We start from the raw sequence: 56296 nt of genomic DNA, 5'->3' as shown, positions 1-56296 counted from the left end.
GGCAGGTCCAGGCCGAGGAAGCGGTGCCCGGCCAGCGTCAGCACATCGCGCTTGACCACCAGGTAGCCGGCGAAGAAGACGACCAGACAGACTTTCGCGAACTCACCCGGCTGGAAGGACATACCGGCCAGGTGGATCCAGATGCGGGCGCCGTTCAGGTCGACGCCGAGCCCCGGAACCAGCGGCAGGACGAGCAGCACCAGACCGGCAAGACCCGCGGTGTACGTCAGTGCCTGCAGGCGGCGGTGGTCCCGGATCACCAGGATGACGACCAGGAAGAGGACCACCCCGACAGCTGTCCAGGTGATCTGCTGCGGCGCCGCCGGGGACTTCGGAGTACGGCCGTTGGCGACCGCCGCCGCGGCCAGGCCGAGGTCGACCCGGTGGATCATCGCCACGCCCAGGCCGTTGAGGAGCACGGCGCAGGGCAGCAGCACCGGATCGGCGTACGGGGCGCGGTAGCGCAGGGCCATGTGGGCGATCAGCGCGAGCAGGCCGATGCCGGCCGCGTAGTACCCGGTGCTGGCCGGCACCTTGTCCTGCACGGTGATGCCGATGTTGACGTAGGCCCCGACCGAGACACCGATCGCCACGATCAGCAGCATCAACTCCACCCCGCGCCGGCTGCGCGGGATGATCTGGATGACGGAGGTCGACGGGCTGCTCATCGGACCCCGTCGCAGTCGTCGGGGTTCACGGCGCCGTTGCTGGGGGTGCCGGTCGGCGTGGTCGCGGGCGTCGTCGTCACCGGCGGTTTCGGCGGGGTCGAGACCGGCGGCTTGACCGTCGCGGGCGGAGTACTCGGCTTCGGGGTCGGCTTGGCCGCGCACTCGTCCGCGGCGCGCTGAAGCTCGGTCACGATCTGCCGGGCCGCGGCCAGGTCGTCCGCCTGGATGGTGCCCTCCACCTGCTCGCGGCTGTACGTCGGCAGCTTGTCCACCTCGAGCGTCTGCTTCTCGTACATGCTCGACAGGTCGACGCCGGGGAACTGCTGGTCGACACCCTTGAAGATCGCCACGTAGTCGCCGTCGGTGCCCACGTAGTACTGCTTCTGGGTCCAGCTGTAGGCGAACCAGCCGCCACCGAGGACAAGAGCAAGAAGGACAGCCAGTACTGCGAGTCGCCGCAGCCACAGGAACCGCTTGGGTGGCCTGGGCGCGTACCGGAGCTCCTCGGGGTCGAGGCCGACCGTGCCGCCCCCACCGCCGCTGCCCGTGCCGCCATGACCCTGTGCTGCCAGTGACGAAGTGGCCGGGCCGGTGCTGCCTTGGGCGAGCTCGGCCGCGGCTCCGACCAGTTGCGGCCGGGTCCCACTCGCCGGATCGGTCTCGACCACATCGGCCACGATGCAGGTGACGTTGTCGTTCGACCCGGCCTCGAGGGCGTGGGTGATCAGGTCGACCACGACGGAGTCCGGCGTACCGTCCGCCATCGAGGTGGCGATCACCTGATCGCTCACGTAGTCCGGCAGGCCGTCGCTGCACAGCAGCAGGCGATCACCGGCCCGGACGTCGAGCATCTCCAGGTCCGGATCGGAGTCCGGCCGGCCGTCGAGCACTCGGAGGATCAGGTTCCGGTGCGGGTGAGTGAAGGCCTCTTCCTTGGAGATGCGGCCCTCGTCCACCAGCGACTGGACGAACGTGTGGTCGTGGCTCAGCTGGTAGAGCTGCCCGTCGCGCATCCGGTAGGCGCGCGAGTCGCCCAGGTGCGCGAGGCCGAGCTCCTCGCCGTCGAACAGCAGCGCGGTGACGGTGGAGCCCATACCCTCGCGCTCGGGGTCCTCCTCGACCAGCTCGGAGAGCCGCTCGTTCGCGCGGTGCACGGCGCCGGCCAGCGCCTCCATCATGTCGGGGCCGGCGATGCCCGGCTTGTCCAGCCGGCGAATCACCTGGACGGCCGCGGCACTGGCCACCTCGCCCGCGGCGGCACCACCCATGCCGTCGGCGAGCAGCAGCAGGTGCGGACCGGCGTACGCGGAGTCCTCGTTGTTACGGCGGACCCGTCCGACGTCGGACAGTGCGGCGTAGTCGAGCGACAGAGTCATGGCCGGCGCCCTACTTCGCGATGTTCAGCGTCGTACGACCGATCCGGATGGAACCGCCGATCTCGGCCGGGACCGCGCGAGTCACCCGCTGGCCGTCCAGGTACGTGCCGTTGGTCGAGCCCAGATCCTCGACCCACCACTCGCCCTCGGACTGGAACACCCGAGCGTGCCGGGTGGAGGAGTAGTCGTCGTCGAGCCGGATCTGGCAGTCCGAGCCACGGCCGATCACCACCGGCTCCGAGACCAGCGTCGCGCCCACCCCGGCCTGGGGGCCGTCGGCGATCGTCACCGAACCCGGCAGACCCTTGCGCTTCTTGCTGGGCTTGGCCGGCTTCGGGGTCCGTCCGTTCGGCTGCGGCGACGAGGCTGGGGCGATGGTGCGGGCGTCGACCTTGGCGCCGAACAGGTCGGACCGGATCACGGACAGGACCGCCAGCACGAACATCCACAACAGGGCCAGGAACCCCAGTTTGATCAGGGTCAGCGTCAGTTCCGACATGGAAGCTCAATCACCACCCGCTGCTCGGCGGCTGGGCGATCGGCTCGTCCGCAAGACGCAGCGTCATAGTGGTGTTCCCGATCCTCACGGTCGATCCGTCAGTCAGTTCGGCCTCCGCCGCCCGGCGCCCGTTCACCAGCGTTCCGTTGGTGGAGCCCAGGTCGACCAGCACCACCTTGACACCCCCGGGGCCCTCGGGCATCAACCGGATCTCCGCATGCCGCCTGGACACGCCGGGATCGTTGATCTGGATGTCGGCGTCCGTCCCCCGGCCGAGCACGACGCCCGGCGGGTTGATCGGCCGGCGCCGCCCGTTCACCTCGAGCATCACCTGCGGGTGGCCCCGGCGCACCGGCGGGGGGCCGGGTGGTGGCGGCACAGGCGCGCTCTGCAGCACGGTGGCACCGCCGTCGTCGGGAGGCATCGGGGCCGGCTGCCGCGGTTGTGGCCGCTGGTTGCCGACGGTGGCGCTGACGACGCGGAACTTCCCGGTCGGCAGGTCGTCTTGCTGGGTCAACTCGATCTCGATCGGTCCGGAGAAGGTGTAGCGCTGGATGTCGGCGTGATCACGCAACTCGTTGGCCAGTTCGTGGTTCAGCGTCCGGCCGTAGGCGTTCAGCCGCTCGAAGTCGCCCGGGCCGAGTTCGACGGTGAAGTGGTTCGGGACCAGCCGCCGGTCCCGGGACAGGATCCGCGCGGTGTTGTCGATCTCCCGCTTGAGGGCCGCGGCCAGTTCGATCGGTTCCACGTCTCCCTTGAACGCGCGCGCGAAGACACCGCTGACGATGCCCTCCAGGCGTCGCTCGAAGCGCTGCAGCGGTCGCACGCGTCCTCCTTCCACGGTCGGTCGTCGGGTGGACCCAACGATCGTGCTTGCCGTACGGAGCCTTCAAGAGGCTCGCCGTACACCGCGCCCACCGGTGCGCGGTGGACACACTGGTACGACGATCGATCGTATCGGCAGGTTCGACCGAACCCGCAATGTCAGAGTCTGCCGTAGGCCGTGCTAATGTTTCCCCTCGGTTGGAGATGGCAGGTTCTCCTGGCTCACCAACCAGCGCGCGGGTGGCGGAATAGGCAGACGCGCACGGTTCAGGTCCGTGTGCCCGAAAGGGCGTGGGGGTTCAACTCCCCCCTCGCGCACAGCGTCTCGAACTCCCGATCGGTCTCCGATCGGGAGTTTCTCTTTTCCCCAATGAGGCATGCGTCACGCTGCCCCCGAAATCACCGATTCCACTGGTCGTGGGTTTGGCGCGCGCGTTCGAGATCGTCGGCGTCAGGAGCCTGGCGCGGCCCGTTGCGACCTAGGTCTCGACCGCCGAGGATGACCAGCATGTCCACCGCCGATCAAGCCGAGACCACCACCAGATGGCTCCGGCGCTGCTGCCGATGACGACCTACCGCCGACGCGGCCACTGGCGTCGCGGTCGCGACGGCACTGAGCACTGGGTGTCCGCCCACACCGTCAGTCGCTCAGGAACCCCCAGCTTTTACGGGCGGCCCAGCCGCCCGACGCCGACGCGACCCCGCACCTTCGTCGTGGGCGCCTATTCACACCGCTGGTCTCGCCCCAACGCGCAGTGTCCGGTCTGCCGCGCCCCCGTCTACTTCTATTCCAACGAGTACGGCAGCCGAGTCTATTTCGATGAGCTTGGCCCACCCTGGCCTAAACACCCCTGCACCGATATCCCCGGACCAGGACCACGCGAGTGGTCGACCCGGAACCAGCCAACGCCGTACCGATTTGCCGACGGACGGGCGATCCGGAGGATGGCTTCGTCCCGGACATCAGCGCAGATCAAGGACTACCGGAGCAAGTACGGCGACTCGCCGGCGCAGGCTTGGATCGTGCTGGGGCAGTCGTCGACCGGACAGGGCACGGTGCTCCATCTCCATCGCCTGTACGAGCACAGCGGGCCGATCGCCTGGATCACGCCGGCTCGTCTCACGGTGCCCGTCGGCGACTTGGTGTTCATCCACCACGGAGTGATGTCCTTCTTCGACCCGCGGCGATTCGAGGTGGGCGTGGTGTCGGTGACCTTCCTGCGAAAGCTGCCTCGGAAGCCGTTCTTCAAGCTGCTGCGAGCCTGGCTGCTAGGTGAGCCGCCGGTCTAGCTGTACTTGCCCCCCGGCGTCGCCGATCACCGATTCCAGAGGCCGTGGGTTCTCAGGAGAGTGACTACTTGGGTTTCCAAGTAGAGGGCGTCGCCGCGGTCTGGGGTTACTGACCAGCTGACCTCTAGACCGAGGCGGAGTACGGCGTCGCGGGCCCAGTCTTTGGTTCGCTTGGGGCCGTTGTGGCGGAGGTCTTGTAGTTGTTGTTCTAGCCAGTCGGGGTCGGCTAGGGCTCGGTCGAGGGCGGCTTCGCCGAAGCCGCTGACGGCGCCCTTGCCGGTTCGGTAGACCGTTAGTCGGCCCAACAGGCCTTGTGGACGGCCGCTGCCGGCGCGTTCGCCGGCCATGCCGACGTAGCGGATGATGCCGGTGAGTGGTTCGCGCATCAGGTAGACGCCGGGCTCGCGAGGCGCTGCTCTGATGGCGGTCTCGAACGGGATCCAGGGGGACCACTCCGCCAGGTCGTCCACCTCGGCGTAGGTCTCGCGGAGGGTGTAGTCGTGGGTGCCGTCCAGCCAGCTCATGGGGGCATCCTGCAACCTGGGACCGACAATCCGGCGCCGGCAACAGGTCGGTGGTTGCTCGCCGCGTCGGGGTGAGTTCTGTCGGTTCGGGGTGGGACCGTGGGGCGATGACGGGGATTCGTATTGCTGTTGCTCAACCCACCATCACCAAGGACGCGAAGGAGAACGGCGCCACGGTTCGGAAGCTGATGCGGGAGGCGGCGACCGGGAAGGCGCGGCTGATCCAGTTTCCGGAGGGGCAGTTGTCGGGCTATCCGAAGGAGCAGCTCCAGGACTGGTCCGAGGTGGACTGGCCGGTGGTGCGGGACGAGTTGGAGAAGATCAAGAAGCTCGCCGCCCGGCTCCGGCTCTGGGTGGTGCTCGGCTCGGCGCATCCGCTGACCCCGCCGAACCGCCCGCACAACAGCCTGTACGTGATCTCCGACGCCGGCGAGATCGTCGACCGCTACGACAAGCGGTTCTGCTCGAACACCGAGATCACCCAGTTCTTCAGCCCCGGCTTCGAGCCGATCGTGTTCGACGTCGACGGCTACCGGTTCGGCTGCGTGCTCTGCGTCGAGGTCAGCTTCCCGCACCTGTTCGCGGAGTACGAACGCCTGGGCGTCGAGTGCCTCCTGCTCTCCGCCTACCCGGTCGACTCGACTCTCGAGCTGAAGGCCCGCGCCCACGCCGCGATCAACTGCTACTGGATCTCGCTGTCACTCCCTGCCCAGACCACCCACCTGATGGCCTCGGGTGTCATCGCCCCCGACGGCACCTACGCCGCCACCGTCGCCCCGTCTGCCCACCTCACCCTCACCACCATCGACCGCGACACCCCGACGTACGACATACCTCTCAACAAGGCTCGCCCCTGGCGCAGTACAGCCCTCAAACAAACTATCTACACCACCCGCCGAGTAGCCGACCCACGCAGTACCAACCGCACCTGCAGCTAGTACTGCGGGTCGGAGGTGCGGCCGAGGTAGGTGACTACGTCTACGTCGGGTACGGGGATGTGGTGGAAGCCGAGGCGGTTGTAGAAGGTGCGGGCGGGGGTGTTGCTGGTGAGCATGCTGAGGTGGACGGCGGGGACGCCGGCGGTGGATAGAGCGGTGAGGAAGCGGGTCATCAGGGCGCGGCCGTGGCCGGCGCGTTGGTAGGCCGGGAGTAGGTCGATGTGGAGGTGGGCGGGGTAGCCGGCGACCTCGGGGATGGCCATGCGTTCCGGGGTGTGGAGGAGGGCGACCATGTGGTCAGTGGGGGTCTCGGGCGTGCGGGTAGGGGCCGGGTAGCGCTGCTCGACCCTGGGGAGCCACTCGGTGCGGAAGCGCTTGACGAAGGTGGGGGTGTCGGCGCAGCCGAGGATGTAGCCGACGGCGCGGTCCTGGTCTGCGAGGACGAAGGCGAACTCGGGTTCGAGGTCGACGTACGGCCAGGCGAAGATCGTCGGCATCAGCTCCAGGTCCGGGTAGAGCGACCTGGAGTCGCCGCCGTTGTCGGCGGTGCGGACGCAGATGTCGGCGACGGCGTCCCGGTCGGTCGGGCGGTACGGCCGGATCTCGGGCATTGGACCTCTCCAACAGGTGTGGAAACGCTCCCAGTAGGCTAGCGGTTGTGAGTGGTCAGACGCGGACTCAGGCGACGGCGTACGCGGCTTGATCTTCAGGCCATCAAGGAACTGCTCGGCGGGAGCTATGTCGCGTTCGCCGACAAGGCGCGGGCGGAGGAACTGGCGGGCAGCGTGAGTGGAACCGTGTTGCCGGTGAGCTATCACGAGCAGCTCGAGCTGATCGTCGATGCGAGGCTGCTGGAGGTGCCGGAGCTGTACTTCAACGCGGCGCGGCTGGATCGGTCGCTCGCGCTGGCGACCGAGGACTATGTACGCCTGGCCCAGCCGAGGATCGAGTCGATCACCAGCTGAACCAGGCAAAGCTGAACCAGGCAGAGCCGAACCAGGCTCAGCGCGCGCGCAGGCGTCCGGGCAGTGGGCTCGGAGCCCGATGGCGAGCGGGGCGTGAGGGGATTGGCGCGGCATGGCGGCGCTGGCCGCGGTGCGGGGAGATGGTGCCGGCGCCCAGGAGCATCCAGGCGGCGACGGCCGCGGCGGCGAGCAGGCCGATGAGGCCGGCGTAGTCGGTCCAGTTCATGGTGTTCTCTCTCGAAGGCGGCTCGGGCGGAGTCCCGCGGATTGCGTCTGCACTGGTAGTGACGGCGTTCACCGGATTTCGTGATGGCACTCCGGTGCCACAAGTGCCGGCAGCGGTGAATGGCCCAGCTGTGCCGAATGGAACGTCAAAATGCTCGCCGCTGCGCCGGATCGGCTGCTTAGGTGGAGCTTCGAGCACGAAAGGTTGGGCGCGATGCAGGACAGATCGTTGCTGGATGCCGAGGAGGAGCAGGCCTACCGGCTGCTGGTCGGGTTGTCCGTGGCGAGGACGGCCGAGTTGGCCGAGGTCGCCCGGCTGACGCAGGAAGAGGCCGCCGAGGTGCTGCAGCGACTCCAGGCGAAGGGCCTGGTCGCGGTGCAACCGGGCGACGACCCGATGTTCCGCCCGCTGCCACCCGACGTAGCCCTCGGTACTACGTTGCTCCGCGCGCAGGAGTCCCTCGAGTCGGCGCGGCAGACGGTGGCGTCGCTGAGCGAGGAGTTCCGGGCCAGCGCGAGCCGCCGGGACGCGCACCACCTGGTCGAGGTGATCGTCGGCGCTGCCGCGCTCCGCGACCGGCTGCGCGATCTGCAGCAGGCCGCCCGCGAGGAGATCCTCTGGTTCTGCCGGGCCAACCCCCTCGCGATGCAGGGAGCCGAGAACACAGAAGAGTACGGCGCACTCAGCCGCGGCGTCCGGTACCGCGCCATCTACGAGCGGGCCTTGCTGGAGACACCCGGGGAGCTCGACTCCATCGCCGAGGGGGTCAGTTGGGGTGAAGAGGCCCGGACCCTCCCGACGCTCCCAGTGCGGCTGGCAATCGTCGACCGGGCTACTGCGGTCTGTCCTCTGGTCCGGGACAACGAGTGGGGAATCGGTGAACCCACAGCCGCGGTGATCGGTCGCGGGCAGCTTCTGGACGCCTTGCTCGCTTTGTTCGAGAGTCACTGGGAGGCGGCGACGCCCGTGAAGCTCCAGGGTGACGGGCAGGACCCGGGCGGGCTCGACGACAACGAGAGGTTCCTGCTGTCGCTGGTGGTCGCCGGAGTACCGGACAAGTCCATCGCATCCCAGCTGGGCATCAGCCGGCGGACGGTACAGCGCCGCCTTGACCGGATGATGTCCCTGGCCGGCGTGGACACTCGGACCGGCCTCGCCTTCCAAGCAGCCCGCCGGAAATGGCTGTAGCCGGCCCGAAGGCCGGCTACAGCTCTAACTGACTACTTAAGCCCGTAGGCCTTGATCATCGTCTGGCTGACCTTGTTCCCGAGGCCATCACCGGCGACTACCCGCAAGGACACAGAGCCGTTACCGGCAGGCACTACTGCCACATAGCGGCCGCGAGCACCGACAGCGACGATCTGGCGCCAGCTCTTGCCCTCGTCGAAGGACACCTCAGCCTGCAGCGAGGTTGAGCGAGCCGCGGGAGCACCAGCCTGCTGCTGGACCGTGAACCCGACCAGGTGCGGCTTGGGAGCCACCCGCCCGTACAGATCGACCGGTACGTCGTAGCCCACCTGCAGCAGCGGCAGCGCCGCAGCCTTGTCGGCAGACGCCGTGTTGGAGCGGAAGTCCCAGACCGTGCGAGTGCTGGTTCCCCAGTTCCACTCGCCTTCCGTGTCCTTGCGCTCCGTCGACAGCTCCAGCTTGTACGCCGCGTCGCCGCCGCTGGTGGTCACGTCCTGCCACGCGTTCGGCAGCTCAGCCACCACAGCACCGTTCCGCGAAAGTACTGCGGACGCAGACGTGGTCTCCTGGACCGTGAAGTGCCCGGCGTCGTCCACGAAGGCCGGGATCCGCAGCGAAAGCCGGTCGCCGGTCCTGGTGGAGGCCACCCCTGGTGCGGCCGCCGGTCGCACGACCGGTCCGAACCAGGTCTCGTTGGACGTACCAGCCTGGTAGCTCCGCGGCAGGGAGGTCAGTCCGCCCAGCAGCGGGCCCATCTCGTTCCACGTGTAGAGGTGGTGCACCCGGTGCTGCCAAAGCGAGTCGCCGGCCGTCACCCACTCCTCCCGGACCTTGGGAGTCTGGACGACCCGCTGAGCGTCGTTCCAGGCGTAGTCCTGCCACGGACGCCAGCCGAACCGCTGCTCCTTGGCCCAGTTGAAGCCGCCGTTGTCCGAGTACGACGAGTTCACCCGCGCGCTGTTCGCCGTAGTCACCTTGTAGTCGATCTGCGCCGGGATAGACCCGGCCGACACCTGCTGTACGTCGTACAGGTACGGGCTGGAGGTGGTCAGGGTCAGGTCGATCGTCGCGCGACCGAGCCGCGCACGGTCGACCAGCTTCTGGCCGACCTTGGCCGTGGTGACCATGGCCGGGATCGGCTCACGCTCGCCGATCGGAGTCCAGACGGTCCACGCCGACCAGTCCGCCGGCCGCACCAGGATGACTCCGGCGGCACCGGCCTTGGCGGCAGCGGCGATCTGGTCCTGCTCACTGCCGTTGCCCCAGCCGTCCTCGCTGGAGTGAATGACAGCGACGGCACCCTTGACGCCCTGCAGGTCCGGACCGGCCGCGACCAGCGGGAAGCGCTTCTTGCCCTCGAACGACGGCGACCGGTGCAGGATGTTGATGTCCAACGGACCGGTCACACCCTGGACGGAGGCCTGCACCAGCGGCGCGGCCAGTTGCCAGCGGGACGAGAACTCGAAGCTGCCCTCGGCGACCGGCTTGGTCGGCGTCACCAGCACCTGCTGGACCGTGCTGAAGTGCATCACGCCGTGGCTGATCTTGCGGCCGTTGCCGTACTCGCGGTGCACGTAGTAGCTCAGCACCGCCTGCTGCTCCGACGGCTTGGGCGTGGTGATCTTGATCGGGACCGCCTTGCGGGCGTCGATCACGATCTCGATGTCCTTGGTGACGAGGATGTTCGGGTCGGTGTAGAGGCTGACCTTCTCGTCCTGCGGGTTGCTGTTCTCCACCAGCGAGTGCAGCAGGTAGGTGCCCTCCTCGACCTCGGCGGTGAAACCTTCGCCGTCCGGGATCCAGGCGAGCAGGTCCGAGCGCGAGTTGTCGCCGAACAGGCTGATCACCGGTACTCCGGTCGGCCGGCCGTCGAGGCCCACCGCCCGCAGCTTGACCGAGTGCTTCGGCCCGGCCTTCAGTGTGCCGACCGCGGTGTGGGTCACCACGCCGTTCGGGCCGGTGGCAACGATCCAGCCGCTGTGCAGACCGCGGTCGAGCTTGGCCGGGTCCAGCGTGACCGGTACGTCGACGCTGCCGCCGGCGGGCACGGTGACACTGCTCGGCAGGCTCAACGCGTCGGTCTCGGGCTTGTGCGCGTCCAGGTTGTCCACGTCGACCGACAACGCCAGGGTCACCGGCGCGGTCGTGTCGTTCTTGTAGGTGACCGTCTTGGTGACGCCGGCGGTGACGAAGCCGAAGTCGGCGACAGCGCTCGCGTAGACCTTCTGCGCGACGGCGCGAGCGACGTCGACCCGGCCCGAACCCTGCGCGTAGACCGACACGTCCGGGGCGGTCTTGGCCGTGCTGACCAGGGCGTTCTTCAGCCGGTCGGCCTTCCAGTCCGGGTGAGCCTGGGCCAGCAGCGCCGCGGCGCCGGCCACGTGCGGCGTGGCCATCGAAGTACCGGAGGCGGAGGTGTAGAGGTCGTTCAGCGGCTCGCCCATCGCCGTACCGGTGGCGCGGGCGGCGACGATGCCGACGCCGGGGGCGGAGATCTCGGGCTTGAGGCCGGAGTCGCCGACGCGGGGTCCACGGCTGGAGAAGTCGGCGAGGACGTCGTTGCGGTCAACGGCTCCGACGGTCAGTGCCGCCGCGGCCGCGCCGGGCGTACCGACCGACTCGTCCTGGCCGTCGTTGCCGGCGGCCACGACGAAGAGCGTGCCGGAAGCTGCGGTGATCTGGTCCACTGCCTGGCTGAGCGGGTCCGTGCCGTCGGTGGGCCCACCACCCAGGCTCATGTTGACGACCTTCGCGCCCTCGGCGGCGGCCCACTCCATCCCGGCGATGATCCAGGACTCGAAGCCCATGCCGTCGTCGCCGAGCACCTTGCCGACCAGCAGGTCGGCCTTGGGGGCGACGCCCTTGTGGGTTCCGTTCGAACCGGCGCCAGTGCCCGCGATGGTCGCGGCGACGTGGGTGCCGTGGCCGAAATGGTCGGCCGAGCCCGTCTCGCTGCCGGAGAAGTCCAGCGCCTGCTGCACCTTGCCCTTGAGGTCCGGGTGCTCGGCGTCGACCCCGGTGTCCAGTACCGCGACCTCGACGCCGGCGCCTTCGTACCCGGCCTGCCAGGCGGCGGGTGCGCCGATCTGCGGCACGCTCCGGTCGAGCACCGGGCGGACCTTGCCGTCGAGCCAGATCTTGGCGATCCCCCGGCTCAGCGCGCGGGCGTTCGGGTTCGGCTCCAGCGACTTCCACAGCGCGGGGAGTTCGTTCTTGGCCGCGCTGATCGCCGCGCCGCCGATCGAGTCGAGCGCGCGGCTGGACGTGGTACCGGCGAGCGACTGGGTGCGCGCGGCGGACGGATCGGAGTACCGGACGATCAGCGGCAGGGTGGGTGCGGCGGCGTCGCCGAAGCCGTCGGCGATCAGTTCGTCGACGTCGAACAGGTCCGCGTCGAGTACGCCGGTCGAGATGTAGGGCACGGCGTCGCTCGGCAGGACGCGCAGGCCGCCGTCGACCTCGAGTGTGTGGAAGGAGACTCCCTCCCGCCCGGCCGCGGGCTGCACGCTCGCCGCCTTCTTGCCGTTGCCGGCGTCGGAGATTTCCACCACGTCACCGGTGATGAGGGTGACCTTGGCGGACTTGGCCGGTACGGCGGACCGCGCGGTACCGGGTGGGGGTTCGGCTGCGTCGGCGGGGATCACCGCGGCGGCGCTCAGGGCGAGGACGGCCGCAAGGGTGGCGGCCGCCTTCACCGGTCGGATGGGCACTGGAGAGGACATGGGCAGATCTCCTTTTGAGAGGGGGGAGGCACCTCTACCGAAGGAGTCTGCAACCGTTCGTCTCCCGTTAGCCCTGTCCACAACTGCCGTCCCTGTGACATGGCGCAACCACGCCAAACCGCCGACCTCCGGTGGTCCGGCCACTGGTGGGTGCAGGATTCTCGGCATGGCGGCTCAGCAGGTTGTGCGTAGGTGGGCTTGGATCGGCACGTTCGTGGTCGGGGCCGCGCTGTATCTCCTGGTGCTCGGTGTTCTCACCGACACGGGCAACCCGAATCTCTTCCCGACGATGATCCTGCTCGGCGCCCTGGTGGTGCCGCTGACCTTCGTCACCTTCGCGGCGGGGCGCTCGGGGCGCTGGCTGATCGACGGGCCGACGCTGGGTGGGTCGCTGCTGTTCGGAGGCGTCGTCGGTGTGGTGGTGGCCGGCCTGCTCGAGTACGACGCGATGCGCGAGCTCGGGGCGCTCCCCATGCTCGGTGTCGGCCTGATCGAGGAAGCCGCGAAGCTGGTTGTGCCCGCCGTACTGGTGCTGCTGTTCGGGCATCGCTACCGGCACTCGATCGGCGGCGGGATCATCATCGGGGTCGCGGTCGGGACGGGATTCGCCGTGCTCGAGACGATGGGCTACGCCTTCGTCGCGCTGCTGCAGTCGGGTGGCAACGTCGGGGCCGCCGAGCAGACACTGTTCATCCGCGGCCTCCTCTCCCCGGCCGGCCACGCGGCCTGGACCGGGCTCACCTGCTGGGGTCTCTGGCAGTTCGTGGTCGCCCCGAGTGGCAAGCGATTCCTCGGCTTTCTCGGCATGTACGCCCTGGCCGTCGCGCTCCACACCGCCTGGGACGGGGTCGGCGGGCGGGTCACCTACGCGGTCGTCGGCGTGATCAGCGTCGGCTTGCTGCTGATCGGTCTCCGCCTCGCTCAACGGGCAGACAAGAGAGTCTCCACCTGAGACGCAGCGTGGACAGATTGTCCACGCTGGATGTAACGTCCAGGGCATGAATCACCCGCTCGCACCGGTCTGTGAGGCGGTGGCGTTGTTGTTGTCGCCGCACGCCGAGGTGGTGCTGCACGATCCCGAGACCGACGAGATCCTCGGGATCTGGAACGCGTTCTCGGAGCGGTCCGTCGGTAATCCCTCGCTGCTGGGTGAGCTCGAGGAGTTGACCGAGACCGGGCCGGACGTCTACGGCCCCTACCCGAAGTCGTTGCCGGACGGGCGGCGGTTGTCGAGCGTCAGCGCGGTGGTTCGGGACGCGGACGGCAAACCGGACGTCGTCTTGTGCGTCAACGTGGACCGGACCGCCTTCGAGCAGGCCAGCCGGATCCTCGCCGCGTTCGCCGCTCCGGTGACCGGGCAGCCGCGGGCGTTGTTCGAGCACGACTGGTCCGAGACCCTGAACGACCTGGTCGGGGGCTTCGTGCGCGAGCGCGGTGTCGCCGTCGAGCGGCTGACGAAGCAGGACCGGCTTGAGTTGCTCGGCCGGCTGGACGCGGCGGGCGTACTCAGCCAGCGGCGATCCGTACCGGCGGTCGCGCGGGCCCTGCGGATCTCCCGGTCGGCCCTCTACCAACTGCTCGCGCAGGCACGCAAGGAGTCGAACTATGCCGACCCTTCCTGACTTCAAGCTGGAGACCTACTTCTCGCGCTGGGAGTTCAGCGCGCGGTACCACCTGACCGCCTCCGACGCCCAGACGACCGCGGTGTCCGAACTCCTTGACCTGGCCGACGATGACGGCCGCCGCAGGTGGGAGACGCTGGCCCTCGGCTACACGGAAACGCGCGGACTGCCCGCGCTGCGGGAGGAGATCGCCCGCACGTACGACGGCGTCGTACCGGAGGACGTGCTCTGCTTCGCGGGAGCCGAGGAGGCGATCTACCTCGCCATGCACGTGCTGCTGGATCCCGGTGACCACGCGGTCGTGCTGACGCCGAACTACCAGGCCGCCGAGACGATCCCGCTGTCCATCTGCGAGGTCACGGGCGTCGCGCTCCAGGAGGACAACGGCTGGGCGCTCGACGTGGACGCGGTCGAGCGCGCGCTGAGACCCAACACCCGGCTGGTCTCGGTGAACTTCCCGAACAACCCGACGGGCGCAGTACCGGATCTCGCAGCGTGGCAGCGGTTGGTGCGGTTGTGCGACGACCGCGGGATCACGTTGTTCAGCGACGAGGTCTACCGCGGCCTCGAGTTCGACCGGCCGTCGTTGCCGCAGGCAGCGGATCTGTCGGACCGCGCGTTGTCGCTGAACGTGATGTCGAAGGCGTACGGCCTGCCTGGCTTGAGGATCGGCTGGATCGCCTGCCGCGATCACGACCTGCTGGACCGGTTGGAGCGGGCCAAGCACTACACCTCGATCTGCAACTCCGCGCCCAGCGAGATCCTCGCGCTGATCGCTCTCCGGGCCCGGGATCGCCTGCTGGCAAGGAATCGGGAGATCATCGCGACCAACCTGCCACTCTTCCAGAACTTCTTCGACCGGCACGCCGACCTGTTCGAGTTCACCGCGCCGCAAGGTGGCTGTGTGGCCTACCCGCGCTACCTCGGCGCCGAGGGGGTCGAGGCGATGTGCACGGAGTTGGTCGAGCAGGCCGGAGTACTGCTGTTGCCGTCGAGCATCTACCGCTCGGAGCTGACCGAGACGCCGACCGATCGATTCCGTGTCGGCGTCGGCCGGTCCGAACCCGAAGAAGCCTTGCAGCACTGGGATAATTGGTTGGAGAAGCGCGCATGACGTTGCCGGTCGTCGGCCTGGCCGAGATCACCCGAGCCGCCACGCCCGAGGTGATCCTCCGAGCGGTCGAGGAAGCGCTGGTCGCGCACGCGGAGGACCGGACCTCGGTGCCGCATCCGATGGTGCTGGAATTCCCGGACCACCAGGGCGACTGCCACGTGAAGGCGGGTCATGTCGCCGGCTCACCGCATTTCGCGGTGAAGGTCGCCAGCACCTTTGCCTCGGTCAACAACGGGCTGATGCTCGTCGTCGACGCGACCACCGGCGTACCGGCGGGAGTACTGGCCGACGAAGGCATGCTGACCGCCTGGCGTACCGCGGCCGCGGGCGCGCTGATCACCCACGCGATGACCCCGACCGGTATCGACGAGGTCGCCGTGCTCGGCACCGGCGAGCAGGCCCGTCTGCAGATCGAGTGGCTGCGAATGCTCCGCCCGCTCACCCGGGCGCGGGTGTGGGGACGACGCCCCGAGGCGGCCGAGAAGCTCTGTCAGGCCTTCGTGGACAGCGGGATCGACGCACGGCCGGATGCTCTCGAAGGCGCGCCGTGCGTCATCACGACCACCGCCGCCAGGTCCCCGCTGCCGGCGAAGGCCTTCCAGCACGCCGTGCACGTGACCGGGATCGGCACGGACATGCCGGGCAAGCACGAACTGCCGAACGACTTGTTCGTGGGGGCGCTCGTCGCCACCGACGACCACGGCCAATGTCTCGACCACGGCGACTTTGGCAACGCGGTACGGGCGGGGATGATCGCGGCAGACACGGATCTCGCCGTCGGCAGCGTTCTGAGGGACGGCCGGCCCGAGCACTCCGGCCGGACGATCGCCGACCTCACCGGCATCGGCGCGGCCGACGCGGCGGTGGCCTCGGCGGTGCTGCGCGCGGTGCTCGCGAACTAGACCAGTCGAGGCCAGGAAGCGCTTACCTGTAGCCACTACTGGTCCGGTAAAAAACTTACCATCCCCCAAACTGGTCTATTGCGCATAGCGCAACGCACAGTGCGAAGGATGCCATAGGAACCGGGGTTTCGGGCTGACTTCCGGTGGAGCGCGCTCTCACGACTTAATAACGGACACTCCTGAACTATTGACTGGTCAGCAGAGGGTAGGCAATTCTCTTCGCCACTGAACGACAGGTTCATACCAGTCAGCCGGAGGCCGATCCGGCTACTTCGCCCGAGGTGATCCGATGAAGTTCCGCCCCCTTGCCGTCGCCGCAGTCGCGGCCCTCTCACTCACCGCACTCGCCGCCTGTGGCTCCTCCGACGACACGTCGGACACCGCGGCCGACGCCGGCCCGAAGACCATCGACGTCTGGCTGATGAAGGGCAGCGTCTCCGACGACTTCCTGAAGCGGTTCGAGGCGGACTTCGCCGCGAAGCACCCGGACGTGAAGGCGAACGTCCAGATCCAGGAGTGGAACGGGATCGGCCCGAAGATCATCGGCGCGCTGGCCAGCAAGGACGCCCCCGACGTGATCGAGGTCGGCAACACCCAGGTCGCGCAGTACTCCGCCTCCGGTGGCGTCAAGGACCTGACCGACAAGAAGGCCGACCTCAAGGGCGACGACTGGATCGAGGGCCTGGCCGGCCCGGGCCTGTACGAGGGCAAGCAGTACGGCATCCCGTACTACGCCGCGAACCGCGTCGTCGTCTACCGCAAGGACCTGTTCCAGGCGGCCGGGGTTACGCCGCCGAAGACCCGGGACGAGTGGATCGCCACGACCACCAAGCTGAACACCGGCGGCAACCAGGGCATCTACCTGCCCGGCCAGAACTTCTACGTGCTGTCCGGCTTCATCTGGGACGAGGGCGGCGACCTCGCGGTCAAGGAGGGCGACTCCTGGAAGGGAGGTCTGTCCACCCCCGAAGCGCAGAAGGGGATGGAGTTCTACAAGCAGATCCAGGCGCTCGGCAAGGGCCCGAAGGACTCCGACGAGGCGAAGCCGACCCAGACCGACGTGTTCGCGCAGGGCAAGGTCGCGCAGATGATCGCGGTCCCGGGCGCGGCCGAACTGATCGCTCAGGCGAATCCGGCGCTGAAGGACAAGCTGGGCTTCTTCCCGATCCCGGGCAAGACCGCCGACAAGCCGGGTGCCGTCTTCACCGGTGGCTCCGACCTGATCATCCCGGAGGCCTCGGACGCGCAGGACGCGGCGTACACCTTCATCAAGGAACTGGCCGGCGAGCAGTGGCAGACCGACCTGGCCAAGACGATGAAGTACGTGCCGAACCGGACCAGCCTGGCCGCGTCGGTCGGTTCGGACGAGGGCACCGCGGCGATGGCGGCCGGTGCGGCCAACGGCAAGGCGACGCCGAACTCGCCGAACTGGGCCGCGGTCGAGGCGAAGAACCCGATCAAGGAGTACCAGACCAAGGTGCTGACCGGCGGTGACCCGGCCGCGGCGGCCAAGGCGGCCGACGAGATCATCACCCAGGCCCTGAACGCCAAGTAACCATGGCCTTGGCTGAAGCTGAGACCACGACGGTCGCCCCCGCCCCCGAGACCGGTACGCCGGCCCCGGGCCGGCGGGGGCGACCCCTGTGGGTCCGCGTCCTGCCCTATCTGCTGGTCGCGCCGACCGTTCTCGGTACGGCGTACCTGCTCGCCTATCCGCTGGTCCGCAACCTGCTGATCTCGTTCCAGAAGTTCGGCATCGCCCAGTTGATCCGCGGCGGTGCCGAGTTCGTCGGTCTGGACAACTACCGGCGGATCCTGACCGACGACATGTTCTGGGGCGTGGTCCGGCGGACCTTCGTGTTCACCGCGATCAACGTCGGCCTGATCATGGTGCTGGCGACCGCGGTGGCGCTGCTGCTCGGTGCCCTGGGCAAGTGGATGCGGTTCGCCGTGATGGGTGGCCTGGTGGTCGCCTGGGCGATCCCGGTGATCGCCGCGACCACGGTGTTCCAGTGGCTCTTCCAGTCCCAGCTGGGAGTGGTGAACTGGGTGCTCGTCGCGCTCGGCTTCGAGCAGTACGACGGCAAGGCGTGGTTCGCCGACGGCAACTCCACCTTCGCGATCATCGTGCTGCTGATCGTCTGGCAGTCGGTGCCGTTCGCGGCGCTGACGCTCTACGCGGCGATGACGACGGTGCCGAAGGAACTGCACGAGTCGGCCCAGATCGACGGCGCCGGCTCGGTCAAGACCTTCGCGCTGATCACCTTCCCGATCCTGCGGCCGATGTTCGGCCTGATCCTGTGCCTGGAGGTGATCTGGGTGTTCAAGTGCTTCGTCCAGATTTGGGCGATCAGCCAGGGCGGCCCGGGCAACGCGACGCTGACGCTGCCGGTGTACGCCTACCAGATCGCCCAGTCGCTGAACCGCTACGACCTGGGCGCGGCGATCTCGATGGTCACGGTGCTGATCCTGACCGTGGTGCTGCTGGCGTACTTCCGGCAGATGTTCAAGGAAGAGGGTCGGCTGTGAGGACCCGGATCAGTCGCAAGATCACCCTGAACGTGCTGGCTCTGGGCGTGTTCGCGTTCTCGGTCTTCCCCGTCTACTGGATGGTGCTGACCGCGTTCAAGCCGACCAAAGACATCCAGGCCGAGACGCCTTCGTTCTTCCCGACTCACGTCACCTTCACGCACTTCAGTACGGCCGTGAACGCGGACGGGTTCTGGTTGTTCTGGCGCAACAGCGCGTTCGTCGCCGTGACCGCGGTGCTGGCCTCGCTGGTGATCGCGTGCCTGGCCGCCTTCGCGGTCGGGCGGATGCGCTGGAAGGGCCGGCAGGCGTTCATCCTGATGGTGTTCGTCGCGCAGATGACGCCGTGGGAGGCGCTGCTGATCCCGATGTACGTGATCGCCCGCGACACGGACATGCTGGACAAGTTGCCGATGCTGACGCTGATCTACTTCATGATGACGCTGCCGTTCACCATCGTGACGTTGCGCGGCTTCCTGAACGCGATCCCGGTCGAGCTCGAGGAGGCGGCCCAGGTCGACGGCTGCAACCAGTTCCAGGCGTTCCGGCGGATCGTCTTCCCGCTGCTCGCGCCCGGGCTGCTGTCCACCTCGCTGTTCGGTTTCATCACCGCGTGGAACGAGTTCGCCTTCGCCAACCTGCTGATCATCAAGAACCAGGACCAGCGCACGCTGCCGGTCTGGCTCTCGTCGTTCAGCAACACCTTCGGCACGGACTGGGGCGCCACGATGGCCGCGGCGACCCTGTTCATGCTGCCTGTGCTGCTGATCTTCCTCCTCCTGCAGGGCCGCGTGACGACAGGTGTGGCCGCGGGCGCCGTCAAGGGTTAGGGCGTGTCTGGGAACGTGAGCCGCGTCGTGATCCGGTACCGGTCTCCTCGATAGATGGAGCGGGTGTACTCGATCACGGCGCGGTCCGCGTTCCGCGTGGTCCGTTCGAACAGCAACGCCGGCGAATGCAGCGGTACGCCGAGCAGGGCCGCCTCCTGCGCATCCGTCACCGTCGGCTCCGTCGTCTGTACCGCGTCCTTCGCCACCACCTGGTACCTCGACCGCAGCAACCCGTACATGGAACCGATCTCGAAGTCCCGGCCGGTGATCCCGGGGACATAGGCGGCGGGGATCCGGATCCGCTCGATGCACATCGGAGCACCGTCGACCAGCCGGAGCCGAACCACCGACACGAGTTGGTCGCCCGGCGAGATCTCCAGCCGCTGGCCGAGTCGCGCACCGGCCGGCTCCACCTCGAAGCTGATCAGCTTGCTCTGCCACGGAGTGCCCTCCGCGGGTGGCACCTGGAAGTCGCCCTCGGCGGTCGGTGCGAGTTCCTGGTGGATCTTCCGGGAACTGGTGAAGGTGCCGCGGCCGTGTTCGCGCACGACAAGTCCGTCCCGGGCGAGATCGTCGAGCGCGGCGCGCAGGGTCGGGCGCGAGACACCGAGGGATTCGCTCAGGCTGCGTTCGGAGGGGAGGGCCTCGCCGGGGTTGCGGATCTCGATCAACCGCAGCAGACGGTCCCGCGCCTCGGTCCTTCTCATCGTTCAACTCTAGCAATCTTTACCAGTGGTCCGACCTGTGAGAGCGCATTCACTCCGTTTCAAGGGCTTGACTTGACCACTTGGATAGACCATTTTACGAAGAGTCCCGCGTTCTCCGCCCCGAGACGAAGGTGCTCACCATGGCTCGAACACGCAAACTCCGCATCACCGCCGCGACCGCAGTACTGGCTGCTTTGGCGGTTGCCGCCGCCGGCCCGGCGGCCGCGCGACCCACGCCCGCCGAGAAGCCCCGGAAACCGGCCGCCTGCGGCGCGTTCTTCGACGACTTCAACTACTACTCCCGGACCGACCCGAACTTCACCGGCCACGACTGGAGTGTCCGGACCAGCGCCGGCGGTCCCGGCGTCGGCGGTGCCACCTGGGCCGCGAGCAACATCAGCTTCCCGGTCGTGGACGGCCAGAAATCCCTGCAACTGCGCGCCTCCACGAACGGCACCGCGAGCGGCACCACCCACGCCCAGGTCCAGCAGAACCGGCTGCGGTTCTTCGAGGGCACCTACGCGACCAGGTTCAAGTTCAGCGACACCCCGGTCAGCGGTGCCGACGGCGACACGGTGAACCAGACCTTCTACACGATCTCCCCGCTCGACTACGACTGGGAGCCGACGTACAGCGAACTCGACATCTCGGAGTACCTGCCGAACGGCGGCTGGGGTGAGACCGGGCCGACGAACTTCATCACCAGTTGGAACACCTATCAGGCGGACCCGTTCGACGGCTGGCGGATCAGCGAGGCGCGGCGGTGGAGCCACGCGGGCTGGCACACCCTGGTCGCCACCGTCGCGAACGGGCACGTCAAGTACTACATCGACGGCGCCCTGGCCGCGGACCACACCACCGACGCCGCGGGCCGCAGCGTCTACCCGCGGCGCCCGATGACGCTGAACTACAACCAGTGGTTCATCGACCTGACCGGCCACTCCGGCGGCACCAGCGTCTGGGCGCAGTCGGCGGACTGGGTCTACTACGCGAAGAACGAGGTGCTGTCGCCGGCGGCGGCCACCGCGCGGGTGAACTCGTACCGGTCCGCCGGCACGACGCACGCGGACACGATCAACTGCTGAAACAGTGACTCGTCAGTAGTGTGAGACGGCCCCTGTGACCCATGGACATTCCGTTCCGGACTGAGTACGGTCCGTAACGGCGTCCGCACCACGCCACCGTCGGAGAAGGACTTTCCAGTCCTCCTCCCGCCAGACGGTGAGGTGCTGCCCGCCAGTAGCGCCTCACTGGTGGATGGGCGAGCAGTTCGTGGCAGCAGTCACGGGCTGATGGGGGCCCGTACACCTAGGTGGGGCGGCTGGGCGCTCAGCGCTCGCCGCCCCACCGACTCAATTTCCTCAGCCCGCACCCCCAACGCCGCACGCTCCGGCCCGGGAGTCATCGTCGTCAAGGACGGTGCCGTCGTCGCGGCGCCCGCGGCGGAGCCCCTGGTCGGCACTGGACGGTCGAGTTGAGGTAGTGGCACCTGGCATTTGCCGGATCGTCGGACAACCTTTGCCGGATCGATGTTCAAGTCCGGGTCGCGGCGGGCAGGATGGCGGGCGACGCATTGGTTCCCAACCGCCCCTGGGAGATCGCCGTGCCCGCTCTTCGTCGTTCCCGCGCTGCCCTGGTTCTCGGTGTCCTGCTGGCGTTGCTCGCCTTCGGGATCACCCCGTCCACCGCCGCGACCACCGCCGCCATCACGGTCAGTACCGCGATCGCCCGGCAGGACGGGTCGGTCGCGACCGTCGAGGGATACGTGGTCGGTCAGCCGACCGCGGCGAACACGGTGGTCCGGAGCAACTTCCCGGGCGACACGGCGTTGGCGCTGGCCGACACCAGTTCGCAGACGAGCACCTCGGCGATGCTCTACGTGCAGATCCCGAGCGCCTTCCGTTCGCAGTACGGGTTGCGGTCGAATCCGGGGCTGCTCGGCACCAAGATCAGTGTGACCGGGACGCTGACGCCGTACTTCACGCCGCATGCCGGGCTGAAGGACCCGACCGCGTTCAGCGGCGCGGGCGGTTCGGACCCGGGGACGCCGCCGGATCCGGGTGACTACTACGCGAACGCGATCGGCAAGACCGGGCCGGCGCTGCGGTCCGCGCTGCACTCGATCATCGCGAACCAGACGAAGCTCAGCTACGACCAGGTCTGGAACGCGCTCAAGGACACCGACCAGGACCCGGCCAACACGAACAACGTCATCCTGCTGTACTCCGGCCGCTCGCAGAGCAAGAGCACCAACGGCGGCGGCGTGAACGACTGGAACCGCGAACACGTCTGGGCCAAGTCCCACGGCGACTTCGGAACGGCGACCGGTCCCGGCACCGACGTGCACCACCTGCGCCCCGAGGACGTCTCGGTGAATGGTGCCCGCGGCAACCTCGACTTCGACAACGGCGGTACCACGGTCGCCGAGTGCCCGGGCTGCGCGGCGGACGGGGACTCGTTCTCGCCGCGGGCAGCGGTGCGCGGTGACGTCGCGCGGATGATCTTCTACATGGCGATCCGCTACGAGGGTGGCGACGGGTTCGCCAACCTGGAGCCGAACAACTCGGTCGACAACGGCTCGGCGCCGTACATCGGCAAGCTGACGGTGCTGAAGGCGTGGAGCGCCGCTGACCCGCCGGACGCCTTCGAGAAGCGGCGCAACCAGGTCATCTTCGACAACTGGCAGCACAACCGGAACCCGTTCATCGACCACCCCGAGTGGGTCGCCTCGATCTGGCCCTGAGCTCAGTCGGACCTGGTCAGCACGGCGCGGGCGACGGCTTCGGCCCGGTTGCGAGCGCCCAGCTTGGCCAGCACGTGGCTGACGTGATGCTCCGCGGTCTTCCGGCTGATGTGCAGCCGTGCGCCGATCTCGGGGTTGCTCAGGCCGAGTCCGATCAGCCGAAGTACCTGACGTTCCCGCCGGGTCAGCTCGCCAGTGCCGCGCTGACCCGGCGGCGGCGTCCTGCCGAGTGAGCGGAGCAGCGCGGCGGTGGCATCGGCGGCCGGGATCGCGCCCATCCCGGTGAACGTGTCCAGCGCCGCGGTTGCCTCGGCCGCGGCAGCGTCCGGGTGGTCGTCGGCCAGCGTCCGGGCCAGCTCGAGTTGCGCCGACGCCACCTCGTACGGCATGCCCAATCGCGAGAACAAGCGGACCGTTCGCTCCCACAGCTCACCGGCTTGGCCGTCCGGCGGATCCGTGGCAGTCGAGACGTACGCCGCCGAGGCGGTGGCCAGCGCTTCGACGTACGGGAGCCGGCGCTGTTCGGCCAGGCTGGTCAGCGTGGCTGCGGCCGCTCTGGCGCCGTCGAGGTCATCGCTGGCCAGATGAGTCCGCACCGAAAGCGCCAGCGCGGAAGCGGAGGAGAGCTGTTGTGCGGCCGTCTCGGCCAGCCACCTGCGGACTGCTGTGGTGGCGCCTGGCCCGTCACCCCTGGCGAGCCGGAGCGCCGCCACCGCGAGGCAGCCCCGGAGTTCGTTCTCCCGGCCGCCGAGCAGCCGTGCCGCTTCCTCCGTACGGCCCTGCCGCAACCTGAGCTCGGCCAACCGTGCCACTGCCTCAGTGGCCAGCGCCGGCCCGGCGCCCTGGCTCATCGCGATGGCACGGAGCAGTTCCTGTTCGCCCTCGTCCCACTGCCCCGCGGACACCAGGACGCTGCCGTAGACGACCCGGCACCGGGTGGAAAGGAAGGGACAGCCATAGCGGGCGATGAAGCGATCGGCGACCTGGCACCACTGCCGCGCACGGTCGAGGTCGGCGGCGAGCTCACACGCGACAAGCATGTAGCAACTGATGTAGGCGACCGCATCCAGCCGTGTGCACTCGCCGCCGAGTGCGCCGGCCATGGCTTCGTCGAGCATGGCCAACCCTTTCTCCACCTCGCCGAGCAGCACGAGCTTCTCGCCGAGGCCGGACAGCGAGCACAGTTCCAGATCGATGTCGCCGACCCGGCGGGCAGCCGCGAGCGCCTCCCGGTACGACGCGGCTGCCTGCTTGGCGTCCCCGGTGACATAGGCCCGGGTCACCGCCGCCCAGCCGGCGTACGGGTCGCCTGTGCCGGTGAGCAGCCTCTCGGCCCGTGAGACCCAGCCACTGGCCGCTGCGGAGTTGCCGAAGTTGGCCTCGTAGGTCACCGCGATCCCAAGCGCGGCGTTCACCGCGCGTCCGGTGTCGCCGGTACTGCGGAACCTGGCGTACGCCGCCTCCCGGCACTGCTGGCTGCGGGTCGGATCACCTAGCCACCACAGCACTTCGCCGAGGCCGTCGAGGGCAGCGCCATCCGTGGGTGCGGTGTCCACTGCGGCCTCGAACGCGACACGTGCCTCCGCCCACCGGCCGGCCGCGAGTGCGGCCTGTCCTGTGGCGATCTGTCCTGCGGCGACCAGCTCGTCGGCCTCCATCTCGTCATTGTCACGCCCGCTGACGCCGCCGGATATGGGTCATTCGCCCGATGTCCGTGCCGCCGCGCGGGGGCAGGCTCGGAAACAGCCGTCACCTTGAGGAGCCCGACGATGAACAGAGCAGAGCAGGAGACTTTCCAACTGACCGCGGAACTGGCCGAGGCGTACGAAGCGTGGTTCGTGCCCGGCTTCTTCGCCCAATGGGCGCCGCACCTGCTGGACGGCGCGGGGGTCGCGGCCGGGCAGCGGGTGCTCGACGTCGGCTGTGGGACCGGCATCGTCGCGCGTACTGCGGCCGAGCGGGTGGGATCCACCGGGACAGTTGCCGGAGTCGATCTCAACGAGGCGATGCTGGCTGTGGCCAGGAGAGTCGCGCCCGAGCTGCAATGGCGGCAAGGCGACGCCGGTGCGCTGCCGTTCGACCCGGCCTCGTTCGACGTGGTGCTGAGTCAGATGGCGATGATGTTCTTCCCGGAGCCGGCCGCCGCGCTGCGGGAGATGCGCCGGGTGGTCCGTCCCGGGGGAACCGTCGGTGTCCTGGTGCCGGGATCGCTCGCCACCAACCCGCCGTACGAGCTGTTCGTCGACGTGGTCACGAGGAACGCGGGGGAAGAGGCGCGCCGGCTGGTGACCAGCTACTTCGCGCTGGGCGATCTTGACGGTCTGACTGGCCTTCTCACCGACGCCGGGCTGGACGTGACTGCGACCGGTAGTCCGGTCGGAGAGTTCCGTTACGACTCGATCGACCAGTTGGTCGGCGTCGAACTGGACAGCACGCCGCTCGGCGGACGCCTCGAGCCGGGCGTCAGGGAGGCGATCCTGGCGGATTGCCAGAACGCGCTGGCCGGTTACCTGACCAGCACGGGCGAGGTCCTGTTCCCGTTCGAAAGCCGCCTCGTGATCGCGACCAAATAGATTGGCGGTATGACTGCTCCTGCCATCCCCCGCTTCCATCTCGCCATGCCGGTCGACGACCTCGCCGCCGCCGCGGAGTTCTACGGCACCGTGATCGGCTGCGAACGCGGCCGCAGTTCCGACACCTGGATCGACTGGAACCTGCGCGGCCACCAGTTCGTCACCCACCTGGCGCCCACCCGCGCCCAGGCGATCCACAACCCCGTCGACGGCCACGACGTCCCGGTCCCGCACTTCGGCCTGATCCTCGAGATCCCCGACTTCCACGCCCTCGCCGACCGCTTCCGCGCCGCCGGCACCGCCTTCGTCATCGCCCCCTACCTCCGCTTCGAGGGCAAGCCCGGCGAGCAGTGGACCATGTTCCTCCACGACCCCGCCGGCAACGCCCTCGAATTCAAGGCCTTCGCCAACGACGAAGACGTCTTCGCCGTCTAACTGCCCCACGCTGCCCCACGATCTGCCCTTCCTGCCGGCGTCGCTGGTCGACCATGCTGGAAGCATGACCATTGTGGCTACAATCCAGGGAGAGTTAGTGACCACAGGAGGACTGGTGGACGTCGGCATCCGAGAACTCCGGGACGGCCTCAGCCGTCACCTCGCAGAGGTGCGCGAAGGACGGACCATCACCATCACCGACCACGGCAAGCCGATCGCGCAGATCGTGCCGTTGCAGGTGCCGACCGTGCTCGAGCGCCTGGTCGCCGAGGGCAAAGTGACGCCGGCCAAGCGACGTAAGCGGCCTGCCCCGGCGCCGATCAAGACGGCCGGGCCGGTCAGCGACCTGATCGACGAGCAGCGCAGGTGATCTGCTACTTCGACACCTCGGCATTCGTTCCGATCCTGATCGACGAACCGTCCACAGCGGTTTGTGCCGAGCTGTGGAACCTGGCCGATGCGGTAGTCACCACGCGGCTGCTGTATGTCGAAACCTCCGCCGCACTGGCCCGGGCTCAGAAGGCAGGCCGGGTCAGCCGGACGAAGTCGCGTGCGGCCCAGCGCACCTTGGATGAGCTGTGGCCGGAGTTCGAGGTCGTGGAGCTCGATGCGGAACTCATGCGACGTGCGGCTCAGCGGGCGACCCAGAGTTCCTTGCGCGGCTACGACGCGGTGCACTGCGCCGCTGTGGAGCAGTTGGCCGATGGGGATCTCATCGCCGCCACAGGAGATCGCCAACTGCTGGCGGTGTGCCAGGAGTTGGGAATCGCGACAGCGGACGTCAACGGCCGTCCGTAGCGGTCGACGGTCCGCAGTCGGTACAGCTTTCCGTGAATACATCATTCGCTGTACAGTGCTGGCTGTGGACACGATCAGCCGTAGTGAGGTGCTGGCTCGGTTTGGGCATGCGTTGTCGGATCCGACGCGAACGCAGGTGATGCTGGTCCTGCACGAAGGGCCGAGTTATCCCGCGGACCTGGCCGAGCGGATCGGGGTCAGCCGGCAGTCGTTGTCGAATCACCTGGCCTGCCTGCGTGGTTGCGGCCTGGTCGTCGCGGAACCCGAAGGGCGTCGTACTCGCTACGAGTTGGCGGACCAGAGTCTGGGGACCGCCCTGACCGAGCTGCTGAACGTCGTACTTGCGGTCGACCCGGCCTGCTGCCGGCCGGACGCGACCGGGGAGTGCAAGTGACCGAATTGCTGGTGCCGAGCCGGCGCAAGCAGCTCGGGCGACGGGCGCAGCTGCTCGCGGGTGCGAGCGTCAGTTACAACGCCATCGAGGCGGTCGTCGCGATCACCGCCGGGACGGTGTCCGGTTCGGTCGCGCTGGTCGGCTTCGGGCTCGACTCGATCGTCGAGGTCGCCAGTGGGCTGATCATCCTGTGGCAGTTCCGTCACCCGCTGCCGGAAACCCGGGAACGCCGCGCCCTGCGGTTGATCGCGCTCTCCTTCTTCGGCCTTGCCCTGTACGTGTCGGTGGAGTCAATCCGCTCCCTGGTCAGCGGGTCCACCCCGGACGCCTCGTCCGTCGGGATCGGCTTGGCGATCGCCTCACTGGTGGTGATGCCGCTGCTGTCGGTGGCCCAGCGGCGTACCGGGAAGGCGCTCGGGTCGGACGCGGTCGTTGCCGACGGCACCCAAACGCTGCTGTGCACCTACCTGTCCGCGGTCCTGCTCGTCGGCCTGGTGCTGAACGCGACCCTCGGCTGGTCCTGGGCCGACCCGATCGCCGGCCTGGTCATCGCCGCCGTAGCCCTTCGCGAAGGCATCCAAGCCTGGCAGGGCAAGGGCTGCTGCGCTCCCAACCAGCAAACGACCTGCAACGACGGGTGCTGCTAGCGGTTGACTGTGAAGGTCGTGTTGCCGACCTGCCGGGTGGTGTTGTTGGTGGTCTGCCGATGGCGTCCGCTACCCGGCGGGGTGATCGCGGGCGCGGGCGAGCCAGGCAGGGCGACGCCGGCGTGGGCAGCGGACTGGCCCACCCTGGTCTGCACCCAGTCCTGAAGACCGGGGTCGGCGAGCGACACGCGCTGGCCGTTGTCCCGGAGCATGCCGCGGGCGACCAGGCCTTGCCGAGCTGTGTCGAGTGCTTGCCACTTGCCGGGACCGGCTGCCTGGGTCTCACCCGACATGGCCAACCCCCGCGGCCCCCGTACTGCGACCTTCGCCAGCAGGTCCTTCTCCGCATCCGAGCACGTGTTCCACGCCGCCTGGTAGAAGACCCGCGACCGCGCGTTCACCTGATTCGTCGCGAGCTTCGCCACATCCGCGGTGACGCCGTACGGCGGGTGCGCGAGCTGCACCGCGTTGTCCGCCAGGTCCCGCAGCCGACTCGGATTGCCGTTGGCCGCCTTGAGCAGGTTCTCCACAGCGTCTGGCTGGTAAGGGATGCCGGCCTGGCGCAGCGGCTCGGTCACGGCGGGCCGAAGCTGGTCATCGGCCAGGGGCCGGCACTCCCGGACGTCGAACCGGCCGGCGACTCCAGTAGCGATACCGGACATCCCACCAGACGCAGTCATCAACCTAGTGGCGGCCATCTCGCCACCGGCGCCGACCAGGTACACGGGCTGCCCGTTGCGCTCCAGATGTGCCGACAGTTCCGTCAGCGCGGCCAGATCTCGCTCCGACGCGACGTCAAGATTGTCGACCATCAACATCACCGGCTGGCCCTTCTTGGCCGCCAGTTCACCCAGGTTGTCCGCGAGTTCGTTGAGCGTGCTTCCGACACCATCCTTGCCCGGCGCCTCCCACTGCTTCTTCACCACCGCCTGCACCGGCGCCACCCCGAACCGGAGTTCGGCGCCGTTCTGCTGGCTCCGGCTGCGCTGGGTCAGGTCCCGCAAAGTCTTCTTCAGCTTGCGCAGCGAGAAGTATCCGTGCCGCTTGCGAAGCCCACCGAGATCCTCGCTGACCGCCCGGACGAACCTGTTCTCCAACGGCTCGCGAGGCGACGCGTCGACCCGGACACAGGTCCAGTCGTTCTGCCGAGCCAACTGCTGCGCCCGGTCCAACTCGAGGCTCTTGCCCATCCCCGGACTGCCGGTGAACAACACCGAGTTGCCCTCCGGCGGTCGCAGGTCCAGCGAGATCGGCCGGCCCTGCTGGTCCGTCCGGGTGACCATGTACGCCGGACGCCGGGGCGTGCCGAAAACCTGGCTCATCCCGCCAGCCTCGGCCCGGGAACCGAACACGAACGCGGGCCGACGGCAACCAACAGATGAACATCCGACGGCCAAAGTGGCCGTTCTTCGTGATCCGCGGGATCTAGGCAGCCACGTCGCGGCCGTGCCATCCTGCGGAAATGGGCGCTGCGTCGTTGAGGGTCAAGGGGTGGGCGGCGCTGGCCGCGACGGTTTCACTGCTGGTCACGGCGGTGGTCGCGCCGGCCGCGTCCGCCGCACCGGAGACGGTGACGACACCTGATCCGAAGCTGACCGTCACGAGTGTCAGCCTGGGCCGTACTTCGGTCGCCGTGTCCGGGCTGAACACCGTGGCGGTGCCGGTCACGGTGGTCGGCGGCTACGACACCACGGAAACGTACCCGGTGTATCTCAACGTCTTCCTGAAGCGCTCGGGAGGACCCGGGCCGGCGACGTACATGGTCGCGGCGCTGCTGACGCTGGCCAGCGGGACCGTCGACGACGGCGTCTGGAAGGGCTCGCTGTACGTGCCGTCGACCGCGAACGGGACGTTCAAGGTCACGGGCGTGATGGAGGGCCAGGTGCTCGACGGGTCCACCGGCAGCATGACGACTCCGACCCCGTACGACGGGCCGAGCATCGCCGTCACCGGTGTGCACCTGCCGAGGATCGGCGTCTCGATCATCCCGAAGATCGTGCCGTTCGGCTCGGCGTACACGGCCCGGGTCGCGATCATCGACTCCGCCACCGGGAAGCCGTACGGGAGCCGCATCAACGTCCAGATCACCTGGGACAACCTCTGCGCCGAGTACGACGGCGATCGTTACCTGACCAACGCCGCCGGGATCGTCGAGCGGATCTATCCGGCCGCGGCCGGGAGCGCGCTCAACTGCGTCCGGTTGCGGGGCCGTGCGTTCGACACCCTCTCTCTCGGCTGGACCGTGGCGCGGCCGGGCATCGTCAGCGCGGCGCCGTCCAAGACCAGCGTGCCGGTGGGGACGATCGTCCCGGTCAACGGCTCCGTGGCCGGTGCGCCGAACAACTGCCCGGTGATCCTGCAGCGCCTGACCGGCGCGACCCAGTGGCGTGGGGTCAGCCAGGCCAGAGTCCGGCAGAGCGGCCGGTTCACGGTGCTCGCCCAGCCGCCGTACGCCGGGAACGTGATCTACCGGGTGTACTTCCAGCGGTGCTACCAGTTCCAGGCGGGCTACAGCAAGAGCTTCGTGATCCGCGGCTACTGATCCTGTACTCCGGACGTACGGGCGGAGGCGGCTGGGCCGGTGGGTTAGCCTGCTTAGGTATGCCTAACCAATTCCGCCTGAAGGTCGAGAGGACCGTGGTCGCGTGAGCACCCCCGCACCCCGTAGCCGCCGCGCGAAGCTGGCGGTCGTCCGCCGGACCGAGCGCATCACGCCGCACATGATCAGGGTGGTGCTGAGCTGTGACGACTTCGTCGACAACGGCACCACCGACCACTACGTGAAGCTGCTGTTCCTGCAGCCGGGCGTCGAGTACCCGGACCCGCTGGACATGGGCGTGGTCCGTGAGCAGTTCCCGTCCGAGCAGTGGCCGACCATGCGGACGTACACGGTGCGTTCGTGGGACGAGGGCACGCACGAGTTGACCATCGACTTCGTGCACCACGGCGACGAGGGGATCGCCGGTCCGTGGGCCGCGGCCGCTCAGCCCGGTGACAAGCTCTGGTTCAACGGTCCAGGCGGTGCGTACCGGCCGGACGAGGCTGCGGCGTGGCATCTGTTGGTGGGCGACGAGAGCGCGTTGCCGGCGATCAGCGCCGCGATCGAGCAGTTGCCGCCGGGCGCGCACGCCAAGGTCTTCGTCGAGGTCGAGGACGAGACCGAGGAGCAGAAGTTCAGCGGCTCCGGCGACGTCGAACTGACCTGGCTGCACCGCGCCGGCGCCACCGGCGATCGTGGCGACGGCCTGGTCGCGGCCGTCGAGTCGCTCGACTTCCCGCCGGGTGACGTGCAGGCGTTCGTGCACGGCGAGGCCGGTTTCGTACTCCGCCTCCGCCGCCACCTCTTCACCGACCGCGGCCTCGCGCGCGACCGCCTCTCCCTGTCCGGCTACTGGCGCCTCGGCAAGAACGAAGACGGCTGGCAAGCCGAAAAGGCCGAAACCGCCCGCAAAGAACGCGAAGCAGCCGGCGCCTGACCCGCAGCCCCACCGCTTGGGAACCGGATCGGGTTGGTTGTGGTCCAACCGGCCGAGATCGGTTTCGACCGGGAGGTGATGGCGGTGGCGCTTCAACTCGGGCAGACCGCGTACTTGTGCGGTGGGCCCCGGCGGGTGGTGCTGGTGACGGTGCTGGCGATGTGTCAGGACGGCAAGCTCGCGATCAGCCTGGCTCGGCACTGGGTGCAGCCGGGGCTCGGGGAGGCGGCGAACGACTTCGAGAGCGCGGTGCTCGACGCGGTACCGGAGTACGGCATCGTGCTCGGGAAGCTCTCGGATGCGGTGGTTCAGTCGCAGGCGATGAGGGAATTGCGGGCTTCATTGGTCGAGCAAGGGCTGGTCCGCCGCTGGCGGTTCACCGGGCTGACCATGCTCGGGCGACAACTTCGACGTGAGCTCCAGGAGTCACCGGTCGGCCTGCAGGCGGTCGCAGTACAGGGTGTCGCGGCGATCCCCGACGCCCAACTCCAACCACTGGCGATGCGCTGGACCGACGAGCGCGCCGGCTGAATCAGGCCGCTTCGATCCGGCGGTTGAGGATCTGCGCTATCGCAGCGGCGTCGTCCTGCGGTAGCACCCAGTCGGTGCCTTGGGCCTGCAGGATCAGAGCGGGCCCGGGGCTGCCGGCGGGTGGGAGCCGCAACGCCATCGGGAACCTGAGCCGCTCAGCGCCCGTCACCGACACGTCGTGCACACCGGTGATCGCCTCGAGCGGATACGTCACCGAGCCCGCGCCCGTCCGGACCCGCTCTCGCAAGCTCACCGACTTGTCGTCGACGAAGAGCCGCAACGTGGTCAGCCCCCGCACCCGGAAAGCCAGCTCGTACTGCGTATCGGCGAGCTCGGCGATCGCGGGCTGCATCAGCCGGCGTTCGCCGTACCGGCCGAGGGCGGCTCCGATGATGGCCCCGACAATGGCTGCCGGCAGGACCAACCACACGGAACCGGCCAGCGCGACCGGGTAGATCCCGGCGACCGCGCCGAGAAGCGCGCCCGCACCGTTCCACCGACTCGGCTTGTACCGGCTGCGCCGGCGGAAGAACCAGCCGGCAATCAGCACGGCCAGCGGCAGCAACACCGCCAACCAGTTGAAGGTCTCGGCCCCGGCGCTGATCCACACGGTCAACGCCAGCAGCACCAGCGGAATCCCGACATAGACGATCGCCACGACCAGTTGCGCTTGCCGGCTTCGCTGGGCCACATCTGAGGTCACGGGGAAAACCCAAGCACATCGCCCGGTCCCGCCCTAATGTTGCCGGCGATGACTACCGACCCGTTGTTCGTCGTGCCGGCTCCTTTGTTCGAGACGCTCGACGACGAGCTCGCCTGGCTGCAGGCCGTGCCCGGTCTCGCGGCGGAGTATCTGGAGCGCTGGGAACTGCGCCTCGACGGAACCCCGTTGAACGGAATGGCGTCGGTCGTGTTGCCGGTCGTCCGCACTGACGGAACGCCCGCGATGCTGAAGTTGCAGCCGTTCAACGAGGAGAACGCGGGCGAGGCGCTCGCCCTGCGGACCTGGCCCGGTGACGCGGTGGTCCAGGTGCTCGAGGACGACCCCACCAACGCGACACTTCTGCTGGAACGGCTGGAACCCCGCTCGCTCAACGACATCCCCGACCATACCGAGGCCACCCAGATCCTGGCGGAGTTGCTCGCCCGGCTCAGCGCAGTACGGGCTCCTGCTGGGGTGCGGCGGCTGGAGGATGTCGTCGCCGACATGCTGGAGGAGGCGCCTCGGCTCATCCCGCTGCTGTCGGATCCCGCCGAGCAGAAGCTGGTACGCCGGTACGCGGCGCAGGTGGCTGAGTTGGTCCAGGAGCCGGGCGATCGCCTGCTGCACTGGGACCTCCACTACGACAACGTGATGGCAGGGCGGCGTGAACCCTGGCTGGTGATCGACCCGAAACCCCTGTCGGGTGATCCGTGCTTCGAGCTGTTCCAGGCGCTCAACAACCGCTGGGACGACCTGGTCGCGACGGGCGATCTGCCGCGGGCGATCCAGCGGCGGTTCGACCAGATGGTCGAGGTGGTCGGGGTGGACCACGATCGGGCGGTCGGCTGGACGATGGGCCGGATCCTGCAGAACGTGCTCTGGGATCTCGACGGCGAGGAGTCGGGCAGGATCCATCCGGCGCATCGGGAGATCGAGCGAGCCTTGCTGAACCCGTAGAGATGATTACATGATTACAAGCAATCATAAGGAGGCCCGGATGACGACCCCGACCGTGTACGAGTGGGCCGGCGGCGCGGAGGCGTTGCTGCGGCTGACCGAGGTCTTCTACGACAAGGTGCTGGCGGATCCGCTGCTGGCGCCGGTGTTCGCGCACATGAGCGACCAGCACCGCGAGCACGTCGCGATCTGGCTGGGCGAGGTGTTCGGCGGGCCGAGCCGCTACACCGACGAGTTGGGTGGCTACCCCGCGATGCTCTCCCACCACCTGAACCTCGGCCTCACCGAAGATCAGCGGGCCCGCTGGGCAGCGCTGATCGCGGCCAGCGCCGACCCGGCCGGTCTGCCCGACGACCCGGAGTTCCGGTCGGCCTTCGTCGCCTACGTCGAGTGGGGCACCCGGATCGCGCTGGCCAACTCCCAACCCGGTGCCACGCCACCTCCGAAGGCGCCGGTCCCGAAGTGGGGCTGGGGCGAAGCGCCGCCGTACCAGCCCTAGTCGACGCGGGTGGGCCAGGGCAAGGGCGGGTAAAGGTTGAGGTGTCAGACAGACGGGCGGGGTCGGGCGGACTGAGGTTTCGATTAAAGTCGGCGGTTCACGACGAACCCGGTGGCCGGGATGCGAGGGTGAACCATTGTGACCGCTCAGCTCGAGTACCCCGACTTACAAGACAGCGAGGCGCTGCTGTCGGTCCAAGGTCTGTGGAAGGTGTTCGGACCCAAGTCAGGCCGCGTTCCGTATCGGCCGGAACTGGCGGCGATGAGCCGCGCCCGGTTGCTCGAGCAGACCGGCTGTACGGCGGCCGTCCGCGACCTAAGCTTTGACGTCGCGCCCGGCGAGGTGTTCGTCGTGATGGGCCTGTCCGGGTCCGGCAAGTCCACTCTGGTCCGCTGCCTGACCCGGCTGATCGAGCCGACGGCCGGCAGCATCGTCTTCGAGGGTGAGGACATCCGCGCGGCCGACGAGAAGCGGCTCCGGACGCTGCGCCGCAGCAAGTTCTCGATGGTCTTCCAGCACTTCGGCCTGCTGCCGCACCGCAAGGTGATCGACAACGTCTCCTACGGCCTGGAGGTCCGCGGCGAGAGCAAGCCCGACCGCCGCCGCCGGGCTCAGGAGGTCATCGACCTCGTCGGCCTGACCGGCAACGAGCAGTTCTACCCTGAGCAGCTGTCCGGCGGCATGCAGCAGCGGGTCGGCCTGGCCCGCGCGCTCGCCAACGACCCCGACGTGCTGCTGTTCGACGAGCCGTTCTCCGCCCTCGACCCGTTGATCCGCCGGGAGATGCAGACCGAGGTCGTCCGGCTGCACCGCGAGGTCGGCAAGACGATGGTGTTCATCACCCACGACCTGTCCGAGGCGCTCAAGCTGGGCGACCGGATCCTGCTGATGCGCGACGGCGCCGCGGTCCAGCTCGGCACCGGCGACGAACTGGTCGGCGCTCCGGCCGACGACTACGTCCGCGAGTTCGTCCGCGACGTACCGCGGGCCGACGTGCTCACGCTGCGCTGGATCGTCCGGCAGCCGCGGTCCGGTGAGGAGCTGTCCGGTCTGGAGCTGGGCCCTGACGTCCTGGTCCGCGAGGCGACCCGGCAGGTGCTCGAGTCCGGGCATCCGGTCAAGGTGGTCTCGGACGGGCAGTTGCTCGGCGTGATCGGCGACGAGGAGATCCTCGCCGTCGTCGCGGATCGGGACACGACTCCTTCCCCCGTGCGTGCTTCGCCGCACTCGGCACGCACGGGGGAAGGAGCCGTGTCCTGATGGCCTCCATCACCGGGTCGGTCGAGATCCGGGTCAGACGGCCGCGGCGCGGGGTGGTCGTCGGCGTGCTGCTGGTGGTCTGGGTGGCCGCCTGGTTCGTGCTCAAAGGCATCCACACGCTCGCCCTCGGTGGCCAGGAGACGACCGCGCTGCACCGCTGGTTGACGGACCAGCGCGACTTCCTCGGCGGCGGCAACGCGTTCCTCGACGCGATCCGGGTCGCCGTGGACCAGATGGTGATCCTGCTCCAGGCCGTGATCGCGCAGCCGTCGTACGGGCGGCCGGTGCCGGTGATCGGCTGGCTCGGGGTCGTCGCGGTCTCGGCGTACCTGGCCTGGGCGTTCGGCAACTGGAAGGTGGCGCTGCTGGCCGCCGCCGGGCTGACCTTCATCGGGCTGCAGGGGCTGTGGCAGGAGAGCATGGACACGCTCTCGCTGACGCTCGCGGCGGTGCTGCTCGCGCTGCTCGTCGGCATCCCGCTCGGCATCTGGGCCGGCTTGTCGAACCGGGCCTTCAAGGTCGCGACCCTGGTCCTCGACCTGATGCAGACGCTGCCGACCTTCGTCTATCTCGCCCCGCTCACCCTGTTCTTCGCGATCGGCCCGGCGGCGGCGACCATCGCGACCCTGATCTACGCGGCGCCCCCGGTGATCCGGTTGACCGCCCACGCGATCCGGTCGGTGCCGACGGAGAGTGTCGAGGCTGCCCGGTCGCTCGGATCGACCCGCAGCCAGACGCTGATGAAGGTGCTGCTGCCGATGTCGCGCAGTACGGTCGTGGTCGGGATCAACCAGACGATCATGGCCGCGCTCTCGATGGTGACGGTGGCCGCGCTGATCGACGCGCCCGGACTCGGCCAGACCGTGCTGAAGGCGCTGCAGACGCTGGACGTCGGCGTCGCGTTCAACGCCGGCCTGGCGATCGTCGTGCTGGCGATCGTGCTCGACCGGGTGACCACCGCCGCCGGCGACCGCCCCTGGCGTACTGCGAGCGTCCGGCGCAAGGTGCTCCTCGGCGTGGGCGCTGTCGGCGTACTGGTGGCTATCTGGTTCTCCCGCACCTACCTATGGGCCGCGGAGTTCCCCACCGAGGCGAACATCGGCCCCCGGATCGCCGTCGCCGCCGCGGACGTGACGACCTGGGTGCAGGACGTCTTCGGCGGCTTCACGTACGGCGTACGCGACGTCGTGACCGAGGGCATCCTCAACCCGCTGCAGGCCCTGCTCACCGATTCACCCTGGTGGCTCGTGACCGTGGTGATCGTGGCGCTGGCCGCGCTGCTCGGAGGATGGCGTGGCGCCCTGCCCGCCGCCGTCTGCCTGGGCCTTCTGGTAGCGACCGGGGTGTGGCACGACAGCATGATCACGCTCGCGTCGACGCTGCTGGCCACGGTCGTGGTGGTCGCCGTCGGCCTGGTGCTCGGCGTCTGGACCGGCCGGAACCACCGGGTCGACAGCTGGGTCCGGCCGATCCTGGACGCGGGCCAGACGATGCCGCCGTTCGTGTACCTGGTGCCGTTCCTGGCGTTGTTCGGGACCAGCCGGTTCACCGCGATCGCGGCCGCGGTGGTGTTCGCCGTACCGGTGACCACCAAGATCGTTGCCGACGGCATCAGAGCGGTGCCGGTGGCGACCGTCGAGGCGGCCAACTCGGTGGGCTCGAGCACCTGGCAGGTGATCAGCAAGGTGCAACTCCCGGTCGCCCGCCGGGCGATCACACTGGCAGTGAACCAGGGCCTGATCTATGTGCTGTCCATGGTCGTCGTGGGCGGTCTGGTCGGTGCTGGTGCACTGGGTTATGACGTGGCCGCCGGGTTCGCGCAGAGTGAGCTGTACGGCAAGGGACTGGCCGCGGGGCTCGCGATCGTGCTGCTCGGGGTGATGCTCGACCGGATCACGCAGGCCGCGGCCCGGCGTACACCGAAGTTCAGAGGAACAGTCAGAGGAGACAACCTGTGGTGACCAACAAACTCCGCTCAGCCGGGGTGCTGACCGCCTTGGCCCTGGCCCTGACCGCCTGTGGCGGGGCGAAGGTGGGCGAGGCGGAGAAGCCGGCCGACGGCGGCAAGGAGTGCGGCACCTTCAACCTGGCCGTCAGCCCCTGGGTCGGGTACGAGGCGAACGCGGCCGTGGTCGCGTACGTGGCGACCAAGGATCTCGGCTGCAAGGTGGTGAAGAAGAACCTGAAGGAGGAGATCGCCTGGCAGGGCTTCAGCACCGGTGAGGTCGACGCGAACCTGGAGAACTGGGGTCACGAGGACCTGAAGAAGAAGTACATCACCGAGCAGAAGGTGGCTGTCGAGGCCGGCCCGACCGGAAACAAGGGCGTGATCGGCTGGTACCTGCCGCCGTGGCTCGCGGCCGCCCAGCCGGAGCTGACCGACTGGAAGAACCTGAACAAGAACGCCGCGATCTTCAAGACCTCGGAGTCCGGCGGCAAGGGCCAGTTGCTGGACGGCGACCCGTCGTTCGTCACCAACGACGAGGCGCTGGTGAAGAACCTGAAGCTGAACTACAAGGTCGTGTACGCCGGCAGCGAGACCGCGCTGATCCAGGCGTTCCGGGACGCGGAGAAGAACAAGAAGCCGGTGATCGGCTACTTCTACGAGCCGCAGTGGTTCTTCAACGAGCTGAAGCTGGTCAAGGTGAACCTGCCGCCGTACACGGCCGGCTGCGACGCGGACCCGGCGAAGGTGGCCTGCGACTACCCGGCGTACGACCTGGACAAGATCGTCTCGAAGAAGTTCGCGGACTCGGGCAGCCCGGCGTACGAGCTGGTGAAGAAGTTCAACTGGACCAACGACGACCAGAACGTGGTCGCGAAGTACATCGCCGAGGACAAGATGACCCCGGACGCGGCCGCCGAGAAGTGGGTCTCGGAGAACCGCGCCAAGGTGGACGGCTGGCTCGGCAAGTAGTCAGTCCACCGGGCCGAAGACGCCCGGTCCGGGAGTCAGGATCCGGGCCGGGTCGACCTTGTCTTTGAGCGCACGCAGGTGTGACCAGCGGTCGCCGTAGTGGTCCTCCCAGTCGGCTTGGGCGAAGGCGACCGACTCGATCGGGTACCGCGTGCCGCCCAGCGCGCGGGCCTGGTCGTACAGGCGGCGGTTGCGGTTCAGCATCTCGTTGGCGAACTCGGGTCCGGCGCCTGCCGGGCCGGCTGTCATCACGGTGAACAGGTAGACCCAGTCGCTGCCGTCATCGGCGGGCAACCGCAGCGACGGCCGGGTCAGCCGGGACCGGCGGTGCGCGTAGAGCAGGACGAATCCGCCGGCGCCGACGTCTCTCGGGGTCAGGGCTTGGACTGCCTCGGTGACGTACTGCTCGACGGTCGTTTCTGGGAGCCAGAGGGTTAGCCACGGCTTCGCGAGGTTGTCCCAGTCGAGCAGTTCGCGAAGTTGCTCGACGGCGACGTCGATCCGGGTGACGTGGGCGAGGAAATCGTTCTCGGTGACCTCGGCTTCGTCTGGCGCAGAGGTGAGGTCGCGCAGCAGGTGCGCGTCGTCGGGCGGGTTGGCGGCGGAGTGGAAGGTGAAGGCGTTGAGGTGGTGGACCTCGCCCTGCTCACCTGGTCGCCACCAGTCGCCGTAGATCTCGGTGACTTCGGCGCGGCCGAGCAGGGTGCGGAAGTCTTGGAAGAAGTCGGTGGAGGCGGTGTAGGCGAGTTCGTGGCCGCGGACGTGCTCCGGCGCCTTGTGGAGCCGGACGGTGGCCTTGGTGATGATTCCGTACTGACCCAGGCCGGCCAGGACCGCTTCGAAGAGGTCTTGGTCCGTGGTTTCCGAACAGTGGCGGAGTTCGCCGGTCCCGGTGACCACTTCGAGCTCGAGCACGCTGTCTATCTGGCCGCCGGTATCGATCGCCGGTGGGATCCCGCCGAGTGACAACGTGCCGCCGAAGGTGAGCCCGAGGAAGCCGGTCAGCGCCGGCGGGGTGAGGCCTCTCGCGTGGCCGCGGTGGTGAGCTGCAACCAGTCCGCACCGGCATCCACGACGGCGCGGTCTTCATGGATCTCATGGATGGTGTTGAGCGAACGCATGTCGATCAGCAGCCCGCCGACCAGCCCTTGCCCGTGAGTCGTATTGGCCAGCCCTCGCGCCGCCACCGTGATCTCGTGCTTTCTGCAAAACCTGATCATCGCCTGCACATCATTCACAGACCCCGGCCGCAGAACAGCCTGCGGCGTCTGGCTCAGATACCGCCCGGCATCCTGCGAAACCTCCCCGCGGCTCGCCTCATCCAGCAACAACTCCCCGTCCAACAACGGCAGGACCTCAACGCCACTGTCTCCCGCCACCCACGACCGACTCACCACATCGAACCCAACCACCAGCACCCTCCTCATCCACCGACCCGACGAACAACCTCCCAAACCCTCTCCACATCAAACCGCTCCCCCCGAGCCAACGGCGCCCCCACCGCCAGCCGCAACCTCTCAGCCTCCCCCAACAACCCCACTGCCTTCCGCCGCAACTCCTCTGCCTGCCGCAACCCCTCTGCCTGCTGCAACCCCTCCGCTTGCTGCAACCCCTCCGCTTGCTGCACCCCCTCCGCTTGCTGCGCGGCATCCGCCTGCTGTGCCGCCTCGTCCACCACCGCCTTAGCGCCGTGCGCTTCGCGCGCGGCGGCTTCGGCAGCTGCTGCGTACGCGCCCGCCAAACCCTCCAGCGCCAGAGCGATCGCCCTCTCATCGCCTGTCACCACCGCGGCGGCGTGCGCCTCCTCCTGCAACTCCAACGCTCTCTTGTAGTCCCCGCGCTGTTCAGCGACGAAGCCGAGCTGCGCGAGCACGAACGCAACCCCCGAGGTACCACCGACCTGCCGCAACCACCCCAACCACTTCGCGAAGTGCAACTCCGCCTTGTCGAGCTCGCCCCGCCGCCGCGCGGTCAACCCGAGCCCGACCTCGGCGTACTCCTCGGCCGATTTGTTCGACTGCTCGATCGCCAACCGCCGCGCCTTCTCATGCAACTCATCAGCCTGCTCATAGTCCCCAGTGAGCAGCGCGATCCGCCCAAGTCCCGAAGTACGGAACGACACCTCGGTCCACATCCCGAGGTCCTCAGCCAACCGCAGAGCCTCCTGCAGCCGGCGAGTCGCTGTCGGATAGTCGCCCGCGATCTCCGCCGCCACGATGAGCGAGTAGTTGGCCTGCAACCGCCCCCACCCATCGCCGAGCTCGTCGAACAGCTCCAGACTCCGCAGCCCGTCCTCCTGCAACGCATCCAGATCCACCTGCGTCAGCGACAACTCCGCCCGAGTACTGAGCGCAGCAGCCAGCCCCCACCGATCCCCGATCCTGGTGAATGTCGCGATATCCCGATTCACCCGCGCCATGAGTACGTCGCGGTCGCCGTACGCCCATTGCGTCGCCGTCAGGAACCACTCAGCCCTGGCCTGGCCCTGCGGATCATCCAGCGGCTCATACAGAGCCAGCGCCTCCGCACTAGCCGCCGTGAGGTTGCTGCCGTCCGCCGCGGTTGCGTTGAGCCCCACACTCCAAACCGTCGCGGCAGCCCGCGCCGCCGACGCCGGCCCCGGTACTGCGAGCGCCGTGGCCAGGGCCCGTCTCGCCTCGCTCATGCGACCACGGAGGTACCAGTACCACGCCATGGCGTTGACCAGCCTGAGTGCTTGCTCCGGGGACGCGTGCTGAAAGGCTACCCGGGCATTAGCGCTCTCCAGGTCGAGCCGGTCCAGCCAGTAGCGCTGGTTTGAGCCACGGAGATGCGGCTCGGCTTGCTCAGCCAGAGACACGTAGTACGCGGTGTGGCGTCGTCGGAGCCGCGCTTCCTCTCCGGCCTCGACTAGTCGTTCGAGGCTGTAGGCGGCGACTGTCTCCAGCAGGCGGTAGCGGCCGTTGGCAGAGACCACCAGCGACCTGTCGACCAGCCGTGTCAGTACTTCGGCCGGCAGCTCGCTGACCTCCTCAGCCGCCTCCAAGCTGAAGCTGTCCGCATGCACCACCAGGCGCCGGAGCAACGTCTGCTCGTCCCCACTGAGCAGCTCCCAACTCCAGTCGATAGTCGCCCGCAGAGTCCGCTGCCGCTCCGGCACTCCGCGCCCACCTGCCAGCAACCGAAACCGATCATCAAGCTTCGCCGCCAGTCCTTGCACTCCCAACGCGCGCACCCGTGTAGCCGCTAGCTCCAGTGCCAAGGGAATCCCGTCCAGCCGCCGACAGATCGCCGCGACGGCCTCGGCGTCATCTGCTGATCCTGCAGCCGCAGCAGCCCGCTCCCGGAACAACCGTGCCGCCGCAGCGGCTTCCAGTGGAGGCACCTCCAGCAGATACTCACCGCTGACCCCCAGCGGCTCTCTGCTCGTCGCCAGCACCCGCAACTCCGGAGCCTCAGCCAGCAGCACACTCGTCAGCTCAGCAACGGCTTCCACCAGGTGCTCGCAGTTGTCGAGCACCAGCAGAGTCGCCCGAGCCCGCAACGCCTCCGCCAACCGCTTGCTCAACTCCCGCCCCACCGCCGGAGCCGGCATCCCCACCACGTCATCCCGCAACCCCACCGCCGCGGCCACCGCATCCACCACGTCGGCCCCCCGAACCCCGGCCAACTCCACCAACACGACCTGCGTCGCCGCCGATCCCGCTCGGACGACCGGCGTCGCCTGCTCCACCGACCTCGCCTGCGTCGCCGCCGATCCCGCTCGGACGACCGGCGTCGCCTGCTCCACCGACCTCGCCTGCGCCGCTGCCTCCCCGACCGACGCAGGGCGCTCGCCGCCACGCTCGGACTCTCGGGCGATCTCTAGGGCGAGGCGGGTCTTGCCGACGCCGCCGGGGCCGACCAGTGTCAGCAGCCTCGACTTACCGAGCAGCGCATGCGCCTCGGCGACGACCTCCTCCCGGCCGATCAGCTCGTTCACCGGCGCCGGCAGCTTGCTCCCGGCAGCTGCTGTGAGCGCCGGATCATGCCGCAGGATCGCCTGATGCAGCGCGGCCAACTCCGGCCCGGGATCAGCCCCCAGCTCCTCAGCCAACGCCTCCCGAAACTCAGCAAAGGCCTTCAACGCCTCTTCCTGCCGCCCAGCCCGGTACAACGCACGCAGCTGAATCCCCCGCACCCGCTCCCGCAACGGATACCGCCGCACCAGCTCAGCCACTTCCCCCAGCACCCCCGCACCGGCGCTATCCTCATCGCCGAGCGCGAACCGCGCCTCCAGAAGCTCCTCTGTGGCGGTCAGTCGTTGCTCGTCCAGACGGTCCCGCACAGCCCGCGCGAACTCCTGATCCGCGACCTCCGCGTACGCCGGTCCGCGCCACAGCGCCAGCGCTTCCTCCAGCAGCTCCACCGGCTCACGCGCCACCCGCGCCTCACCCAGCAACCGCTCGAACTTGTTGCTATCGACAACCTCCGCCGGCACGACCAACGTGTAGCCACCCGGCCCGTGGGTGACCAGAGCCCGCGCACCCGGCTCAGCCCGGGCGAGCGCAGTACGGAGTTGAGAGACGCGTGCTTGGAGGGTGCCGGTGGAGTTGCGTGGCGGGTGCTCTCCCCACAGGTCGTCGATCAGCCGGTCGGCCGACACCGGGCGACCGAGGTTGGCCAGCAGATCCAGCAGCAGCACGCGCACCTTGGCGTCGGGCACGGTGACCGGGTCGCCCGCGTCCGTCCGGACGACCAGCGGACCGAGCACCTCGAAGTACACGCCGCCACAGTAGCCAGCGCCACCGACACCCGTAGGGAACCCGTAGCGGCCTTCCCCAGGATCGGGGCATGACCAACAACCACGAAGCAGTCACCGTCATCGGCCTCGGCGCCATGGGCTCGAAGATGGCCGAGACCTTCCTCGCCGCCGGCTACCCCACCACCGTCTGGAACCGTACTCCGGGCCGCGCCGCTCAACTCGTCGCCGCCGGGGCCACTGAGGCCAAGACGGCAGCAGAGGCCGTCGCCGCGAGCCCCCTGGTAGTGATCAGTCAGGTCGACTACGCGGCGATGGACGACTCCCTGAAGGGCGTGGATCTCACCGGGCGGGTGCTGGTGAACCTGAGCTCCGACAGCCCGGACCGCCTCCGTCAAGGCAGCCGCTGGGCGACAGAGCACGGTGCCACCCTCATCACTGCCGGGATCATGGTTCCGCCGCCGGGGATCGGCCAGCCCGGCGCGTACTCGTTCTACAGCGGTCCGCGGGATGTCTTCGACGCGCACACCGGCACGCTGGAGGCGCTCGGGCGGGCCGACTACGTGGGGACCGACCCCGGCCTGGCGATGCTCTACTACCAGTCCATGCTGAACGTCTTCTGGACGACTCTGATCAGCTACTTCTACTCGGCCGCCCTGGTCGGCTCGGCCGGCGTCAGCGTCGAGAAGCTCCGGCCGTACGTCGCGGAGATGCTGGTCGACCTCGCCGAGGACGGACCGATGGGCTTCCTCAAGATGCTCACCGCGGAGATCGAGGCCGGCAACTACCCCGGCGAGCAGAACAACCTCCACATGCAGGCGGTGGGCAGCGAGCACGTCCTGCACGCCTTCACCCAGGCCGGTCTGGACACCACTCTCCCCACCGCGCTGGCAGCGATCTTCGCCCGGGCGGACGCCGAGGGCCACGGTCCGGAGGGCCTCGGCAGCATCGTCGAGACGATCCGGAAACCGGCGGTCTGAGCTGCCCGCGGTCGGCGGCCGGGGTACAGGTTGAAGGGCCGTTGAGCTTGTTCGACGCCACTGGCAACTATCACGATGCGTCCGGGCAACGCCGACGACACGCCGAAAATCGGACGAAACCGGGTAGCGTCGGTCCCATGATCATCGTGACAGCTGCACTGAAGGGCGGGGTCGGCAAGACAACCACGTCGGTGTACTTGGCCGCGCTGGCATCTTCCAACCGTCGCACCGCAACCCTGGTCGATGCCGATCCGCAAGGCAGCGCCGCCGACTGGATCGAGAACTCCGACGACGACCACCTGAACAGGATCGAGATCTCCGAGGCGCCGACGGAACGGCTCCTGTCCAAGGCACTCGACAAGGTGCCGCCGGAAGGGATCGGCGTGGTGGACATGCCGCCATCGCACGAGCGACTACTGAACAAGGCGCTCGAGCGCGCCCGGATCGTGATCATCCCGACCCGCGTGGGCGGCGTCGAGACTCCCCGGGTGAAGGCGGTGCTGGACCTGGTCCCGAAGGAGACTCCGGTGGGTCTGGTGATCTGCTCGGCGCGCACCTACACGCGGAGCTACCAGGAGACCATGCAGCAGTACGCCGAGGAGAGCATCCCGGTCTGGGGCACCATCCCGGAACGGGTGTCGATCACGGCAGGTCCGACCGGCCCGCTGGCGGAGGACGGTCTGGAGGCCTACCGCAAAGTCTGGCGAAAAATCCTCGCCGCCGCCCGCAGTTAGTACCCGGCAACCGCCCTCCCGCTCAGCGTCGGAGGGCGGTTCAGGGTAGCGACGGCGGTTGTCAGGTGGTCCGCCGGTGGTCTGCGCAGATGGCGGCGATCCAGCTCCAGCCCAGAACGATCGCGACGCCGAAGGCGATGATCGTGACCGGCTTGCCGGCTCCCGCCATCAGGCCGACGAAAGCGCCGAGGAACAGCACCCCGGTGACCGTCGAGTACCGGGCCCATCCGGTCCGGCCGGTACTGCGGTAGTGCGCGGCCATCACCAAGCAGGCGGCGATGAGGCCGGTGAAGCCGATGCTGCCGGCGACGAAGTGGCCCATCCCGCGGGTGCTGATCTCGGCGTAGTCGGCCGGGGTGCCGGCGGGGAAACCGGCGGCGGGGTCGGCGGGGAAGATCGCGGCGAGCAGCAGGCCGACGCCGTACGCGCCGACCAGTCGTGGCGCCCACCGGCTCCCGCGGCCCACGATCGCCCGGCGCAGACCGACGGCGGCAGCGATGGACAGGATGCCGGCGATCACGAAGTTCGCCGTCTGGATCCATCCCGGACCGCCGTTGGCGAGCAGGCTAGCCGGGTGGCGAGTGATGTCGAAGCCTTCCCGCGTCGCGGCCTGTCCGAGCCAGACAGCGGTGTAGAGCGGTCCGGCGACGAGTCCGGCAGCCAGCAACGTGCGAAGGGTGACGCGGGGGGTCGTGTTTGCGGCTGAAGCGCTGGTGGTGGTCATGATCCGGTCCTTTCAGAGCAGGGGTTCGTGTGCCTTCACCCACTGCGTCGGTCGGATCAACCGAAAATCGACACCGCTGCTTGGACAGTTCACCTGGAGTCAGCGGTGGAAAGGGGGTTCGCCGCGGACGTAGGAGCGGATCACCGTGGCGGCGGCGCCTCGGGCCCAGTCGTCGAAGGTGTGGGAGCGGAGCATGAGGCGGCAATCGCCTGCCGCACCGAAGGCGTGTTCGCCGAAGGCCTGACGCATTCGCTGGTCGTAGAGGTCGTAGTCGGCGACACCTTCACCGGCGATGACGACCAACTCCGGACCAACCAGGTTCACCATCGCGGCGAGAGCCGAGCCGATCACCTCGCCGGCTCGGTCGAAGGCCTCGCGGGCGTGCTCGTCACCTGAGTGCGCCAGTTCGATCGCACCAGATAGATCCAGTTCCGGCCGGCCGGTCGTCTCGCGCACTCGCGCGAGGATCGCGTCCGACGACGCGACCGTCTCGACGCACCCACGCCGTCCACAGGTGCAGACGAGATCTCCCGGCGCCAACGGCAGATGCCCGAGTTCGCCCGAGACACCATGCGCGCCAGAGACGACCTCGCCGTTGATGTAGAGCCCGCACCCGACACCGGACCCGATCGTCACCACCGCGAACGAGTCCGCATCAACCCCCACACCGAACCAGTGCTCAGCGACCGTCAACGCCCGTACGTCGTTCGACACCACCACCGGCATCTGCAACTTCTCCGCCAGCAGCGACGCCACCGGCACGTCCCGCCAGCCCATGAACGGCGAGTCCCGCACCACCCCGTGCCGCGCGTCCACATCCCCGGAAACCGCGACGCCGATCCCGATCAACGGCCCGGCCGGATCCGTCGGATCGTCGAGCGTGCCGATCAACTCGGTCGCGAGATCGGCCAGCCGTGCGAGCACCGCCTCAGCGGAGGTGTCCGTCAGCGGCTGATGCCGCACCGCGCGAATGCCGGCGCGGAAGTCCGTCGTCACGCCGATCAGATCCGTCGGCGTCACCTTCAGCCCGATCACCGAGATGCTGTCCGCGACCACCGTCAGCGGACTGACCGGCCGCCCGATCCCCAGCTCGGCCCGGCCCTCCGCCGCTTCATCAGCCGGTACTGCGACCGGCTGGTCCGTCACGAACCCGGCCTCGATCAGCGGCGCGACAGCCTTGGTGACGGCGGCTTGCGAGAGCCGGGTCCGCCGGGCGATCTCGACGCGCGGAATCGGTCCCTGGGTCAGGATCCTGGTCAGCACCTCGACCCCCGCCGGCGTAGCAAGCGGCAGCGGGCGATTCGGGCGCAGCGGCACAGGACCAAACTACCGGCGCACGGTAGCTTTCAGCGCCTCAGGCGCTCCGCTGGCCGAAAGTCGTCGTCAGCGGGGAGCTTTGTCGACATTCTCGGAGGGGATCTCGCCCAGCGTCGGTGACGTCAGCGCCCACCGGATCGTCCGGGTCAGCCCATCGCCCGCAGCCCGGACCACCGTGCCCTCGGCAAGAGGCAGGAGCGGCAGCCGTAGCGGCCAGCGCGTCCACCAGGGCAGCAGGCCCACCGCCGCCGCTGTCAGCACCCCGTACGCCGGCCTCGCGGCCCACGGCACCGGTGGATGCACCAGGATGAACCGAGCTGCCTGACGAGCCTCTGTGGTCCCCCGGAGCTCCGGCCGGTACTCGTCCAGCATCTGGCGCAGCTCCACCTCACTGGTCGGTGGATCAACCACACCCAGCGCACGAGCCACTCGGGCGGTGTCCTCGACGTACCCGTCCCTCTCGGTGACGTCCAGCGGCGCAGCGCCGTACCGCTGATGGGCGGCCAGGAAGCTGTCCACCTCCGCCAAGTGCACCCACTTCAGGAGATGCGGGTCCGATGCGTGGTAGCGGACCCCGTCTGGGCTGGTGCCCCGCACCCGCTCGTGGACAGCCCGCACCCGGGCGACCGCCTCCTCCGCGTCCGGCGCAGCGCCGTACGTCGTGACTGCCAGGAAGTAGCTGGTCCGCTGCAGCCGGCCCCACGGGTCGCCGCGGTAGCCGGAGTGCGCCGAGACCGCCGCCATCGCCGACGGATGCAGCGACTGCAGCAGGAGCGCTCTGAGCCCGCCGGCGAACATCGACGCGTCGCCGTGCACCCGCCGGATCGGCCGGTCCGGCGCGAACCACCTAGGCCCAGGGGTGTTGTGAATACTGTCCCGAGCCGAGCGCGGGTCCGGTCCGGCGATCTTGGTCATGATCATCCGAGCCAAGCCGTCCCTCAGCGGGTCGAGCATGCTCTCCTGCGCGGTGGCGGACATGTATCCAGTCTCCCCACCACTCCAAGCCGTGGACCATCAGTGCACAACTTCGACGAACACCGGGTTGGTGTAGAGCCAGGTGTCGAGCCACGGGTCGCCGTCGTTGGTCGGGTGCTGGATCGGGCCGGCCGGGTCGATGTGGCGACCCAAGTACCCGGGACCGTTCCGCTTGCCGTCGCTACCTCGCAGGCGGAGATAGTGGGACCGCTCTGCCCGTCCAAGAGGGATGCGCAGCGTGTAGGTGCCGGTCTTACGGTGTACGTCGACCTGCTCGACCACCCGGGTGTCTGGAGCACGCCAGGTGTCCTTGTCGGGCGCAGTACCGGTCACTGCTCCGCGGATGACGTCCAGGTGCGCAAGACGAGGCAGTACTCCGTGGAAGTTCGGCCTGGTCGCACTAGTCACGGTGACCCGCAGTTCCAGCCGCTCGTTGCGGTGCACCCGCAACCGGCCGCCCAGGGTGACGCCACGCCGCGCAGAGCCGGCCGGAGCCACCCGTACGTCGATGCCGTCCACCAGTTGCCCGTGGTCGACCCAGACCCGTCCGGCCCGCAGTCCGGCCATCACTTCCAGATACCCGTACTTCGTCACGCCCACGTGCGTCCGGCTGAACTGCCCCGGCCAGAAGTCGCTCCCCGGCTGTGGCACACCCGAGTCGGTCGGGGAAGGCTTCCAGCCGAGTGAGTCGAAGTTCTGCCCGGGTGGGAACTCCCCGTCCCTCCAGGTGTCCCAGATCGTCCGGTGGTTGTCGCTGTTCGAGGTGATCGAGAACAACTGGCCCTCGGCGAGCATGGCGTCCCACAAGCCGCCCACGGTCGCGGTAGCCCAGTCGAACCCGCCGTACGTGCGGTAGGCGTCATTCGGGTAGCCCGCGAAGCTTCCGGCGCCGGGGCTGTTCACGTACTCGCCGCGCTGCGCGTTGGTGGCGCCGCGGAAGGCGACCCAGGCCGGATCGGCGTCGCCCTGCGAGCCCGGCGCGCCTTCCATCCCGATGCAGACGCCCGAGTCGCGCCAGCCGCGCAGCTCGTGCGGGGCGTCGATGCCGAGCCGCAGCGGGTGGTTCGCCACCACCAGGACGTCGTCGACGAACCCGCGCTGCCGCTGCTGAGCGAGCCACTGCAGCGCCTTGAGAGCGTGCTGCTCGTTCTCCGGGGTATCGCCCGAGCGGCCGGTGAGCTTGCCGTCGTACTCGCGCTCGAACTGCTGGAGCAGCGCGACGTTGTTCGGTCCTGGCGCGACCAGGACCGTGCCGTGCTCGGCCGCGGGGATGTACCACTCGAGGCCCTGGAAGATCAGCATCCGCGGGTTCTCCACCCGCGCCTTCAGCACCTCGGCGTTCTCCGCCTGCGCGCCCTTGTCGGCGTGGCCGAAGTTGCTGTGCTCCGTGAACGCCATCCAGTCCAGCCCGTACTGCGCCCCGCGCTGCGCGAGCTGGGTGAAGTCGTACTTCGCGTCGTGGCTGTACCTGCTGTGCACATGGTGATCCCCGACCAGGTAGACGAGCTCAGGATCCCCGGACGAGCCGCCACCCGCGTACGCCGTACCGGTGGTCGCTGCGGCCTCACTGGCTCCAACCCCGGCTGCCGCGAACCCCGCGCCCAGCAATCCGGCACCGCGGATCAGGTTGCGCCGCGACACCCCCTGGGCATCCAGCGCTTCCTCGGGAACGGACGGGTCGGCCCACTCGGGCACCTGCTGCTCAGCCATGTCGGGGAACCTTTCTTGTGCTGACAAGCACTGTCAAGGCTTCCGATGACCGGAAGGTGTGCGCCGGGTGAACTGTCAGCCGAGGCGGAGTTCGTTCTCGAGCAACGAGTAGAGCAGGGAGTCGCGCCAGGCGTCGTTGGTGAAGACGTGGTGGCGGATGCGGCCCTCGTAGCTGAAGCCGAGGCGTTTCACCACGGCGACCGAGGCCAGGTTCTCCGGGCCGATCGCGGCGCTGACGCGGTGCAGACCAAGCTCCTCGAAGGCGAACCTCACCAGCGTCCGGGAAGCGTCGGTCGCGTAGCCGCGGCCCCAGTGATCCGCGCCGATCGCATAACCAAGGTGTGCGGCCCGCACTCCGGTGGGTCCGAGCCGGGCGAAGCCGATCAACCTGTCGTCGTCCAGGCGGGTGACGGCGAGCAGGTAGTCGGGGCGTTCGGTCTGCCGGGCCCGGTCGAGAATGGCGGTCAGCGCCTTCTGCGCGGCTTCACGGTCCCGGCTGTCGAAGGACATCCAGGTCGTCACCCGGTCGTCGCCGACAATGGCCAGATAGTCGTCCAGGTCCTCCTGCCGGAACTCGCGCAGCCTGGTGGCCTCGCCGGTGAGCGGATCCATCCCCGGCCGCTACCGGGGGAAGGTCTGCATCGGCGTACGGGTGAACAGTTCGATCTCTTCCTGCAGTTCGCGGGCGTCGTCGGCGCGGCCGGACTGGCGCAGCGCCTGGTGGACCCGGCGGGCCGAGTGCACGACACCGTTGATCCGGCGCTCCGCGGGCAGGCCGAGGACCGGGGCGATCGCATCCGCCGCACCGTCGAGCTCACCGTTCGCGATCCGGTTGATGGCCATGGCGGCGTGGCTGCCGGCGGCGTCGCCGAAGGCCCACTCGGGGTGCGTCTGGTCGGTGTAGGCGTCGACGGCCTGGCTGGAGTACCGCTGGGCGGTCTCCACCTCGCCGGGGAGCCACGCGAGCGCGTCGGCCGCGTAGTACAGCTGGCGGTTGCGGCCGAAGGTGCAGAGGCCGCCCATCTCGTCGAGGTCGTCGTTCTGGACCGAGTTCCAGGCGTCCTCCGCCCGCTCCAGTGCGGCCCGGGTGGCGTCCGCGTTGCCCAGCGCGGCCCAGGCGCGGGCCTCGCTCACCGGGAGCCAGACGCCGGTGGTGCTGTTGGCCTGCTCGGCATAACCGGCGCCGAGCTGGGCGTAGCGGACCGAGTCGTGCGGGTTGCCGGCCCAGTAGGACACCAGCGACTGCAGGCCGCGGACCCAGGCGCGCAGCCCGTGGTGGTCGGCGTTGTCGGCGCACATGAAGGCCGTCCTGGCCTGGGTCAGGGCGGCGTGCGGGTTACCGAGGTCGTGGGACGCCTTGGCGAGCAGACCACCGGTCACGCCGCCGAGGAAGTACAGCTGCCGCAGGTGTTCCGGACGCTGCCGGCTCTCCAGCAGTGCGAAGACAAGGTCCTGGGTCTCGACCAGTTGGCCGAGGATCTCCGGGAGCGGGCGCTGCGGGTAGGCCTTCGCAACGTGTCTCACATCGTCGTACACCTGTTCCATAGCCTCGCTACCGAGACCGGTCTGGGCCGCGAGGGCGAATGCCCGCGCACGGCTGGCAGCCATGTCGAGAACCTCCATCTCATTACCTGTCGTGATCCGTCCACTCGCAGCAGGCACCACCTGAGCGGCCTGCTCGGGGACGTACGGGGCGAGAAGCTCCTCGACCGGCTTGCCGAACATGCGTTGCAGGGTGCGCCGGGTCTGTGGAGTGGTCCCTGCGCGCTCGCCCGATGCGAGGCGCCGCAGGTGCCGCTCGGTGATGGTTCCACCCAGCTCGACGAACTCGGCGACGATCTCGGAGTAGGTCTGGTTCCGGCGCTGGATCAGGTGCGCCAGAACCGTCCGCGGCGTATACCTACCCGCCATCGTTCCTCCCGTTCACGTCAGTGAAGACGTTGTCTCGACTCATGCCCCACGACAAGGTGCAGTCCCCCAGATGTCCTGAAGAGGTCCGGCAAAGGTCCGGTCCAGGTCCTAGAGCGGTCACGGTCGGCTTGTGCACCATTACTGCCATGACAACCAGTAAGTCCAACTGGTTGCAAGGGCTCAGAGTTACGGGGTGAGCAAGCAGTGACTGTTGCGGAGATGACGTCGAGGCAGCACCGGCGCAGAGTGCGGGTCTGGTTCGGCGAGCACGTGATCGCGCAGTACGTGGCGGAACCACCGCTGGCAGCGCGGTACGAGCAGGCGATGCGGAGGCGGTTCGCTGGTCTCCGGGTCACCAACGACGTACTCGGTCCGCAGCAGGAAGCGGACAACTGACCAAAGCTCGCCGGGTCCTCCTCAGACCCTGGCGGTTGCTCCTGGGGTCTCCTCACATCCAGGAGTGGCGATTGAAGGTCCGGGGCACTCCTCAGCTCCGGACAAAACCCGAGGTGCGGTCCGGGGCACTCCTCAGCTCCGGACCGCACCGCCCATCGGCCCGGCTGGGCCGGCGGCTGAGTCCCTGTATCGCCGCCGCCCAGCCGTTCCAACCACCTCCTGGCCGACACCTCGGGCCGGGCGGGGGCCGATGACTGGTGACACCTCACCACCAGTCATCCTCCGAGGTGGCCGACTCCGCTGTGTGACCGCCGCGCCTGGGCGGTCACACAGCGGAGCCATCTCCGGTGCGGGTCAGGTAGACAGCGAAAGGCGCGTCCGGGTGGACCCCGGGCCGGCCCTCGGCCTGGATCTCGCCGGCGTGCTTCATCCCGAGCCGCTCCATCACGGCGCGCGACGCCTCGTTGTGCCGCTCGGTGAAGGCGATCACCGACCGCGCGCCCAGCGTTCCGGTGGCGAAGTCGAGCCCAGCCCGGCCGATCTCGGAAGCGAATCCCCGACCGCGGAACTCACCGCGCAGCGCCCATCCCAGTTCCAGTCGATCCGCCGTCCACTCGCCGCCGTCGTCCAGGACCGCGGCGATCCTCTCGGCGTACTCCCCGCTCAGCCTGTCCAGCCCGCCACGACCGACCAGTTCACCGGTCGACCGCTCGTACGCGATCCACTTGCTCACGCTGTTGGCTTCCCACCGGCCCTGGTACTCCGCCGCCCGCCGCGCAGATTCCTCGGGAGACCACGCGCCGCCGTACCACTGAGCCACCCACGGGTCCGCGTGCACGACCTCGAGGTCCGCTACATGTCCGGTGAGGACCGCGGTGGGTCCGGTGATCGGCTCGAGCCGCAGCCGCTCCGTGAACCTGGTCCGGACCGCGTGCGCCACGATGTCCCGCAACCGGCGATCCCCGTCGGTCCGGTTCACCATCAGCAGTTCGAGGTCGTCCGGCCCGACCCACGCACCGGCGTCGTGCTTGCCCTCTTCGAGGCGCGGTTGACCCAGGTCGCCGTCGATCGTCACCAGGTAGTCGAGCTCCCGGCGCACCCGGCCCTCGTACTCCCACTCCCAGTCGGCGACTGCGGCCACGATGCCCCGGACCCGCCACCCGGTCTCCTCCTCGACCTCCCGGACCAGCGCCTGCTCCGGCGTCTCCCCGTCCTCCAGGTGCCCGCCGACGATGTCCCAGATCCCCGGGAACAACCTGCGTTCCGCAGTACGGCGGTGCACGTACACCCGGTGCTGCTCGTCCTGGATCAAAGCCCCAACACAATCCACTGGCCGCATGACCAACAACCTAAACTCAGCCCCCGTTTCCAGCGCACCGAAATACGTCGGCCGAGCGGTCCTCCTCGGCCTCACCGCGATGGCTCTGGTCGCTCCGATGCCCTTAGGGGCTGGCAGACTCGGCGGTATGCGTGCGGACCGGGCGATCCTCTTCAAGCTGGCGACCAACGAGCGACTCGAGCAACTGGTGAAGGGTGTGCCGGGCGGTGAGGAGAACGCTTGGCGCGCGGCCTCCCGCTATGTGGCCGGGCGGACCCGGGACGAGGCGCTGACGGTCGCAGGCGAGCAGCTGGGCAAGGGCCACGGCATCAGCCTCGACCTGTTCGGCGAGATGTCCACTGACCCGGCTGAGGCTGTCCGCGTCGCCGACGAATACGTAGAGCTGACCAAGCTGGTCCCGGCGCCACCCGCTGACGTCTGGCTGTCCCTGGACCTCTCGCACCTCGCCCTGGACGTAGACCCGGCCGGTGCCGCCGATCAGGTCGCCAGGATCGCGGAAGCACTCCCACCCGGCCGCCTGCTCCAGATTGGCGCCGAGGACACCGCTAGCACCGACAAGATCCTGCAGTGCGTCCTCGAAGTCGCCGGCCGCGGCCTGGCCGACCGCCTCGGCGCTACGGTCCAGGCGAACCTCCTCCGCTCCCCGGAAGACATCGACCGCCTCGCCTCCGCCGGAGTACAGATTCGTCTCGTCAAGGGCGCGTACATCGAAGCCGCCGGCGCCCACCCGTACGGCGAACCCACAGACATCGCGTACCTCCGCCTGGCCCACCAGCTAGCGGCCTCCGGCGCCCGCTGGTCCCTGGCCACCCACGACGGCCGCCTCCGCGAGGCAGTCCTGCTCTCACTCGGCCCCGTCCCCGTCGAGCAACTACTAGGAGTCCGCCCCGAAGTGCTCGACGACCTACACGCCCGCGACATCCCCACCCGCGTCTACATCCCCTACGGCCCCGACTGGTTCCGCTACTGGCTCCGCCGAGTAGCCGAATCCCGCGGCGCCTAGTTGCGGGGGTTGTTCGACTACTCGGTTGGGCATGAAGAGGACGGCTACTACCAGGAGGACCGCGGCGGCTGCGGCGCCGTAGTACACGTCGTGGATGGCTGGGGCGAGGATCTCGCCCGGGAGGTGTGCGAGGTCGTCGTGGCTGTTGCCGAGGCGGGAGGCGACTACGCCGTTCGCGACGGCGCCGAAGATGGCGACGCCGACCGCGCTGCCCACCGAGCGGGCGAACATGTTGGCGCCGGTCACGACACCCCGGCTCTTCCAGTCGACCGAGGACTGGGCGGCGACGACGCCGGGTGAAGCCGAGAAGCCGAGGCCGATGCCGATCACGAAGCAGGCCAGGGCCAGGTAGAGCACCGAGCTGTCCGGGGTCACCGTCAGCAGCAGGCCCGCGCCGATCACCACGATCGCCGAGCCCATCACCATCGTGGTGCGGAACCCGACCCGCAGGTAGATCCGCCCCGCGAAGGACGCCGCGATCGGCCAGCCCAGCGTCATCGCCGCGAGCGCGAACCCGGCGACCAGCGCGGACGTCCCGAGCACCCCCTGCGCGTACAGCGGCACGTACGTCGCGAGCCCGATCATCAGTACGCCGATCAGCAGCGCGGACGAGTTCGCCGAGTTCAGGACGCGTTGTCCCAGCACCCACAGCGGCAGGACCGGCTCGGGAGCACGTCGCTCGACGAAGGCGAAGACCACCAGCAGCAGCGCGGCCACGGCCAGGATCGCGATGCTGGTGGGCGAGTCCCAGGCCCACATCACGCCGCCCTCGAGCAGACCGAGCAGCAACAGCGAACCGCCGACGGCGAGCAGGATCGTGCCCGCGTAGTCGATCTTGTGCCGGGTGGTCTGCTTGACGTCCTCGTGGAACCGCCGGAACAGCACCCAGCCGGCGGCGACCCCGAGCGGGACGTTCACGAAGAAGATCCACCGCCAGGAGACGAAGTCGGAGAAGACGCCACCCAGCGTCGGGCCGACGAACGACGCGATGCCCCAGACGCTGGCGATGTAGCCCTGCACCTTGGCCCGCTCGGCCACCGAGTAGATGTCGCCGACGATCGTCATCGCGATCGGCTGGATCGCCCCCGCGCCGAGGCCCTGGATCAGCCGGAACGCGATCAGCGCCGGCATACTCCAGGCGAAGCCGCAGAGCACCGAGCCGAGCACGAACAGCGCGACTCCGAGCAGCATCAGCGGCTTGCGGCCGCGCAGGTCGGCGAGCTTGCCGTAGATCGGTACCGAGATCGCTTGGGCGAGCAGGTAGATCGAGAACAGCCAGGGAAACTGGGTGAAGCCGCCGAGGTCCTCGACCACCGACGGAACGGCGGTGGCCAGGATGGTCGCGTCGATCGCCACCAGCCCGACGCTCAGCATCACCGCGAGCAGGATCGGCCCTCGCTCGGACCGCAGCCCCACACTGGCCCGGTCGATCCGCTCAGTAGTCATGACAAATGGCAACTTACGCGATGGGAGAACGATTCCCTGACCGGACAATCACCAGATGAAACGCTGAACCGTACGGGCGGACCGCTGGCTCGATACGCTCCGTGGGTGAGGATCCACGGGCTGCTGAGGGTCATCGTGCTGGTCCTCACCATCTCGCTGACCCTGGTGCTGCTGCCGATCGCCATCAACGTGGGCACCGGCGGCACCGCTCCGGCCTTCCTCGAGCCGTACGTCGACTGGACCTGGCCGGTCATCGGCCTGCTCTGGCTGGTCGCGATCGTCACCGGCCTGATCGAGTTCCGCAGCCGCCGCACGGTCAGCCACAACGCCAGGTCGGCCGACCAACCCCGCAACCGCCCGAATGCCCTGGCCCGCGTCCAGCGCTACCTCGATGACCGGGTGGCCGGCTCGCTCGCCTCGAAGACCCGCCTCGCGCTGGCCCTCGACGAGCGCCCGGACGCGGTGGTCCGCCCGTACGACCTGCTGGTGCAGCCGATCGGCGGCAGCCTCACGGAGGTGCGGGAGAACGCCGATGTCGCGGCCGTCTTCGACGATCTGCAGGACTCGATGCTGATTCTCGGCGCGCCAGGTGCAGGCAAGACCACTCTGCTCCTGGACCTGGCGCGGACCCTCGCTGAGAAGGCCCGCAGCAATCCGGACCAACCCATCCCGGTGCTGGTGGACCTGGCCGGCTGGAGCACTGCGGCCAACACCAGGCGCGAGTACGACGACCCCGGCGACAGCGCGCTGCTCGCCGGATTCGTCCGCTGGCTACTGGACGAACTCGACGGCCGCTACCAGATCCCCGCAGCGGTAGGGCGGATCTGGCTACGCAAGGGCAAGCTCTGCCTCCTCCTGGACGGTGTGGACGAGATCGCCAGCCAGCAGCGGGAGAAGCTCGCCACAGTGCTGGAAGAACTCCGTCGCCGCTACCTGATCGGCCAACTGGCTGTCACCTGCCGCATCCAGGACTACGAGCAGCTACCGCAACCACTCCGCCTGTACGGCGCTGTCCACATCCGCCCGCTCGGACGCCAGCAGGTGCTCGACTACTTCGCCGCCGTCGGCCAGGAGTTGGCCGGCGCCCGAGCCGCGATCGAGCAGGACGACGACCTCTGGGACCTGATCAACTCCCCGCTGATGCTCAACGTGGTCGCGCTCGCCTACCAGGGCCGGGACGCGC

General features: G+C 68.7%; 55 protein-coding genes and 1 tRNA gene (2 of these 56 cut by a window edge). 33 read left to right on the top strand and 23 right to left on the bottom strand.

The genetic code is table 11. The features are described from left to right. The 4 genes in view from ABD255_RS08170 to ABD255_RS08155 are tightly spaced (at most 10 nt apart) and all read right to left on the bottom strand, a layout consistent with a single transcriptional unit that may run on beyond the window. Nucleotides 1-668 carry the beginning of an FtsW/RodA/SpoVE family cell cycle protein gene (locus ABD255_RS08170; protein WP_344211500.1) on the bottom strand. It extends 730 nt beyond the left edge of the window, so 668 of the gene's 1398 nt are visible here — the first part of the coding sequence; the start codon lies at nucleotides 666-668; its stop codon lies off the left edge, out of view. Continuing rightward, entirely contained in the window at nucleotides 665-2044 is a 1380-nt protein-coding gene (locus ABD255_RS08165) for a PP2C family protein-serine/threonine phosphatase (protein WP_344211498.1), read from the bottom strand. The genes ABD255_RS08170 and ABD255_RS08165 overlap by 4 nt, the downstream gene beginning before the upstream one ends. 10 nt (nucleotides 2045-2054) lie before the next feature. Then, the gene (locus tag ABD255_RS08160) at nucleotides 2055-2543 is read right to left on the bottom strand and encodes an FHA domain-containing protein FhaB/FipA (protein ID WP_344211496.1); all 489 of its coding nucleotides are present in this window, start codon (nucleotides 2541-2543) and stop codon (nucleotides 2055-2057) included. 10 nt (nucleotides 2544-2553) lie between these two features. Beyond that, nucleotides 2554-3369, bottom strand: coding sequence for an FHA domain-containing protein (locus ABD255_RS08155; RefSeq protein ID WP_344211494.1), 816 nt, complete (start codon nucleotides 3367-3369; stop codon nucleotides 2554-2556). A 233-nt stretch (nucleotides 3370-3602) separates the two neighbouring features. Here ABD255_RS08155 and ABD255_RS08150 point away from each other — a divergent pair. After that, nucleotides 3603-3686: transfer RNA gene (locus tag ABD255_RS08150), tRNA-Leu, on the top strand. A gap of 627 nt (nucleotides 3687-4313) precedes the next feature. Continuing rightward, nucleotides 4314-4658: a hypothetical protein gene (locus tag ABD255_RS08145; protein ID WP_344211492.1), complete on the top strand. Its 345-nt coding sequence runs from the start codon at nucleotides 4314-4316 to the stop codon at nucleotides 4656-4658. A gap of 26 nt (nucleotides 4659-4684) precedes the next feature. Here ABD255_RS08145 and ABD255_RS08140 read toward each other — a convergent pair whose 3' ends face one another. Beyond that, the gene (locus ABD255_RS08140; protein ID WP_344211491.1) at nucleotides 4685-5182 is read right to left on the bottom strand and encodes a hypothetical protein; all 498 of its coding nucleotides are present in this window, start codon (nucleotides 5180-5182) and stop codon (nucleotides 4685-4687) included. A 107-nt stretch (nucleotides 5183-5289) separates the two neighbouring features. Between ABD255_RS08140 and ABD255_RS08135 the strand changes: the two genes are divergently transcribed. Further along, a complete protein-coding gene (locus ABD255_RS08135) occupies nucleotides 5290-6120 on the top strand; it encodes a carbon-nitrogen hydrolase family protein (RefSeq protein WP_344211489.1) in 831 nt (276 codons plus the stop codon). On the opposite strand, the gene ABD255_RS08130 is transcribed toward ABD255_RS08135, so the two are convergent. Next, the gene (locus tag ABD255_RS08130; RefSeq protein ID WP_344211487.1) at nucleotides 6117-6731 is read right to left on the bottom strand and encodes a GNAT family N-acetyltransferase; all 615 of its coding nucleotides are present in this window, start codon (nucleotides 6729-6731) and stop codon (nucleotides 6117-6119) included. The two genes, ABD255_RS08135 and ABD255_RS08130, sit on opposite strands and share 4 nt — an antisense overlap. A gap of 51 nt (nucleotides 6732-6782) precedes the next feature. On the opposite strand from ABD255_RS08130, the gene ABD255_RS08125 reads away from it, so the two are divergent. After that, nucleotides 6783-7085, top strand: coding sequence for a YbaK/EbsC family protein (locus tag ABD255_RS08125; protein ID WP_344211485.1), 303 nt, complete (start codon nucleotides 6783-6785; stop codon nucleotides 7083-7085). Between the two features lie 37 nt (nucleotides 7086-7122). Here ABD255_RS08125 and ABD255_RS08120 read toward each other — a convergent pair whose 3' ends face one another. Next, a complete protein-coding gene (locus ABD255_RS08120) occupies nucleotides 7123-7311 on the bottom strand; it encodes a hypothetical protein (protein WP_344211483.1) in 189 nt (62 codons plus the stop codon). Nucleotides 7312-7524: 213 nt separating this feature from the next. On the opposite strand from ABD255_RS08120, the gene ABD255_RS08115 reads away from it, so the two are divergent. Beyond that, a complete protein-coding gene (locus ABD255_RS08115) occupies nucleotides 7525-8499 on the top strand; it encodes a helix-turn-helix domain-containing protein (RefSeq protein ID WP_344211481.1) in 975 nt (324 codons plus the stop codon). Nucleotides 8500-8531: 32 nt separating this feature from the next. Here ABD255_RS08115 and ABD255_RS08110 read toward each other — a convergent pair whose 3' ends face one another. Further along, complete coding sequence (locus tag ABD255_RS08110; protein WP_344211479.1) at nucleotides 8532-12221, bottom strand: S8 family peptidase; 3690 nt, start codon at nucleotides 12219-12221, stop codon at nucleotides 8532-8534. Between the two features lie 166 nt (nucleotides 12222-12387). Here ABD255_RS08110 and ABD255_RS08105 point away from each other — a divergent pair, with 166 nt between their 5' ends. The 7 genes from ABD255_RS08105 (at nucleotide 12388) to ABD255_RS08075 (ending at nucleotide 19218) form a co-directional block, all read left to right on the top strand. After that, complete coding sequence (locus ABD255_RS08105; protein WP_344211477.1) at nucleotides 12388-13173, top strand: PrsW family glutamic-type intramembrane protease; 786 nt, start codon at nucleotides 12388-12390, stop codon at nucleotides 13171-13173. 46 nt (nucleotides 13174-13219) lie between these two features. After that, nucleotides 13220-13843, top strand: coding sequence for a helix-turn-helix transcriptional regulator (locus tag ABD255_RS08100; RefSeq protein WP_344211475.1), 624 nt, complete (start codon nucleotides 13220-13222; stop codon nucleotides 13841-13843). Next, nucleotides 13827-14957 (top strand): aminotransferase class I/II-fold pyridoxal phosphate-dependent enzyme, encoded by a 1131-nt coding sequence (locus tag ABD255_RS08095; RefSeq protein ID WP_344211473.1) that lies wholly within the window; start codon nucleotides 13827-13829, stop codon nucleotides 14955-14957. The genes ABD255_RS08100 and ABD255_RS08095 overlap by 17 nt, the downstream gene beginning before the upstream one ends. Further along, complete coding sequence (locus ABD255_RS08090) at nucleotides 14954-15859, top strand: ornithine cyclodeaminase family protein (RefSeq protein ID WP_344211471.1); 906 nt, start codon at nucleotides 14954-14956, stop codon at nucleotides 15857-15859. The genes ABD255_RS08095 and ABD255_RS08090 overlap by 4 nt, the downstream gene beginning before the upstream one ends. A 289-nt stretch (nucleotides 15860-16148) precedes the next feature. Continuing rightward, nucleotides 16149-17414: an extracellular solute-binding protein gene (locus ABD255_RS08085; protein WP_344211469.1), complete on the top strand. Its 1266-nt coding sequence runs from the start codon at nucleotides 16149-16151 to the stop codon at nucleotides 17412-17414. An 8-nt stretch (nucleotides 17415-17422) separates the two neighbouring features. Further along, nucleotides 17423-18388 (top strand): carbohydrate ABC transporter permease, encoded by a 966-nt coding sequence (locus ABD255_RS08080; RefSeq protein ID WP_344211467.1) that lies wholly within the window; start codon nucleotides 17423-17425, stop codon nucleotides 18386-18388. Next, nucleotides 18385-19218 carry a carbohydrate ABC transporter permease gene (locus ABD255_RS08075; RefSeq protein WP_344211465.1) on the top strand — a complete coding sequence of 278 codons (834 nt, stop codon included), beginning with the start codon at nucleotides 18385-18387 and terminating at the stop codon, nucleotides 19216-19218. The genes ABD255_RS08080 and ABD255_RS08075 overlap by 4 nt, the downstream gene beginning before the upstream one ends. Here the strand turns inward: ABD255_RS08075 and ABD255_RS08070 are convergent. Further along, nucleotides 19215-19925 carry a GntR family transcriptional regulator gene (locus tag ABD255_RS08070; protein ID WP_344211463.1) on the bottom strand — a complete coding sequence of 237 codons (711 nt, stop codon included), beginning with the start codon at nucleotides 19923-19925 and terminating at the stop codon, nucleotides 19215-19217. The two genes, ABD255_RS08075 and ABD255_RS08070, sit on opposite strands and share 4 nt — an antisense overlap. Before the next feature lie 140 nt (nucleotides 19926-20065). Between ABD255_RS08070 and ABD255_RS08065 the strand changes: the two genes are divergently transcribed. Then, complete coding sequence (locus tag ABD255_RS08065; protein WP_344211461.1) at nucleotides 20066-21010, top strand: glycoside hydrolase family 16 protein; 945 nt, start codon at nucleotides 20066-20068, stop codon at nucleotides 21008-21010. A 518-nt stretch (nucleotides 21011-21528) separates the two neighbouring features. After that, on the top strand, nucleotides 21529-22668 hold the full coding sequence (locus ABD255_RS08060) for an endonuclease (RefSeq protein ID WP_344211459.1): 1140 nt from the start codon (nucleotides 21529-21531) through the stop codon (nucleotides 22666-22668). A gap of 2 nt (nucleotides 22669-22670) precedes the next feature. Here the strand turns inward: ABD255_RS08060 and ABD255_RS08055 are convergent, their stop codons facing one another. After that, the gene (locus tag ABD255_RS08055; protein WP_344211457.1) at nucleotides 22671-24326 is read right to left on the bottom strand and encodes a LuxR C-terminal-related transcriptional regulator; all 1656 of its coding nucleotides are present in this window, start codon (nucleotides 24324-24326) and stop codon (nucleotides 22671-22673) included. 111 nt (nucleotides 24327-24437) lie between these two features. On the opposite strand from ABD255_RS08055, the gene ABD255_RS08050 reads away from it, so the two are divergent. From ABD255_RS08050 to ABD255_RS08025, 6 genes are all read left to right on the top strand, one after another. Further along, entirely contained in the window at nucleotides 24438-25241 is an 804-nt protein-coding gene (locus tag ABD255_RS08050; protein WP_344211455.1) for a methyltransferase domain-containing protein, read from the top strand. 9 nt (nucleotides 25242-25250) lie between these two features. After that, nucleotides 25251-25676, top strand: a complete 426-nt coding sequence (locus tag ABD255_RS08045; protein WP_344211453.1) for a VOC family protein — start codon at nucleotides 25251-25253, stop codon at nucleotides 25674-25676. Nucleotides 25677-25773: 97 nt separating this feature from the next. Continuing rightward, a complete protein-coding gene (locus ABD255_RS08040; RefSeq protein ID WP_344211451.1) occupies nucleotides 25774-26046 on the top strand; it encodes a type II toxin-antitoxin system Phd/YefM family antitoxin in 273 nt (90 codons plus the stop codon). Next, nucleotides 26043-26474 carry a type II toxin-antitoxin system VapC family toxin gene (locus ABD255_RS08035; RefSeq protein ID WP_344211449.1) on the top strand — a complete coding sequence of 144 codons (432 nt, stop codon included), beginning with the start codon at nucleotides 26043-26045 and terminating at the stop codon, nucleotides 26472-26474. Before ABD255_RS08040 ends, ABD255_RS08035 begins: the two co-directional genes overlap by 4 nt. A gap of 64 nt (nucleotides 26475-26538) precedes the next feature. Next, nucleotides 26539-26868 carry an ArsR/SmtB family transcription factor gene (locus ABD255_RS08030; protein WP_344211447.1) on the top strand — a complete coding sequence of 110 codons (330 nt, stop codon included), beginning with the start codon at nucleotides 26539-26541 and terminating at the stop codon, nucleotides 26866-26868. Next, nucleotides 26865-27515: a cation diffusion facilitator family transporter gene (locus ABD255_RS08025; protein WP_344211445.1), complete on the top strand. Its 651-nt coding sequence runs from the start codon at nucleotides 26865-26867 to the stop codon at nucleotides 27513-27515. The genes ABD255_RS08030 and ABD255_RS08025 overlap by 4 nt, the downstream gene beginning before the upstream one ends. Here the strand turns inward: ABD255_RS08025 and ABD255_RS08020 are convergent. Then, nucleotides 27512-28837, bottom strand: coding sequence for an ATP-binding protein (locus ABD255_RS08020; protein WP_344211443.1), 1326 nt, complete (start codon nucleotides 28835-28837; stop codon nucleotides 27512-27514). The two genes, ABD255_RS08025 and ABD255_RS08020, sit on opposite strands and share 4 nt — an antisense overlap. 140 nt (nucleotides 28838-28977) lie before the next feature. Here ABD255_RS08020 and ABD255_RS08015 point away from each other — a divergent pair, with 140 nt between their 5' ends. From ABD255_RS08015 to ABD255_RS08005, 3 genes are all read left to right on the top strand, one after another. Next, on the top strand, nucleotides 28978-30057 hold the full coding sequence (locus ABD255_RS08015; protein ID WP_344211441.1) for a hypothetical protein: 1080 nt from the start codon (nucleotides 28978-28980) through the stop codon (nucleotides 30055-30057). 103 nt (nucleotides 30058-30160) lie between these two features. Further along, nucleotides 30161-30991 carry a siderophore-interacting protein gene (locus ABD255_RS08010; RefSeq protein WP_344211439.1) on the top strand — a complete coding sequence of 277 codons (831 nt, stop codon included), beginning with the start codon at nucleotides 30161-30163 and terminating at the stop codon, nucleotides 30989-30991. Between the two features lie 84 nt (nucleotides 30992-31075). Next, on the top strand, nucleotides 31076-31522 hold the full coding sequence (locus ABD255_RS08005) for a TIGR04222 domain-containing membrane protein (RefSeq protein ID WP_344211437.1): 447 nt from the start codon (nucleotides 31076-31078) through the stop codon (nucleotides 31520-31522). 1 nt (nucleotide 31523) lies between these two features. Here the strand turns inward: ABD255_RS08005 and ABD255_RS08000 are convergent, their stop codons facing one another. Continuing rightward, nucleotides 31524-32225 (bottom strand): hypothetical protein, encoded by a 702-nt coding sequence (locus ABD255_RS08000; RefSeq protein WP_344211435.1) that lies wholly within the window; start codon nucleotides 32223-32225, stop codon nucleotides 31524-31526. A gap of 48 nt (nucleotides 32226-32273) precedes the next feature. On the opposite strand from ABD255_RS08000, the gene ABD255_RS07995 reads away from it, so the two are divergent. The 5 genes from ABD255_RS07995 (at nucleotide 32274) to ABD255_RS07975 (ending at nucleotide 37858) form a co-directional block, all read left to right on the top strand. Beyond that, nucleotides 32274-33182, top strand: coding sequence for an aminoglycoside phosphotransferase family protein (locus tag ABD255_RS07995; protein ID WP_344211433.1), 909 nt, complete (start codon nucleotides 32274-32276; stop codon nucleotides 33180-33182). Between the two features lie 40 nt (nucleotides 33183-33222). After that, the gene (locus tag ABD255_RS07990) at nucleotides 33223-33681 is read left to right on the top strand and encodes a group II truncated hemoglobin (RefSeq protein ID WP_344211431.1); all 459 of its coding nucleotides are present in this window, start codon (nucleotides 33223-33225) and stop codon (nucleotides 33679-33681) included. A gap of 138 nt (nucleotides 33682-33819) precedes the next feature. Further along, nucleotides 33820-34941 (top strand): quaternary amine ABC transporter ATP-binding protein, encoded by a 1122-nt coding sequence (locus tag ABD255_RS07985; RefSeq protein ID WP_344211429.1) that lies wholly within the window; start codon nucleotides 33820-33822, stop codon nucleotides 34939-34941. Next, nucleotides 34941-36902 (top strand): ABC transporter permease, encoded by a 1962-nt coding sequence (locus tag ABD255_RS07980; protein WP_344211427.1) that lies wholly within the window; start codon nucleotides 34941-34943, stop codon nucleotides 36900-36902. The genes ABD255_RS07985 and ABD255_RS07980 overlap by 1 nt, the downstream gene beginning before the upstream one ends. Then, nucleotides 36899-37858 (top strand): ABC transporter substrate-binding protein, encoded by a 960-nt coding sequence (locus ABD255_RS07975; protein WP_344211425.1) that lies wholly within the window; start codon nucleotides 36899-36901, stop codon nucleotides 37856-37858. The genes ABD255_RS07980 and ABD255_RS07975 overlap by 4 nt, the downstream gene beginning before the upstream one ends. Here ABD255_RS07975 and ABD255_RS07970 read toward each other — a convergent pair whose 3' ends face one another. The 3 genes from ABD255_RS07970 to ABD255_RS07960 form a co-directional block, all read right to left on the bottom strand. Continuing rightward, nucleotides 37859-38773 carry a hypothetical protein gene (locus ABD255_RS07970; protein WP_344211423.1) on the bottom strand — a complete coding sequence of 305 codons (915 nt, stop codon included), beginning with the start codon at nucleotides 38771-38773 and terminating at the stop codon, nucleotides 37859-37861. It lies immediately after the preceding gene. Between the two features lie 86 nt (nucleotides 38774-38859). Next, on the bottom strand, nucleotides 38860-39285 hold the full coding sequence (locus ABD255_RS07965) for an FAD-binding protein (RefSeq protein WP_344211421.1): 426 nt from the start codon (nucleotides 39283-39285) through the stop codon (nucleotides 38860-38862). Next, on the bottom strand, nucleotides 39282-42602 hold the full coding sequence (locus ABD255_RS07960; protein ID WP_344211419.1) for an ATP-binding protein: 3321 nt from the start codon (nucleotides 42600-42602) through the stop codon (nucleotides 39282-39284). Before ABD255_RS07960 ends, ABD255_RS07965 begins: the two co-directional genes overlap by 4 nt. A 68-nt stretch (nucleotides 42603-42670) precedes the next feature. Between ABD255_RS07960 and ABD255_RS07955 the strand changes: the two genes are divergently transcribed. Together ABD255_RS07955 and ABD255_RS07950 are read left to right on the top strand one after the other, a co-directional pair. Continuing rightward, on the top strand, nucleotides 42671-43558 hold the full coding sequence (locus ABD255_RS07955; protein WP_344211417.1) for an NAD(P)-dependent oxidoreductase: 888 nt from the start codon (nucleotides 42671-42673) through the stop codon (nucleotides 43556-43558). Nucleotides 43559-43695: 137 nt separating this feature from the next. After that, on the top strand, nucleotides 43696-44292 hold the full coding sequence (locus ABD255_RS07950) for a ParA family protein (RefSeq protein ID WP_344211415.1): 597 nt from the start codon (nucleotides 43696-43698) through the stop codon (nucleotides 44290-44292). 61 nt (nucleotides 44293-44353) lie between these two features. Here ABD255_RS07950 and ABD255_RS07945 read toward each other — a convergent pair whose 3' ends face one another. The 6 genes from ABD255_RS07945 to ABD255_RS07920 form a co-directional block, all read right to left on the bottom strand. Continuing rightward, nucleotides 44354-45016, bottom strand: coding sequence for a DUF998 domain-containing protein (locus ABD255_RS07945; RefSeq protein WP_344211413.1), 663 nt, complete (start codon nucleotides 45014-45016; stop codon nucleotides 44354-44356). A gap of 99 nt (nucleotides 45017-45115) precedes the next feature. Further along, nucleotides 45116-46333, bottom strand: coding sequence for an ROK family transcriptional regulator (locus ABD255_RS07940; protein ID WP_344211410.1), 1218 nt, complete (start codon nucleotides 46331-46333; stop codon nucleotides 45116-45118). Nucleotides 46334-46399: 66 nt separating this feature from the next. After that, nucleotides 46400-47311: an oxygenase MpaB family protein gene (locus ABD255_RS07935; protein WP_344211408.1), complete on the bottom strand. Its 912-nt coding sequence runs from the start codon at nucleotides 47309-47311 to the stop codon at nucleotides 46400-46402. A 36-nt stretch (nucleotides 47312-47347) separates the two neighbouring features. Next, on the bottom strand, nucleotides 47348-49018 hold the full coding sequence (locus ABD255_RS07930) for a PHP domain-containing protein (protein WP_344211406.1): 1671 nt from the start codon (nucleotides 49016-49018) through the stop codon (nucleotides 47348-47350). Nucleotides 49019-49093: 75 nt separating this feature from the next. Further along, nucleotides 49094-49630 (bottom strand): GNAT family N-acetyltransferase, encoded by a 537-nt coding sequence (locus ABD255_RS07925; protein WP_344211404.1) that lies wholly within the window; start codon nucleotides 49628-49630, stop codon nucleotides 49094-49096. Nucleotides 49631-49639: 9 nt separating this feature from the next. Then, nucleotides 49640-50929 (bottom strand): NsdA family TPR-like regulatory protein, encoded by a 1290-nt coding sequence (locus ABD255_RS07920; RefSeq protein WP_344211402.1) that lies wholly within the window; start codon nucleotides 50927-50929, stop codon nucleotides 49640-49642. 219 nt (nucleotides 50930-51148) lie between these two features. Between ABD255_RS07920 and ABD255_RS07915 the strand changes: the two genes are divergently transcribed. Further along, nucleotides 51149-51325: a hypothetical protein gene (locus ABD255_RS07915; RefSeq protein ID WP_344211400.1), complete on the top strand. Its 177-nt coding sequence runs from the start codon at nucleotides 51149-51151 to the stop codon at nucleotides 51323-51325. A 325-nt stretch (nucleotides 51326-51650) separates the two neighbouring features. Here the strand turns inward: ABD255_RS07915 and ABD255_RS07910 are convergent, their stop codons facing one another. Then, nucleotides 51651-52664, bottom strand: a complete 1014-nt coding sequence (locus ABD255_RS07910) for a GNAT family N-acetyltransferase (RefSeq protein ID WP_344211398.1) — start codon at nucleotides 52662-52664, stop codon at nucleotides 51651-51653. 127 nt (nucleotides 52665-52791) lie between these two features. On the opposite strand from ABD255_RS07910, the gene ABD255_RS07905 reads away from it, so the two are divergent. Further along, complete coding sequence (locus tag ABD255_RS07905; RefSeq protein WP_344211396.1) at nucleotides 52792-53667, top strand: proline dehydrogenase family protein; 876 nt, start codon at nucleotides 52792-52794, stop codon at nucleotides 53665-53667. Here the strand turns inward: ABD255_RS07905 and ABD255_RS07900 are convergent. Then, nucleotides 53569-55113 (bottom strand): MDR family MFS transporter, encoded by a 1545-nt coding sequence (locus ABD255_RS07900; RefSeq protein WP_344211394.1) that lies wholly within the window; start codon nucleotides 55111-55113, stop codon nucleotides 53569-53571. The two genes, ABD255_RS07905 and ABD255_RS07900, sit on opposite strands and share 99 nt — an antisense overlap. Before the next feature lie 105 nt (nucleotides 55114-55218). On the opposite strand from ABD255_RS07900, the gene ABD255_RS07895 reads away from it, so the two are divergent. Further along, nucleotides 55219-56296 carry the start of an NACHT domain-containing protein gene (locus ABD255_RS07895; RefSeq protein WP_344211392.1) on the top strand. 1205 nt of this gene lie beyond the right edge of the window, so the window shows 1078 of its 2283 coding nt (coding positions 1-1078); its start codon is at nucleotides 55219-55221; its stop codon lies off the right edge, out of view.

Source organism: Kribbella sancticallisti, from assembly GCF_039530625.1.
Lineage (GTDB): Bacteria > Actinomycetota > Actinomycetes > Propionibacteriales > Kribbellaceae > Kribbella > Kribbella sancticallisti.
This window is presented reverse-complemented; position numbering and strand designations above follow the sequence as displayed.

Coding starts and splice junctions, on each gene's coding strand:
- ABD255_RS07945 (WP_344211413.1), bottom strand. CDS start 45,016: ATGACCACCACCAGCGCTTCAGCCGCAAACACGACCCCCCGCGTCACC.
- ABD255_RS08120 (WP_344211483.1), bottom strand. CDS start 7,311: ATGAACTGGACCGACTACGCCGGCCTCATCGGCCTGCTCGCCGCCGCG.
- ABD255_RS08130 (WP_344211487.1), bottom strand. CDS start 6,731: ATGCCCGAGATCCGGCCGTACCGCCCGACCGACCGGGACGCCGTCGCC.
- ABD255_RS07980 (WP_344211427.1), top strand. CDS start 34,941: ATGGCCTCCATCACCGGGTCGGTCGAGATCCGGGTCAGACGGCCGCGG.
- ABD255_RS07950 (WP_344211415.1), top strand. CDS start 43,696: ATGATCATCGTGACAGCTGCACTGAAGGGCGGGGTCGGCAAGACAACC.
- ABD255_RS08055 (WP_344211457.1), bottom strand. CDS start 24,326: ATGGAGGCCGACGAGCTGGTCGCCGCAGGACAGATCGCCACAGGACAG.
- ABD255_RS08115 (WP_344211481.1), top strand. CDS start 7,525: ATGCAGGACAGATCGTTGCTGGATGCCGAGGAGGAGCAGGCCTACCGG.
- ABD255_RS07920 (WP_344211402.1), bottom strand. CDS start 50,929: ATGGCGGGTAGGTATACGCCGCGGACGGTTCTGGCGCACCTGATCCAG.
- ABD255_RS08095 (WP_344211473.1), top strand. CDS start 13,827: ATGCCGACCCTTCCTGACTTCAAGCTGGAGACCTACTTCTCGCGCTGG.
- ABD255_RS07910 (WP_344211398.1), bottom strand. CDS start 52,664: ATGCGGCCAGTGGATTGTGTTGGGGCTTTGATCCAGGACGAGCAGCAC.
- ABD255_RS08105 (WP_344211477.1), top strand. CDS start 12,388: ATGGCGGCTCAGCAGGTTGTGCGTAGGTGGGCTTGGATCGGCACGTTC.
- ABD255_RS07930 (WP_344211406.1), bottom strand. CDS start 49,018: ATGGCTGAGCAGCAGGTGCCCGAGTGGGCCGACCCGTCCGTTCCCGAG.
- ABD255_RS07915 (WP_344211400.1), top strand. CDS start 51,149: ATGACGTCGAGGCAGCACCGGCGCAGAGTGCGGGTCTGGTTCGGCGAG.
- ABD255_RS08050 (WP_344211455.1), top strand. CDS start 24,438: ATGAACAGAGCAGAGCAGGAGACTTTCCAACTGACCGCGGAACTGGCC.
- ABD255_RS08090 (WP_344211471.1), top strand. CDS start 14,954: ATGACGTTGCCGGTCGTCGGCCTGGCCGAGATCACCCGAGCCGCCACG.
- ABD255_RS08085 (WP_344211469.1), top strand. CDS start 16,149: ATGAAGTTCCGCCCCCTTGCCGTCGCCGCAGTCGCGGCCCTCTCACTC.
- ABD255_RS08100 (WP_344211475.1), top strand. CDS start 13,220: ATGAATCACCCGCTCGCACCGGTCTGTGAGGCGGTGGCGTTGTTGTTG.
- ABD255_RS08015 (WP_344211441.1), top strand. CDS start 28,978: ATGGGCGCTGCGTCGTTGAGGGTCAAGGGGTGGGCGGCGCTGGCCGCG.
- ABD255_RS07965 (WP_344211421.1), bottom strand. CDS start 39,285: ATGAGGAGGGTGCTGGTGGTTGGGTTCGATGTGGTGAGTCGGTCGTGG.
- ABD255_RS08140 (WP_344211491.1), bottom strand. CDS start 5,182: ATGAGCTGGCTGGACGGCACCCACGACTACACCCTCCGCGAGACCTAC.
- ABD255_RS08110 (WP_344211479.1), bottom strand. CDS start 12,221: ATGTCCTCTCCAGTGCCCATCCGACCGGTGAAGGCGGCCGCCACCCTT.
- ABD255_RS07900 (WP_344211394.1), bottom strand. CDS start 55,113: ATGACTACTGAGCGGATCGACCGGGCCAGTGTGGGGCTGCGGTCCGAG.
- ABD255_RS08020 (WP_344211443.1), bottom strand. CDS start 28,837: ATGAGCCAGGTTTTCGGCACGCCCCGGCGTCCGGCGTACATGGTCACC.
- ABD255_RS07935 (WP_344211408.1), bottom strand. CDS start 47,311: ATGTCCGCCACCGCGCAGGAGAGCATGCTCGACCCGCTGAGGGACGGC.
- ABD255_RS07990 (WP_344211431.1), top strand. CDS start 33,223: ATGACGACCCCGACCGTGTACGAGTGGGCCGGCGGCGCGGAGGCGTTG.
- ABD255_RS08070 (WP_344211463.1), bottom strand. CDS start 19,925: ATGAGAAGGACCGAGGCGCGGGACCGTCTGCTGCGGTTGATCGAGATC.
- ABD255_RS08045 (WP_344211453.1), top strand. CDS start 25,251: ATGACTGCTCCTGCCATCCCCCGCTTCCATCTCGCCATGCCGGTCGAC.
- ABD255_RS08165 (WP_344211498.1), bottom strand. CDS start 2,044: ATGACTCTGTCGCTCGACTACGCCGCACTGTCCGACGTCGGACGGGTC.
- ABD255_RS07955 (WP_344211417.1), top strand. CDS start 42,671: ATGACCAACAACCACGAAGCAGTCACCGTCATCGGCCTCGGCGCCATG.
- ABD255_RS07995 (WP_344211433.1), top strand. CDS start 32,274: ATGACTACCGACCCGTTGTTCGTCGTGCCGGCTCCTTTGTTCGAGACG.
- ABD255_RS08160 (WP_344211496.1), bottom strand. CDS start 2,543: ATGTCGGAACTGACGCTGACCCTGATCAAACTGGGGTTCCTGGCCCTG.
- ABD255_RS07925 (WP_344211404.1), bottom strand. CDS start 49,630: ATGGATCCGCTCACCGGCGAGGCCACCAGGCTGCGCGAGTTCCGGCAG.
- ABD255_RS08145 (WP_344211492.1), top strand. CDS start 4,314: ATGGCTTCGTCCCGGACATCAGCGCAGATCAAGGACTACCGGAGCAAG.
- ABD255_RS08135 (WP_344211489.1), top strand. CDS start 5,290: ATGACGGGGATTCGTATTGCTGTTGCTCAACCCACCATCACCAAGGAC.
- ABD255_RS07905 (WP_344211396.1), top strand. CDS start 52,792: ATGCGTGCGGACCGGGCGATCCTCTTCAAGCTGGCGACCAACGAGCGA.
- ABD255_RS08065 (WP_344211461.1), top strand. CDS start 20,066: ATGGCTCGAACACGCAAACTCCGCATCACCGCCGCGACCGCAGTACTG.